The sequence below is a fragment of the Cupriavidus sp. 10L45 genome (assembly GCF_056395225.1).
On the sequence record NZ_JBFTJC010000004.1, the window covers coordinates 56,579 to 111,573 of the forward strand.

At 67.7% G+C, this 54,995-nt stretch carries 53 protein-coding genes and 1 pseudogene (2 of these 54 running past the window's edge); 30 read left to right on the forward strand and 24 right to left on the reverse strand.

Annotation, left to right across the window (positions count from 1 at the left end):
- A protein-coding gene (locus tag AC1DFU_RS08310; protein ID WP_092295001.1) for an alpha/beta hydrolase crosses the window boundary here: on the reverse strand, positions 1-463 show its 5' portion. 455 nt of this gene lie to the left of the window's left edge; 463 of the gene's 918 nt are visible here — the first part of the coding sequence; it begins with the start codon at positions 461-463; its stop codon lies off the left edge, out of view.
- 383 nt (positions 464-846) lie between these two features.
- Here AC1DFU_RS08310 and AC1DFU_RS08315 point away from each other — a divergent pair, with 383 nt between their 5' ends.
- Positions 847-1,773 (forward strand): LysR family transcriptional regulator, encoded by a 927-nt coding sequence (locus AC1DFU_RS08315; RefSeq protein ID WP_441592710.1) that lies wholly within the window; start codon positions 847-849, stop codon positions 1,771-1,773.
- Positions 1,774-1,941: 168 nt separating this feature from the next.
- On the forward strand, positions 1,942-3,834 hold the full coding sequence (locus AC1DFU_RS08320; RefSeq protein WP_441592711.1) for a lactonase family protein: 1,893 nt from the start codon (positions 1,942-1,944) through the stop codon (positions 3,832-3,834).
- 93 nt (positions 3,835-3,927) lie between these two features.
- Here the strand turns inward: AC1DFU_RS08320 and AC1DFU_RS08325 are convergent, their stop codons facing one another.
- Positions 3,928-4,338, reverse strand: a complete 411-nt coding sequence (locus tag AC1DFU_RS08325; RefSeq protein WP_092294995.1) for a rubredoxin — start codon at positions 4,336-4,338, stop codon at positions 3,928-3,930.
- An 81-nt stretch (positions 4,339-4,419) separates the two neighbouring features.
- A complete protein-coding gene (locus AC1DFU_RS08330) occupies positions 4,420-5,526 on the reverse strand; it encodes an NADH:flavin oxidoreductase/NADH oxidase (RefSeq protein WP_441592712.1) in 1,107 nt (368 codons plus the stop codon).
- 108 nt (positions 5,527-5,634) lie between these two features.
- On the opposite strand from AC1DFU_RS08330, the gene AC1DFU_RS08335 reads away from it, so the two are divergent.
- From AC1DFU_RS08335 to paoC, 4 genes are all read left to right on the forward strand, one after another.
- Positions 5,635-6,549, forward strand: coding sequence for a LysR family transcriptional regulator (locus AC1DFU_RS08335; protein WP_369823431.1), 915 nt, complete (start codon positions 5,635-5,637; stop codon positions 6,547-6,549).
- Positions 6,550-6,683: 134 nt separating this feature from the next.
- Positions 6,684-7,352, forward strand: a complete 669-nt coding sequence (paoA, locus tag AC1DFU_RS08340) for an aldehyde dehydrogenase iron-sulfur subunit PaoA (RefSeq protein WP_092294992.1) — start codon at positions 6,684-6,686, stop codon at positions 7,350-7,352.
- Entirely contained in the window at positions 7,349-8,299 is a 951-nt protein-coding gene (locus AC1DFU_RS08345) for an FAD binding domain-containing protein (RefSeq protein WP_092294990.1), read from the forward strand. The genes paoA and AC1DFU_RS08345 overlap by 4 nt, the downstream gene beginning before the upstream one ends.
- A 24-nt stretch (positions 8,300-8,323) precedes the next feature.
- Complete coding sequence (paoC, locus tag AC1DFU_RS08350; RefSeq protein ID WP_092294989.1) at positions 8,324-10,540, forward strand: aldehyde oxidoreductase molybdenum-binding subunit PaoC; 2,217 nt, start codon at positions 8,324-8,326, stop codon at positions 10,538-10,540.
- A gap of 12 nt (positions 10,541-10,552) precedes the next feature.
- Here paoC and AC1DFU_RS08355 read toward each other — a convergent pair whose 3' ends face one another.
- Together AC1DFU_RS08355 and AC1DFU_RS08360 are read right to left on the reverse strand one after the other, a co-directional pair.
- On the reverse strand, positions 10,553-10,828 hold the full coding sequence (locus AC1DFU_RS08355) for a YcgL domain-containing protein (protein WP_143093896.1): 276 nt from the start codon (positions 10,826-10,828) through the stop codon (positions 10,553-10,555).
- A 101-nt stretch (positions 10,829-10,929) separates the two neighbouring features.
- Complete coding sequence (locus AC1DFU_RS08360; RefSeq protein ID WP_441592713.1) at positions 10,930-12,138, reverse strand: NAD(P)/FAD-dependent oxidoreductase; 1,209 nt, start codon at positions 12,136-12,138, stop codon at positions 10,930-10,932.
- 277 nt (positions 12,139-12,415) lie between these two features.
- Here AC1DFU_RS08360 and AC1DFU_RS08365 point away from each other — a divergent pair, with 277 nt between their 5' ends.
- The 6 genes from AC1DFU_RS08365 to AC1DFU_RS08390 all read left to right on the forward strand — a co-directional run bounded on the left by AC1DFU_RS08365 (position 12,416) and on the right by AC1DFU_RS08390 (position 17,276).
- Entirely contained in the window at positions 12,416-13,453 is a 1,038-nt protein-coding gene (locus AC1DFU_RS08365; RefSeq protein WP_092294983.1) for an ABC transporter substrate-binding protein, read from the forward strand.
- Between the two features lie 172 nt (positions 13,454-13,625).
- Positions 13,626-14,381, forward strand: a complete 756-nt coding sequence (locus tag AC1DFU_RS08370) for a GntR family transcriptional regulator (RefSeq protein ID WP_441592714.1) — start codon at positions 13,626-13,628, stop codon at positions 14,379-14,381.
- 3 nt (positions 14,382-14,384) lie between these two features.
- Positions 14,385-15,203: a transporter substrate-binding domain-containing protein gene (locus tag AC1DFU_RS08375; RefSeq protein WP_092294979.1), complete on the forward strand. Its 819-nt coding sequence runs from the start codon at positions 14,385-14,387 to the stop codon at positions 15,201-15,203.
- 39 nt (positions 15,204-15,242) lie between these two features.
- Positions 15,243-15,911 (forward strand): amino acid ABC transporter permease, encoded by a 669-nt coding sequence (locus tag AC1DFU_RS08380; RefSeq protein WP_092294977.1) that lies wholly within the window; start codon positions 15,243-15,245, stop codon positions 15,909-15,911.
- Complete coding sequence (locus AC1DFU_RS08385; protein ID WP_092294975.1) at positions 15,908-16,564, forward strand: amino acid ABC transporter permease; 657 nt, start codon at positions 15,908-15,910, stop codon at positions 16,562-16,564. Before AC1DFU_RS08380 ends, AC1DFU_RS08385 begins: the two co-directional genes overlap by 4 nt.
- On the forward strand, positions 16,545-17,276 hold the full coding sequence (locus tag AC1DFU_RS08390) for an amino acid ABC transporter ATP-binding protein (RefSeq protein WP_092294973.1): 732 nt from the start codon (positions 16,545-16,547) through the stop codon (positions 17,274-17,276). The genes AC1DFU_RS08385 and AC1DFU_RS08390 overlap by 20 nt, the downstream gene beginning before the upstream one ends.
- Here AC1DFU_RS08390 and AC1DFU_RS08395 read toward each other — a convergent pair.
- Positions 17,273-18,196, reverse strand: a complete 924-nt coding sequence (locus tag AC1DFU_RS08395; protein WP_441592715.1) for a sterol desaturase family protein — start codon at positions 18,194-18,196, stop codon at positions 17,273-17,275. The genes AC1DFU_RS08390 and AC1DFU_RS08395 overlap by 4 nt on opposite strands.
- A gap of 247 nt (positions 18,197-18,443) precedes the next feature.
- On the opposite strand from AC1DFU_RS08395, the gene AC1DFU_RS08400 reads away from it, so the two are divergent.
- The 4 genes from AC1DFU_RS08400 (at position 18,444) to AC1DFU_RS08415 (ending at position 21,688) form a co-directional block, all read left to right on the forward strand.
- Complete coding sequence (locus AC1DFU_RS08400; protein WP_092294969.1) at positions 18,444-18,752, forward strand: hypothetical protein; 309 nt, start codon at positions 18,444-18,446, stop codon at positions 18,750-18,752.
- A gap of 45 nt (positions 18,753-18,797) precedes the next feature.
- Positions 18,798-19,511, forward strand: a complete 714-nt coding sequence (locus tag AC1DFU_RS08405) for a response regulator (protein WP_441592716.1) — start codon at positions 18,798-18,800, stop codon at positions 19,509-19,511.
- Positions 19,511-20,842 carry an ATP-binding protein gene (locus tag AC1DFU_RS08410; RefSeq protein WP_441592717.1) on the forward strand — a complete coding sequence of 444 codons (1,332 nt, stop codon included), beginning with the start codon at positions 19,511-19,513 and terminating at the stop codon, positions 20,840-20,842. Before AC1DFU_RS08405 ends, AC1DFU_RS08410 begins: the two co-directional genes overlap by 1 nt.
- A 105-nt stretch (positions 20,843-20,947) precedes the next feature.
- A complete protein-coding gene (locus AC1DFU_RS08415) occupies positions 20,948-21,688 on the forward strand; it encodes a DUF4410 domain-containing protein (protein ID WP_441592718.1) in 741 nt (246 codons plus the stop codon).
- Here the strand turns inward: AC1DFU_RS08415 and AC1DFU_RS08420 are convergent.
- The 6 genes from AC1DFU_RS08420 to AC1DFU_RS08445 all read right to left on the reverse strand — a co-directional run bounded on the left by AC1DFU_RS08420 (position 21,670) and on the right by AC1DFU_RS08445 (position 29,539).
- Entirely contained in the window at positions 21,670-22,941 is a 1,272-nt protein-coding gene (locus AC1DFU_RS08420; RefSeq protein ID WP_441592719.1) for a M20/M25/M40 family metallo-hydrolase, read from the reverse strand. The genes AC1DFU_RS08415 and AC1DFU_RS08420 overlap by 19 nt on opposite strands.
- Positions 22,942-23,062: 121 nt before the next feature.
- Positions 23,063-23,794: a BON domain-containing protein gene (locus AC1DFU_RS08425; protein WP_092294959.1), complete on the reverse strand. Its 732-nt coding sequence runs from the start codon at positions 23,792-23,794 to the stop codon at positions 23,063-23,065.
- A gap of 172 nt (positions 23,795-23,966) precedes the next feature.
- The gene (locus tag AC1DFU_RS08430; RefSeq protein ID WP_441592720.1) at positions 23,967-25,661 is read right to left on the reverse strand and encodes an FAD-dependent oxidoreductase; all 1,695 of its coding nucleotides are present in this window, start codon (positions 25,659-25,661) and stop codon (positions 23,967-23,969) included.
- A gap of 49 nt (positions 25,662-25,710) precedes the next feature.
- On the reverse strand, positions 25,711-27,942 hold the full coding sequence (locus AC1DFU_RS08435; RefSeq protein WP_477159855.1) for a xanthine dehydrogenase family protein molybdopterin-binding subunit: 2,232 nt from the start codon (positions 27,940-27,942) through the stop codon (positions 25,711-25,713).
- Between the two features lie 59 nt (positions 27,943-28,001).
- Positions 28,002-28,985 carry an FAD binding domain-containing protein gene (locus tag AC1DFU_RS08440; protein ID WP_441592722.1) on the reverse strand — a complete coding sequence of 328 codons (984 nt, stop codon included), beginning with the start codon at positions 28,983-28,985 and terminating at the stop codon, positions 28,002-28,004.
- Between the two features lie 2 nt (positions 28,986-28,987).
- Positions 28,988-29,539, reverse strand: coding sequence for a (2Fe-2S)-binding protein (locus AC1DFU_RS08445; protein WP_441592723.1), 552 nt, complete (start codon positions 29,537-29,539; stop codon positions 28,988-28,990).
- Between the two features lie 248 nt (positions 29,540-29,787).
- Between AC1DFU_RS08445 and AC1DFU_RS08450 the strand changes: the two genes are divergently transcribed.
- Positions 29,788-30,309: an RrF2 family transcriptional regulator gene (locus AC1DFU_RS08450; RefSeq protein ID WP_092294949.1), complete on the forward strand. Its 522-nt coding sequence runs from the start codon at positions 29,788-29,790 to the stop codon at positions 30,307-30,309.
- Positions 30,310-30,357: 48 nt separating this feature from the next.
- On the opposite strand, the gene AC1DFU_RS08455 is transcribed toward AC1DFU_RS08450, so the two are convergent.
- Positions 30,358-31,569 carry an NAD(P)/FAD-dependent oxidoreductase gene (locus tag AC1DFU_RS08455; RefSeq protein ID WP_092294947.1) on the reverse strand — a complete coding sequence of 404 codons (1,212 nt, stop codon included), beginning with the start codon at positions 31,567-31,569 and terminating at the stop codon, positions 30,358-30,360.
- A gap of 292 nt (positions 31,570-31,861) precedes the next feature.
- Between AC1DFU_RS08455 and AC1DFU_RS08460 the strand changes: the two genes are divergently transcribed.
- Entirely contained in the window at positions 31,862-32,305 is a 444-nt protein-coding gene (locus tag AC1DFU_RS08460; RefSeq protein ID WP_441592724.1) for a carboxymuconolactone decarboxylase family protein, read from the forward strand.
- A gap of 84 nt (positions 32,306-32,389) precedes the next feature.
- Here the strand turns inward: AC1DFU_RS08460 and AC1DFU_RS08465 are convergent, their stop codons facing one another.
- On the reverse strand, positions 32,390-33,361 hold the full coding sequence (locus tag AC1DFU_RS08465) for an alpha/beta fold hydrolase (RefSeq protein ID WP_441592725.1): 972 nt from the start codon (positions 33,359-33,361) through the stop codon (positions 32,390-32,392).
- Positions 33,362-33,580: 219 nt separating this feature from the next.
- On the opposite strand from AC1DFU_RS08465, the gene AC1DFU_RS08470 reads away from it, so the two are divergent.
- The 5 genes from AC1DFU_RS08470 (at position 33,581) to AC1DFU_RS08490 (ending at position 36,853) form a co-directional block, all read left to right on the forward strand.
- Complete coding sequence (locus AC1DFU_RS08470) at positions 33,581-34,057, forward strand: DUF6130 family protein (protein WP_441592726.1); 477 nt, start codon at positions 33,581-33,583, stop codon at positions 34,055-34,057.
- A 46-nt stretch (positions 34,058-34,103) separates the two neighbouring features.
- Complete coding sequence (locus AC1DFU_RS08475; protein WP_092294939.1) at positions 34,104-34,568, forward strand: MarR family winged helix-turn-helix transcriptional regulator; 465 nt, start codon at positions 34,104-34,106, stop codon at positions 34,566-34,568.
- Positions 34,569-34,622: 54 nt separating this feature from the next.
- The gene (locus tag AC1DFU_RS08480) at positions 34,623-35,357 is read left to right on the forward strand and encodes an SOS response-associated peptidase family protein (protein ID WP_441592727.1); all 735 of its coding nucleotides are present in this window, start codon (positions 34,623-34,625) and stop codon (positions 35,355-35,357) included.
- A 137-nt stretch (positions 35,358-35,494) separates the two neighbouring features.
- Positions 35,495-35,656 carry a hypothetical protein gene (locus AC1DFU_RS08485; RefSeq protein ID WP_177219920.1) on the forward strand — a complete coding sequence of 54 codons (162 nt, stop codon included), beginning with the start codon at positions 35,495-35,497 and terminating at the stop codon, positions 35,654-35,656.
- Positions 35,657-35,773: 117 nt separating this feature from the next.
- Positions 35,774-36,853 carry a calcium:cation antiporter gene (locus AC1DFU_RS08490; RefSeq protein WP_441592728.1) on the forward strand — a complete coding sequence of 360 codons (1,080 nt, stop codon included), beginning with the start codon at positions 35,774-35,776 and terminating at the stop codon, positions 36,851-36,853.
- Positions 36,854-36,879: 26 nt separating this feature from the next.
- Here AC1DFU_RS08490 and AC1DFU_RS08495 read toward each other — a convergent pair whose 3' ends face one another.
- Together AC1DFU_RS08495 and AC1DFU_RS08500 are read right to left on the reverse strand one after the other, a co-directional pair.
- Complete coding sequence (locus AC1DFU_RS08495; protein ID WP_441592729.1) at positions 36,880-37,854, reverse strand: tripartite tricarboxylate transporter substrate binding protein; 975 nt, start codon at positions 37,852-37,854, stop codon at positions 36,880-36,882.
- Between the two features lie 51 nt (positions 37,855-37,905).
- Positions 37,906-39,030, reverse strand: a complete 1,125-nt coding sequence (locus tag AC1DFU_RS08500; RefSeq protein ID WP_441592730.1) for a muconate/chloromuconate family cycloisomerase — start codon at positions 39,028-39,030, stop codon at positions 37,906-37,908.
- Positions 39,031-39,152: 122 nt separating this feature from the next.
- Between AC1DFU_RS08500 and AC1DFU_RS08505 the strand changes: the two genes are divergently transcribed.
- Positions 39,153-40,034, forward strand: coding sequence for a LysR family transcriptional regulator (locus AC1DFU_RS08505; protein WP_092294929.1), 882 nt, complete (start codon positions 39,153-39,155; stop codon positions 40,032-40,034).
- A gap of 24 nt (positions 40,035-40,058) precedes the next feature.
- On the opposite strand, the gene AC1DFU_RS08510 is transcribed toward AC1DFU_RS08505, so the two are convergent.
- Together AC1DFU_RS08510 and AC1DFU_RS08515 are read right to left on the reverse strand one after the other, a co-directional pair.
- On the reverse strand, positions 40,059-40,625 hold the full coding sequence (locus AC1DFU_RS08510; RefSeq protein ID WP_441592731.1) for a TetR/AcrR family transcriptional regulator: 567 nt from the start codon (positions 40,623-40,625) through the stop codon (positions 40,059-40,061).
- Between the two features lie 60 nt (positions 40,626-40,685).
- Positions 40,686-42,098 carry an SLC13 family permease gene (locus AC1DFU_RS08515; protein WP_441592732.1) on the reverse strand — a complete coding sequence of 471 codons (1,413 nt, stop codon included), beginning with the start codon at positions 42,096-42,098 and terminating at the stop codon, positions 40,686-40,688.
- Between the two features lie 381 nt (positions 42,099-42,479).
- On the opposite strand from AC1DFU_RS08515, the gene AC1DFU_RS08520 reads away from it, so the two are divergent.
- Positions 42,480-42,731, forward strand: a complete 252-nt coding sequence (locus tag AC1DFU_RS08520) for a DUF2789 domain-containing protein (protein ID WP_092294923.1) — start codon at positions 42,480-42,482, stop codon at positions 42,729-42,731.
- A 72-nt stretch (positions 42,732-42,803) separates the two neighbouring features.
- A complete protein-coding gene (locus AC1DFU_RS08525; RefSeq protein WP_092294921.1) occupies positions 42,804-43,313 on the forward strand; it encodes a GAF domain-containing protein in 510 nt (169 codons plus the stop codon).
- Positions 43,314-43,357: 44 nt separating this feature from the next.
- On the opposite strand, the gene AC1DFU_RS08530 is transcribed toward AC1DFU_RS08525, so the two are convergent.
- The gene (locus AC1DFU_RS08530; RefSeq protein WP_441592847.1) at positions 43,358-44,035 is read right to left on the reverse strand and encodes a type 1 glutamine amidotransferase domain-containing protein; all 678 of its coding nucleotides are present in this window, start codon (positions 44,033-44,035) and stop codon (positions 43,358-43,360) included.
- A gap of 207 nt (positions 44,036-44,242) precedes the next feature.
- On the opposite strand from AC1DFU_RS08530, the gene AC1DFU_RS08535 reads away from it, so the two are divergent.
- Positions 44,243-49,738: a trifunctional serine/threonine-protein kinase/ATP-binding protein/sensor histidine kinase gene (locus tag AC1DFU_RS08535; RefSeq protein ID WP_441592733.1), complete on the forward strand. Its 5,496-nt coding sequence runs from the start codon at positions 44,243-44,245 to the stop codon at positions 49,736-49,738.
- 10 nt (positions 49,739-49,748) lie between these two features.
- On the opposite strand, the gene AC1DFU_RS08540 is transcribed toward AC1DFU_RS08535, so the two are convergent.
- The 3 genes from AC1DFU_RS08540 to AC1DFU_RS08550 all read right to left on the reverse strand — a co-directional run bounded on the left by AC1DFU_RS08540 (position 49,749) and on the right by AC1DFU_RS08550 (position 51,555).
- Complete coding sequence (locus AC1DFU_RS08540; RefSeq protein WP_441592734.1) at positions 49,749-50,525, reverse strand: molybdopterin-dependent oxidoreductase; 777 nt, start codon at positions 50,523-50,525, stop codon at positions 49,749-49,751.
- Positions 50,526-50,548: 23 nt separating this feature from the next.
- Positions 50,549-51,175, reverse strand: coding sequence for a cytochrome b/b6 domain-containing protein (locus AC1DFU_RS08545; protein WP_441592735.1), 627 nt, complete (start codon positions 51,173-51,175; stop codon positions 50,549-50,551).
- Positions 51,176-51,252: 77 nt separating this feature from the next.
- The gene (locus tag AC1DFU_RS08550; RefSeq protein WP_441592736.1) at positions 51,253-51,555 is read right to left on the reverse strand and encodes a pentapeptide MXKDX repeat protein; all 303 of its coding nucleotides are present in this window, start codon (positions 51,553-51,555) and stop codon (positions 51,253-51,255) included.
- A 252-nt stretch (positions 51,556-51,807) separates the two neighbouring features.
- On the opposite strand from AC1DFU_RS08550, the gene AC1DFU_RS08555 reads away from it, so the two are divergent.
- Together AC1DFU_RS08555 and AC1DFU_RS08560 are read left to right on the forward strand one after the other, a co-directional pair.
- A complete protein-coding gene (locus AC1DFU_RS08555; RefSeq protein WP_092294913.1) occupies positions 51,808-52,380 on the forward strand; it encodes a sigma-70 family RNA polymerase sigma factor in 573 nt (190 codons plus the stop codon).
- Complete coding sequence (locus AC1DFU_RS08560; RefSeq protein WP_092294911.1) at positions 52,377-53,018, forward strand: DUF1109 domain-containing protein; 642 nt, start codon at positions 52,377-52,379, stop codon at positions 53,016-53,018. The genes AC1DFU_RS08555 and AC1DFU_RS08560 overlap by 4 nt, the downstream gene beginning before the upstream one ends.
- 15 nt (positions 53,019-53,033) lie before the next feature.
- On the opposite strand, the gene AC1DFU_RS08565 is transcribed toward AC1DFU_RS08560, so the two are convergent.
- Positions 53,034-53,846, reverse strand: coding sequence for a class I SAM-dependent methyltransferase (locus tag AC1DFU_RS08565; protein ID WP_441592848.1), 813 nt, complete (start codon positions 53,844-53,846; stop codon positions 53,034-53,036).
- 226 nt (positions 53,847-54,072) lie between these two features.
- Here AC1DFU_RS08565 and AC1DFU_RS08570 point away from each other — a divergent pair.
- Positions 54,073-54,378: pseudogene (locus AC1DFU_RS08570) on the forward strand (DUF4148 domain-containing protein); the annotation flags it as partial.
- A gap of 174 nt (positions 54,379-54,552) precedes the next feature.
- Here AC1DFU_RS08570 and AC1DFU_RS08575 read toward each other — a convergent pair.
- A protein-coding gene (locus tag AC1DFU_RS08575; protein ID WP_177219919.1) for an IclR family transcriptional regulator crosses the window boundary here: on the reverse strand, positions 54,553-54,995 show its 3' portion. It continues 349 nt past the right edge of the window; 443 of the gene's 792 nt are visible here — the last part of the coding sequence; its start codon lies off the right edge, out of view; the stop codon is at positions 54,553-54,555.

A 54,995-nucleotide genomic window follows, 5' to 3' on the forward strand; every position in this document is an offset into this window, starting at 1 on the left:
GCAGGCCGCGGTCACGCAGCATCTGCGCCAGCGCAATCGCGAGATTGCCGCCGGCTTCCTCGCCGACCAGCGCGAAGCGCAGCTTGTCCACCTTCAGCTTCTTGGCGTGCTTGAGCACCCAGACCGCCGTATTCACCGCATCTTCCGGCGCGGCCGGAAACGGATGGTCAGGCGCCAGCGAATACGCCGGCGTCACCACCACGGCCGGGACCGACTTCGCCAGATCCCGCGCCAATGCCTGTGCCGCTTCCACGCCACCTTCGACAAAACCGCCCGCGTGCAGGTACACCAGCCACGGCAGCAACTCGGTGCTGCCCGCCGCCGGTGCATACCCGGCGGGATAGGCCACGCAGACCTTGATCTCGCGGTCGCCGCTCGCCACCATGTATTGCTCAGCGCGCGCTTCTCCCTTGCCTGCAGCCGGTTTCACGGCGGGGGTGATGGGATTCACGGTCTTTGACATGGTGGTTACGACGCCTGCACGGGCCGTCGATACTGTGTTGCGATGCAACGAATTATGGTGATTGACCCGATTGGGATAAAGCTGGAGATTGCCAACGCACTGTTTCTGGAGTGGAATAATCGCCAGAGTGTTGCGAGAAGTGAAACCACACGCTTGGCAAGGACACCGGAAATGTGATTCACTCCGGTCCTCGGTGCACGCACGGTTGGGGAACCGCGCCCGCCACCGAGCCCCCAGACCTCCACCCATCCCCGCTCCGGCCGCCACTGGCGGACCGCCGGCAGCAAACCCAGGGCACGCACTTGACATGCGCGACCCCACTCCCGCCAGACACCATCCTTCGGAACGTAGCCCCCGGTCTCACCCCTTTCGGAAGCAACATCATGGATCGTCTTGTCTCTATGCAGGCATTCACTCGGGTGGTGGATGTCGGCAGCTTTGCGCGCGCGGCGGAGTCCCTGGACCTGCCAAAAGCCACGCTCACCCGCCTGATCCAGAACCTGGAGACCCATCTCGGCGTCAAGCTGCTGCACCGGACCACGCGGCGTATCAGCGTGACCACGGACGGCGCCGCCTATTACGAACGCTGCGTGCGCATTCTCGCGGACGTGGAGGAAGCTGAACAGTCACTGACGCGCCACAACAACTCGCCACGGGGCACGCTGTGCGTAGATACCACGGCGGCTCTCGCGCGGATGGTGCTGATTCCCCACCTGCACGATTTCTACAATGCCTACCCGGAACTGAAGCTCGAGCTGACCATCAACGGCAAGCCTATCGACCTGTTGCAGGAAGGCGTGGACGTCGTGCTGCGCGTGGGCTCGCTGGACGAGGCGATGGTGGCGCGGCGCCTGGGCCAGGTCAAACTGGCGTTCTTTGCCTCGCCGATCTACCTGCGGCGTTTTGGCACACCCGCCGACCTGACCGAGCTGGCGCAGCACAAGGCCATCAACTATCTGTCCAACCGGCACGGCCGCGAAATGCCGTGGACGTTGTCACGCGGCGGCGAGAGCAGCGAGATCCTGCTGCCCTCGGCCATCTCCACTAACGACGCCGACGTCTACATCGGCTGCGCGCTGGAAGGCCACGGCATCGCCCAGATTTCGCGGGCAATGGCGGAGCCCTACGTCCAGAGCGGCCGGCTGGTCGAGGTCATGGGTGACTGGCAGACCGAGGAATTACCGATTTCGGCGATGTACCCGCAGAACCGCCACCTGTCGGCGAAAGTGCGGGTCTTCGTGAACTGGGCGGCCGACCTGTTCTCCCGGCATCCGCACTTCGGCGTGGCGCCGCAGCAACTGGCGGCGTAGGCCTTGCCAGACCGGTCCGCAAACCCCTTGCACCGCTGTGCAAGGGGTTTTTTCATTTCAGCGTCCAACACGAAGCGGGGATGGATCGCGCCGTATTGATTCACACCGGTTTTCTTGCTACGTTTCTGCCGCTTGACATATCAACAATAATCACAAACGGGTCCAATCATGAGCCATCTCCTGCGCTGGCGCCACGCCGCGCGGCCTTTGCGCGTACAAGCCGCCTTTCTGCCATGCCTCGCGCTGTTCACCGCCCTGCTGTTGGGCGGATGCGCGGCGGACGAATCCACCGAGGCACCGGCAGTGCCCACGGCGCCCACAGTGCCGGCACCCCCCGGCCCGTACGCCATTGGCGGCACCCTCGCCGGCCTCGCCGCCGGCAGCCAACTGGTGCTTCAAAACAACGGGCAGGATGCGCTGACGCTGTCCGCCGACGGCAGCTTTACCTTCGCCACGCCCGTGGCGCATAACGGCGGCTACGCGGTCACCATCGCCCAGCAGCCGGCCGGACAGGTCTGCTCGGTGGCAGGCGGCGCCGGGGCCGGTGTGACCGCAGCGGTCACAAATATCGCCGTGGTCTGTGCCACCACTCGCTTCACCGTCGGTGGCAAGGTCAGCGGACTGGCTGGCGGGCAGTCGGTCGTCCTGCACAACAATGGCGCGGATACCCTGACCCTGAGCGCGAATGGCACGTTCAGCTTTCCGACGCCGGTGCCCTACAACGGCAGCTACCTCGTGACGGTGTCCGCGCAGCCGGCCCACCAGACCTGCACCGTGAATGGCCACCAAGGCAGCGCGGTCATCGCGGACATTGCCTCGGTGGACGTGGTTTGCGCCACGACCACATACAGTGTGGGCGGCACCGTGGCGGGTCTGTCGAGCCAGGTCACCCTGGCCAACAACGGCACGGACTTCCTCACGATTTCCGAGAACGGCGGATTCACCATGCCGACCGCCCTTCCGACGGGCGGCACCTTCAATGTCACCATCAACACCCTGCCACTCGGGCAGACCTGTACCGTGGTGAACAGCTCCGGCACGGTGGCCGCCGCCAACGTCACGAATATCGCAGTGATCTGCACCTCGCAGCCGATTGGCACCCTCTACATGCCGGCCGCCTTCGCCACGCGGACGGACGTCTACAGCGTGATGTCGGACGGCCAGCTGGTCATTTCCGGCAATGCCTATGGCTACAGCGGGGATCCGATCGCCATGGCCTATGACGACAGCTTGAGAACGCTGTACTTTTCGACGACGAGCGGATGGACGTACAAGTTCGACGTGGCCGCGGACGGCACGTGGATCAGCAGCGCGGGGAACTGGGCCTACGGCGGCACGCCCACCAGCCTGTTGCGCGACCCCCTCGGACGGTTCCTCTTCGTGGGAAGTGACGTATTCAACATCCGCACCGCCACTCTCGATGTCCTCGGCAACATGACGACCCCGACGACCCCGATTGGGACGACCTTCCGGCCCGATAGGATGGTCGCTACGCCCGATGGCCAGTACCTGATTGCCAGCTCGTCCGCCACACCGGGGTTCGACGTCTTTGCGATCGCCCCGGATGGCTCGCTGACCTCCAGCAGCCATCTCGCCCTGGCTGTGGCGCCGTCAGCGCTGGCGATGCATCCTTCCAACAGCTATCTGTATGTGGCGGACCCCATCAATAACCGAATCATGGAGTATCGCGTCGACGGTGCAGGCAATGTGACGCCCCTGCCGGCCGTGCTCATTGCCACCGACGGGCAGCCACAGCACCTCAGCATCGACCCTTCGGGCCGCTACCTGTACGCCACGAGCCCGGCATCCGGCAGGATCTCGCAGTACACGATCGCCGCCGATGGCACGCTGGTGGCGATGCCCCAGCCCACCGTTGCCGCGGGCACCCTTCCCGGCGCGCCGACGATCGACCCGACCGGGCGCTTCCTTTATGTGCCGAATGCCAGCAGCCTCGAAATCCGCCAGTACGTTATCGGCGTGACCGGTGCGCTGACGCCGCTGACGCCCGCAACCGTGTCGATCCTGGCCGCGCCGACACTGCTGTACAGCGTGCCGTGGTAGGCGCCACCGCCTGAGGGGAAAAGCCAAAAAAAACAGGGCGGGGATGCATTCCCGCCCTGTTTTTCATTTCAGGTACTGATCAGCTCGGACCGCTCAGAACTCCACCATCGCGAAGTCTTCCTTGCCCACGTCGCACTCGGGGCAGCGCCAGTCGTCCGGAATGTCTTCCCAGCGCGTGCCGGGCGCGATGCCGTCCTCGGGCAGGCCGGCCGCTTCGTCGTAGACCCAGCCGCAGATGATGCACACCCATTGCTTGAATTCCGCTTCGGGGGCCGCTGGCTTCCCGGCGCTGGCGGGGGCGTCCTGGCTGGTTTCGGGGTCATCGAGACTGAAGACCAGCGGCGCGGCCGTGGCGCTCGCCAGATCGGCCATGTGACCCTGGAGCCTCGCCATCAGCGCCTGGGTCTCCTCCAGCGTGAAGTCGATCCAGAACGGATCACCAGCGCCATCGTTCAGGCGTTGCGGGGAAAACTGAAGTTCTAGGACGGAGCCTTTCTTGTACATGCGTCGATCGGGTTGAGGGCGGCAAAGGCGCCTAGATGGGGATGATCGGCGGCGCTTCAAGCCGCGCCGCCGGGATCCGCCTTACTGCTGCACCCGGTAGCGCTCGAGCCAGTGCGCATACGGCGCCGGCAGCACCCACGACGGGCGTTCCACGTTCAGCGCCATGGCCGCCTGATAGGGCCAGTGCGGGTTGGACAGCAGCGCGCGACCCACCATGACGAGGTCGATCTGGCCATCGGCAACGGCCTGGTTGGCAATGGCCGGATTGTCGATGCCCCACGACGCCGCCACCGGCAGGCCGGCCTCGCGGCGCACGCGCTCGGCCACCGGGGCCAGGAAGGCCGGGCCCCACGGGATCTGCGCGTCGGGGATGGTGAAGCCGACGCTGACATTGAGCATGTCGAGCCCGCCTTCGCGCATCGCACGGGTCAGCTGGATCGATTCGTCGAGCGTGCGAGCGTCGTCGCCGTCATATTCGATCACGCCAAAGCGCGCGGTCAGCGGCAGGTTCTTCGGCCAGACTTCGCGCACGGCGGCCAGCGTTTCCAGCAGGAAGCGGCTACGGCCGGCCACGTCGCCGCCATAGCCATCGGTACGCTGGTTGGCGTGGCGCGAGAAGAAGCTCTGGGCGAGGTAGCCGTGCGCGAAGTGCAGCTCAAGCCACTGGAAGCCGGCTTCCAGCGCGCGCTTGGCGGCGGCCACGAAGTCGGCCTGCACGCGGGCGATGTCGTCGAGCGTCATCGCCTTCGGCACCTTGGGCAGGTGGGCGCCGAACGGCACGGCAGACGGGGCGATGGTCGGCCAGCCGCGCGCATCGTCTTCGGCGATATGGTCGTCGCCTTCCCAGGGCCGGTTGGCGCTGGCCTTGCGGCCGGCGTGGGCGATCTGGATGCCGGCCACGGCACCGCCGGCCTTGATCGCGGCGGCAATGCGCGCCATGCCGGCCATCTGCTCGTCGTTCCACAGGCCGGTGCAACCCGGGGAGATGCGGCCTTCCGGCGACACCGCCGTGGCCTCGACGATCACCAGGCCCGCACCGCCACGCGCCAGCCCGGTGTAATGCGCCAGATGCCAGTCGTTGGTGACACCGTCGACGGCGCTGTACTGGCACATCGGCGGAATGGCGATGCGGTTGCGCAGCGTGACGTCTTTCAGCGTGAAGGGGGTGAACAAAGCGGCGTCGCTCATCGGATGGCTCCGGGGGTGTTGTCGAGGGTGCCAATCGTAGGCGGGCGCCGCTATAATGAAAACTATCTGGTAATTATCGTCGCAATAAGAGTTTGTTATGGTGAATCCATGATGGTGAACCCGCAATGGCTGAAGTCCTTCGCCACCCTGGCCGAGCTGGGCAACTTCACGCGCACGGCAGACCGCCTCGGGCTGACCCAGGCCGCCGTCAGTCAACACGTAAGGCATCTCGAAGAGATGTATGGATCACTGCTGATCCGGCGCCCCCGCGCCCTGGAACTGACCCCGGCGGGCGCGGCGCTGCTCGAATACTGCGCCGAGGTGAACCAGGCGCATGAGCGGCTGGCCTCGCGGCTCTCCGACGCCGATGCCACACAGGGCGAGGTGGCGCTGATCACGCCAGGGAGCATCGGCCTATTTATCTACCCGATGCTGCTGGACCTCCAGCAGGAGCATCCCGGGCTGGCCGTGCGGCACCGCTTCGCGCCCGATACCGAGGTGCTGGAGGCGGTGCTGCACAACCGCTACGAACTCGGCATCGTCACGCTCAAGCCGGACGACACGCGCCTGACGGCCACGCCGTTCATCGAGGAACCGCTGGAACTGGTGATCCCGCCCGACGAGGAAGTCCATAGCTGGGACGATCTCGTGCGCATCGGCTTCATCGACCATGCCGAAGGCCAGGCGATGGCCAACCGGCTGCTGAGTCGGCGCTTTCCCGGCAACCCAGGGGCGTTCCACCTGCCTAGGCGCGGCTTCAGCAACCAGATTGGCATGCTGCACGAGCCGGTGGCGCGGGGGCTCGGCTTCACCGTGGTGCCACGCTTCGCCCGCGAGGCGTGGGAGCGCACCCGCCCGGTCAAGGTGGCCGAATGCGGTCCGCCGGTGGTGGACACGCTGTGGTGGATCCATCGTGCCGAATGGCCCCTGTCGGCACGCGCCACGGGCGTGATCCGGTACCTCCGCCAACGGATCGAGGCGGCCTGCGGCAGCATGGTCTGCCTGCTGCCACCGGAGCTGTGACGGGCGCCGATGGCCTGCATTCATGAGCACAGCTAACAAGTGTATGCAGATTCCTGCGTCTACCCTTTGTGGGCCACGCCTCCTATCATTCCGGTTTGCCTTGCCCGAAAGTCCACAAAACAAGGATGCCCCCCATGGAAGATTTCGGCGACATCAGAATGTCACGGCGTGACCTGCTCAAGGCGGGCGCGGCATCGGCCACCGCAGCGGCCGTGCCAGCCGCCCAGGCGCAGGACAGCCCCACTAATGTAAACACCCCCTCGCCCTCCCCCAACGCCAGCCGCCCGCCCGTGGTGGCCAGCGTCACGCTCGACGTCAATGGGCGCCGCCACACGCTCAAGCTGGACACCCGCACCACGCTGCTCGATGCCCTGCGCGAGCACCTGCACCTCACCGGCACCAAGAAGGGTTGCGACCACGGCCAGTGCGGCGCCTGCACGGTGATGGCCGATGGCCGGCGCATCAACGCCTGCCTGTCGCTGGCCGTGATGCACGACGGGGGCAAGGTCACCACCATCGAGGGCCTGGGCACGCCCAACAGCCTGCATCCGATGCAGGCCGCCTTCGTCAAGCATGACGGCTACCAGTGCGGCTATTGCACGCCGGGGCAGATCTGCTCCGCCGTGGCTGTGCTCGACGAGATCCGCCAGGGCATTCCCAGCCATGTCAGCGCCGACCTCAACGCGCGGCCCCAGATGACCGTGGTGGAGTTCCGCGAGCGCATGAGCGGCAATATCTGCCGCTGCGGCGCCTACGCCAACATCGCCGACGCCATGACCGAAGTGGCCGGGAGGCAGGCATGAATCCCTTCAGCTACGAACGCGCCAAGACCCCGGCGGAGGCCGCCGCAGCCGCCGCGCGCACGCCGGGTAGCCGCTTTATTGCGGGCGGGACCAACCTGCTCGACCTGATGAAGCTCGGCATCGAGTCCCCCTCGCACCTGATCGACGTGAACGGCCTGCGGCTCGACAAGATCGAGCCCACCGCCGAGGGCGGCCTGCGCGTGGGCGCGCTGGTGCGCAATACCGACCTGGCCGCCGATACCCGCGTGCGGCGCGACTACGGCGTACTGTCCCGCGCGCTGCTGGCCGGCGCCTCGGGCCAGTTGCGCAACAAGGCCACCACGGCCGGTAACCTGCTGCAACGCACCCGCTGCCCCTACTTCTACGACACCAACCTGCCGTGCAACAAGCGCACGCCGGGCAGCGGCTGCTCGGCCATCGGCGGCGTCACGCGCCAGCACGCGGTGATCGGCGTGAGCGAGGCGTGCATCGCCACCCATCCGAGCGATATGGCCGTGGCCATGCGCCTGCTCGACGCCTCCGTGGAAACCGTCCAGCCGAATGGCGCCGCGCGCGTCATCCCGATTGCCGATTTCCATCGCCTGCCTGGCAACACGCCGCATATCGAGACCGCGCTGCTGCCCGGTGAGCTGATCACGGCCGTCACGTTGCCGCGTCCGCTCGGCGGCGTGCACGCCTACCGCAAGGTGCGTGACCGGGCCTCGTACGCGTTCGCGCTGGTCTCGGTGGCTACCATCGTCCAGCGCGACGGCACCGGCCGCGTGGCGCTGGGCGGCGTGGCGCACAAGCCGTGGCGCGTGGAAGCCGCCGAGGCGGACCTGCCGCGCGGCGCGCGCGCCGTCACCCAGCGCCTGCTGGAAGGCGCCACGCCCACGCCCGAGAACACCTTCAAGGTGGCGCTGACCGAGCGCACGCTCGGCGCTGTGCTGCTGCAGGCCAAGCGCTGACCGAACGGAAACAAGGACGCTCCGATGAAATTCGACACGCCCGCCACCACCAATCCGATCGACCAGCTCAAGGTGGTCGGCCAGCCGCTCAACCGCATCGACGGCCCGCTCAAGACCACCGGCGTCGCCCGCTACGCCTATGAATGGCACGACGTTGCCCGCAACGCCGCCTATGGCTACGTGGTGGGCGCCGGCATCGCCAAGGGCCGCATCGCCGGCATCGACACCGACGCCGCGCACCGCGCGCCGGGCGTGCTGGCCATCGTCACCGCCGCCAACGCCGGCACGCTCGGCAAGGGCCGCTTCAATAACGCGCGGCTGCTGGGCGGCCCGGAGGTGCAGCACTACCATCAGGCCATCGCGCTGGTCGTGGCCGAGACCTTCGAGCAGGCACGCGCCGCCGCGCAGCTGGTGCGGGTGCGCTATGAACGCGAGCGCGGCAGCTTCGACCTCGCCGCCTCACGCGACGGGGCCACGCGCCCGAAGTCCGGCACGCCCGAATCGGCCCGTGGGGATTTCCCCGGCGCCTTCGCGGCGGCCCCGGTGCAGCTGGACGGCACCTACTCCACCCCCGACCAGGCCCACGCGATGATGGAGCCCCATGCGTCGATGGCGAGCTGGACCGGCGACCAGCTCACGGTGTGGACTTCCAACCAGATGATCGACTGGAGCCGGGGCGACCTCGCCCAGACGCTCGGCGTGCCGAAGGACAACGTGCGCCTGATCTCGCCCTTTATCGGCGGCGGCTTCGGCGGCAAGCTGTTCGTGCGCGCCGATGCCGTGCTCGCCGCCCTCGGCGCGCGGGCGGTACACCGGCCCGTGAAGGTGGCACTGACGCGCCCGCTGATCTTCAACAACACGCCGCACCGGCCGGCCACGATCCAGCGCATCCGCCTCGGCGCCGGGCGTGACGGCCGGCTGACCGCCATCGGCCATGAAAGCTGGTCCGGCGACATCGACGGCGTGAAGCCCGAGAACGCGGTGCAGCAGACGCGCCTGCTCTACGCCGGCGCCCATCGCATGACCGCGCTGCGGCTGTCCGCGCTGGACCTGCCGGAAGGCAACGCCATGCGCGCGCCCGGCGAGGCGCCCGGCATGATGGCGCTGGAGATCGCCATGGATGAGATGGCCGGCAAGCTCGGCCTCGATCCGGTGGAATTCCGCGTACGCAATGACACCCAGGTGGACCCGGAGAAGCCCGAGCGCCCGTTCTCGCAGCGGCGTCTGGTCGATTGCCTGCGCATCGGCGCCGAGCGCTTCGGCTGGAAGGGCCGCGCCACGCGCCCCGGCGCGGTGCGCGACGGCCAGTGGCTGGTGGGCATGGGCGTGGCGGCGGCGTTCCGCAACAACCAGGTGGCCAAGTCCGGCGCGCGCGTGCGGCTGGACAAGCGCGGCATGGTGACCGTGGAAACCGACATGACCGACATCGGCACGGGCAGCTACACCATCATCGCCCAGACCGCCGCCGAAATGCTGGGCCTGCCGATCGACAAGGTCATCGTGCGGCTGGGCGACTCGACCTTCCCGGTCTCGTCCGGCTCGGGCGGCCAGTGGGGCGGCAACAGCTCCACCGCCGGCGTCTACGCCGCGTGCGTGAAGCTGCGCGAGGCGATTGCCACGCAGGCCGGTCTTGATGCCGCCACGGCGGTGTTCGAGAACGGCCGGGTCCGCGCCGGCGGCAACAACCCGGGCGGGCGCGCCGTGCCGCTGGCCACCGTGGCCGCGCGCGGCGACATCGTGGCCGAAGACACCATCGAGTTCGGCGACCTCACGCGCCGCTACCAGCAATCCACCTTCGGCGCCCATTTCGTGGAAGTCGGCGTGGATGCGGACACCTGCGAGATCCGCGTGCGCCGCATGCTGGCGGTCTGCGCCGCAGGGCGCATCCTCAACCCGAAGTCGGCCCGCAGCCAGGTGATCGGCGCGATGACGATGGGCGTGGGCGCGGCGCTGATGGAGGAGCTGGCGGTGGACAAGCGGCTGGGCTGCTTCATCAACCACGACCTGGCCGGCTACGAGGTGCCCGTGCATGCGGACATCGGCCCGCAGGAGGTGGTGTTCCTCGACGAAACCGACCCGATGTCGTCGCCGATGAAGGCCAAGGGCGTGGGCGAACTGGGCATCTGCGGCGTGGGGGCCGCCATCGCCAACGCGGTCTTCAACGCCACCGGCGTGCGCGTGCGCGACTACCCGGTCACGCTCGACAAGCTGCTCGGGCGGATGCCCGACCTGTCCGCCTGAGGGCCTGAGCCCCTAGTCCCACGGCCGGGGCGCCGACACCGGATGCCGGTGTCGCGCCTCGGCCAGGATGCGGCATTCGTCCACCGCGCAGTAGCCGTCACGCTGCAGCGCACTCCAGACCTCGGTGGCGCTAAGGCCGGTCAGCGGCGTGTGGGGATCGAAATCGCACGACTCCACCCGCTCGGGCGGACCGAGCCAGGCGAGCATGGCGGGCGGGATGTTTTCCAGCGGGTGTGTGTGCGCGACGAAAAGAGCGCGTACACCACGACGATGTATCGAGATCTTCACGACGGTACCCTTCGAGAGGAACGGAACTGTCTAATTTTTAGGATGCCGGTCGGCCGGAGGTCAAGGGCGTCCCTGTATCAAAGTATTAATGCACCAACGGATTAACGGATTAACGCATCGGCGATCCGGTCGGCCGTGTTGACCGAGTCGGTCAGCCCCAGGTGGCCGTGGCCTACCGCCAGCCAGAGGCCGGGCTGGCCGTCGGCCGGTCCCACCACGGGCACCGAATCCGGCATGCAGGGCCGGTGGCCCATCCAGGTGGTGACGTGGGCGTCTTCGAGCCCCTTGAATGTCTCCCGCGCAATACGTTCGAGGATGGCCGCGCGCTTCGGATCGGGCCGCGCCGCCAGCCCGGCGATCTCCACCGTGCCGCCCACGCGCAGCCCGCCCTCCATCGGCGTGACGAAGATCTTGCGATCGGTCAGCACCACGGTGCGCGACACCGCGTCGTGCCGGTTGGTGAACTGCACGTGATAGCCGCGCTGGCTCTCCAGCTGTAGCCGCACGCCCAGCGGGTCCAGCAGCCGGCGCGACCAGGCGCCCGCCGCCACCACCACGTGGTCCGCCGTGTGGCGGCCTTCCGCACCGCTCAGCAGCCATTCCCCGTCCTGCCGGCGCATCCCGCGAATCTCGTCGCGCACGATCCGGCCGCCGCGCGCGACGAAGGCCGCGGCAATCGCCTCCGTGTAGCGCGCCGGGTTGCGGATGGTGGCGTGGTCGGCCAGAAAGACGCCCGCCTGGTAGCGCGGCGCCACGCCGGGCTCGAGCGCCTCGATGCCGGCCCGGTCCAGCCGTTCGAAGCGGAAGCCGAAGCGCTCGCGCAGCTGCCACGCCGCCGCATCCGCCTCAAGCGCGGCAGCATCGGGGTACAGGTGCAGATGGCCGCGCCGCATGAACAGCTCGGGCACGCCGACTTCGCGCGCCAGCGCCTCGTGGCGGTCCCCGGCGTTGGCGTGGAGCGCGGCCAGCGCTGCCGCCGACTCCGCCACGCGCCCCGGCGCGGCCGAGAGGACGAAGCGCGTCAGCCACGCCGCCGCCGTGGGCAGGTAGGCCAGCCGCAGATGGAGCGGACTTTCCGGATCGAACAGCATCTTGGGGAGCGAGGCCAGCACGCCCGGCATGGCCAGCGGCGCCACCGAACTCACGCTGATGGCGCCCGAATTGCCGTAGCTGCACCCCTGCGCGGGGGCGTCCCGGTCGATCAGCGTCACGTCGGCGCCGCGCTTGCGCAGCGCCAGCGCGATACAGCAGCCCACAATGCCGGCGCCCACCACGGCAACCCGTGGCGTCTTGTCAGTCGTCTTCGTCATGGGCCGAAACCTTAGTCGGATAAGGCGCCGCCGGCAAGCCATCGCGCCGATGTTCGCCCAGCCGGGGCGCCGATGCATCGCCAATGCGCCGCCATGGCGCATGGCATGACACATTGCGGTGCGCCACACGGCCCGCCCGGCGCCGGGGCCGTGGCACGGAACCTGCTGAACCGGTGGCCAGGAGAGTAGAAGCGTTCAGCGGCCCGCCTCGCCATGTCGGGCCGCCCGGAAATTGCTCGCCGCGTGTTCCCACACCCATTTTCCGGAGAGCTTTTCCATGCGCCGCCGTTCCTTTCTCCATGCCACCGCCGCCACCGCTGTGTCGTCGCTGATCGCCGCCCCCGCCTTCGTGCGCGCCGCCGGCAGCCTGCAGAAGTTCAAGTTCAACCTCGGCTGGAAGGTCGAGGCGTCCGGCGCCGGCTTCCTGCTGGCCCAGCAGCGCGGCTACTACAAGGACGCCGGGCTCGACGTGGTGATCGACACCGGCAACGGCTCGGCTTCGGCCATCAGCCTCGTGGCGGGCGGCGCCTACGACTGCGCCTCGGCGGATCTGGCCGCTATGCTCGAATTCAACGCCGCCAACCCCGCCGCCGCGCTCAAGGCGGTGGCCATCCAGTACGACCTGAACCCGAACGCCGTGATCGTGCGCAAGGACGGCCCGATCCGCAAGCCGGGCGATCTGGCGGCCAAAACCATCCTCGGCCAGCCGTTCAACGCCTCGCGCAAGCTGTTCCCGGTGTTCGCCAAGGCGCAGGGCTTCGACCCGTCCTCGATCAAATGGGAGAGCGCCACGCCGGATATCGGCGACACCCGCTTCGTCAAGGGCGACTTCGACGCCGTGGCCTACTTCTACTTCACCGGCCTGCTCAACCTCAAGGCGCGCGGCATGGGCCCGGAGAAGCTCAGCGTGTTCCGCTTCTCCGACTACGGCATGAAGTCGTACGGCAACGGGCTGGTGGCCAACCCGAAGAGCATGGCCGAGCACCCGGACGCCATGAAGGCCTTCGTCAAGGCCTCCACGCGCGGCTGGATCGAGGCCATGGCCGACCCGCAGGCCGGCGCCGCCGCCGTCAAGGCGCGCGAGCCGCTGGCCGACCAGACGCTGGAATTCGAACGGCTGAAGCTGATTGTCGACGGGTCGATGCGCACCCCCGATACGCTGCGCGACGGTTGGGGCGCCGCCACCCAGGCACGGCTGCAGGCCACCATCGACGAGACGGTCGGCGCGTTCGGGATGAAGCCCGGCCTGACCGTGGCGGATATCTGGACCGGCCAGTTCCTGCCGGCCCCGGCGGAACGCAAGCTCAAGGCGTAAGCCCCGGGGCTCCCCCCAAAGATCAACCGGCTGCGTGCACCACGCGCGGCCGGTCATGCACCCTGTTGGGGCCGATGCCGGCGCCGATGGGGGCTGACCGGCCCCTTGCGCCCCAACTTTGCTCACAAGTCTTGCATACAAGGCTGGCATACCACTTGCAATAGTGGTCCCCGTGAGCGAACTCCAAGACAAACCCTCCGCCGACATTGCCCAGCGCATCACCGAGGCCATGCTCGCGCAAAAGCTGCTGCCGGGCTCGCGCCTGGGCGAGCAGGAACTGGCCGCGCTGTTCGGCGTCAGCCGCACGCTGGTGCGCGAGGCGCTGATGCGGCTGGCCGCGCGCGGCATGGTGACCGTAAGCGCCCGGCGCGGCTGGTACCTGATCGAACCCGGCGCCGACGATATCCGCGCCGCGTTTGCCGCCCGCCGCATCATCGAGACCGGCCTGCTGCGCGAGATCAGCGCGGCCCAGCCGCCCAGCGCGCCGGCCATCCACACACTGAAGGTGCATATCGCCCGCGAAAAGGCGGCGCTGGACGGCGACGACGCCGGCGAGCGCAGCTTCCTGCTCGGCGACTTCCATGTCTGCCTGTGCGCCGCGCTGGGCCACGGCCTGCTCGTGGATACCCTGCGCGACCTGACCGCGCGCACCACGCTCGTCGCCAGCCGCCAGCAGTCCGCCGCTGACGCGGGCCGCTCCTGCGCGCAGCACGAGGAAATCGTCAACGCGCTGGCCGCCGGCGACGGCGAACGCGCCGCCCGGTTGATGACCGACCACCTCGGCGAAGTCCACGCCAGCCTGGACGCCGTGCCGGCGGACCCGCTGGCCGGCCTGCGCCATGCCCTGGCGCCGGTTTCCGGCCGCGCGCCAGCGCCCCCGATCTCCGCTTCCTCCCGCTCCAACCCACCCGCTTTGCAAAAGGACTGACCGATGACCCCGACTCCATCGACCCCGCTGTTCTCCAAGGCGCGCCGCGCGCTGCTGCTGGGCGTGTTCGCCAGCGTCTGCGTGGCCGCCCTGCCCCGCCCGGCGCAGGCCGACACGCTCGCGGACATCACCAAGGCCGGCGTGCTGCGCGTGGCGGTGCCGCAGGACTTCCCGCCGTTCGGCTCGATTGGCGCCGACATGGCGCCGCAGGGCCTGGACATCGACGTGGCCGCGCTGATGGCGAAGCGGATGGGCGTGAAGCTGCAACTGGTGCCGGTGTCCAGCACCAACCGCGTGCCCTACCTCCAGACCCGCAAGGTGGACCTGATCATCTCCAGCCTCGGCAAGAATCCCGAGCGTGAGAAGGTGCTGGACTTCTCCGAAGCTTATGCCCCGTTCTACAACGGCGTGTTCGGCCCGGCCGACATGCCCGTGAAGAGCGCCGCCGACCTGGCCGGCAAGACCGTCGGCGTCACGCGCGGCGCGGTGGAGGACCTGGAGCTGTCGAAGATCGCCCCGGCCAACGCCACCATCAAGCGCTACGAGGACAACAACGCGACGATCTCCGCGTTCCTGTCGGGCCAGGTGCAGCTGATTGCCACCGGCAACGTGGTCGCCGCCGCGCTGATCGCCAAGCATGCGCCCAAGGCGCCCGAGACCAAGTTCCTGATCAAGAACTCGCCGTGCTTTATCGGCATGAACAAGGACGAGCCCGCGCTCCAGGCCAAGGTGAACGCCATCCTGGCCGAAGCCAAGAAGGACGGCGCGCTGAACTCGCTGTCGATCAAGTGGCTGCTGCGTCCGCTGCCGGCCCAGCTCTGATCTGAACCGCTTCCCCTCCCGCTGCAACCGGTCCCGTCCATGGCCTATCAGTTCGATTTCCTGTCGGTGCTCGACTACACCGACGTCCTGCTCAAGGGCATCGCCGTCACGGCCCAGCTCACGCTCACGGGCGGCGTGCTGGGCGTGGCGGTGGCCATCTTCGGCGCCTGGGCCCGGACGCAGGGGCCGGCTTGGCTGCGCGCCATCGTCGGCGCCTATGTGGAGATGATCCGGAACACGCCGTTCCTGATCCAGCTCTTCTTCATCTTCTTCGGCCTGCCCAGCCTGGGCGTGCAGTTGCCCGAGATGGTGGCCGCCTCGCTGGCGATGGTGATCAACCTGGGCGCCTACGGCACCGAGATCATTCGGGCCGGGCTGGCCGCCACGCCACGCGGCCAGTTCGAGGCCGGCGCCAGCCTGGCGATGTCGCCGCTGCAGGTGTTCCGCCATGTGGTGCTGCGCCCGGCGCTGCAGAAGATCTGGCCGGCGCTGTCGAGCCAGATCGTCATCGTCATGCTTGGCTCGGCGGTCTGCTCCCAGATTGCCGCCCAGGACCTGACCTACGCCGCCAACTTCATCCAGGGCCGCAACTTCCGCGCCTTCGAGGTCTATCTGGTGAGCACCGTGATCTACCTGTTGCTGGCGCTGCTGCTGCGCCAGCTGCTGCGCGGCGTGGGCCGGCAACTGTTTGCGCGGAGGGCGCGATGATCGACTTCACGCTGTGGGACATCGTGCGCAACCTGCTGCTGGCCGCGCGCTGGACCGTCCTGCTGTCGCTGGTGGCCTTTGTCGGCGGCGGCGTGGTGGGCTTGTTGGTGCTGCTGATGCGCACCAGCAAGCGGCCCTTCCTGCGCCGGGCCACCTGGGCCTATATCGAGATCTTCCAGGGCACGCCGCTGCTGATGCAGTTATTCCTCGCCTTCTTCGGCCTCGCGCTGTTCGGCGTGGACGTGCCCGCGTGGCTCGCCGCCGGCGTGGCGCTGACGCTCTGGACCGCCGCCTTCCTGGCCGAGATCTGGCGCGGCTGCGTGGAGGCGATTCCGCGCGGCCAATGGGAGGCGTCCGGCAGCCTGGCCATGAGCTACGTGCAGCAGATGCGCCACGTGATCCTGCCGCAGGCCATGCGCATTGCCGTGGCGCCGACCGTCGGCTTTGGCGTGCAGGTCATCAAGGGCACCGCGCTCGCGTCGATCATCGGTTTCACCGAGCTGTCCAAGGCCGGCACGATGATCGTCAACGCGAGCTTCCAGCCATTCACCGTTTATGCCGCCGTGGCGCTGATGTACTTCGCGCTGTGCTGGCCCCTTTCGCAAGCCAGCAAACTGCTGGAGAGGAAATTCCATGCCGCTCATCGCCATTGACCAGGTCCGCAAGTCGTTCGGCAGCAACGAGGTCCTGAAAGGGGTGTCGCTCTCGGTGGAGCCGGGCGAGGTCATCGCCATCATCGGCAAGAGCGGCTCGGGCAAGAGCACGCTGCTCCGCTGCATCAACGGGCTGGAGTCCATCGACGCCGGCGCCATCACCGTGGCTGGCGCCCATCTGGCCGATACCGAGCTGCAACTGCGCGCGCTGCGGCTCAAGGTGGGCATGATCTTCCAACAGTTCAACCTGTTTCCGCACCTGAGCGCGGGGCGCAACGTGATGTTGTCGCCAATGATCGTCAAGGGGGTGCCGGAGGCCCGGGCGCGCGAGCTGGCGGAGCTGAACCTGGCCCGCGTGGGCCTCTCGGCCAAGTTCGACGCCCATCCCGATCAACTCTCCGGCGGGCAGCAGCAGCGCGTGGCGATTGCCCGGGCGCTGGCGATGCAGCCCGCTGCGCTGCTGTGCGACGAGATCACCTCGGCGCTGGACCCGGAACTCGTCAACGAGGTGCTCCAGGTCATGCGCGGGCTGGCCGCCGATGGGATGACGCTGCTGATGGTCACGCACGAGATGCGCTTCGCCCGGGAAGTGTGCGACCGCGTGGTCTTCATGCACCAGGGCAAGGTCCACGAGATCGGGCCGCCGGACGAGGTCTTCGCCCGTCCGAAGACCCCGGAGTTGCAGCAGTTCCTGGGCATGGTGGAAGCCTAGGCGCTGACCTGACCCTGAGACTGCGCACGCAGGTTCTCGGTGGTCTCGCCCTTGCCGTCGGGCTGCCAGCCCGGGGGCATCGTCAGGTAGCCGAGGGCCGCGCCGAGGCTGGGGGCTGCCGCCATGTCGCGGAACAGGCCAATCCAGTGTTCGAACTGGTTCATCAGCGGGTTCACCGTGCGGGACGGCTTGACCAGCCCGTAGCGGCACGGCTCTTCGGCACGCTCGGCCACATAGGTGCCGAACAGGCGGTCGAACACGATCAGCACGCCGCCGTAGTTCGCATCGAGGTAATCCACATTCGAGGCATGGTGCACGCGGTGCGCCGACGGCGTGTTGAACACGTATTCGAGCCAGCCCAGGCGCGGCACCCACGTGTTGTGCAGCCAGAACTGGTAGAGCAGGTTGAACATCAGCGTGGCCAGCACCACTTCCGGCCGCACACCCAGCCAGACCAGCGGCGCGAAGAAGATGGCCGTGCCGGTAAGCTTGCCGGTCCAGCCGAGCCGGTAGGCCGAGGCCAGCGTGAGCTGGTTCGGCGAGTGGTGGACCGCGTGGGTCGCCCAGAAGAAGCGCACGCGGTGCGAGGCGCGGTGATACCAGTAGTAGCAGAACTCCTGCCCCACGAAGAGCAGCAGCACCATCAGCGCGCTGTTGAGCGTGACCGTGAACAGGCGGTGATCCCAGGCGAAGGCGAACACGGGCGTGGCCAGCGAGAGCGGCAGCAGCACCGACAGCTTGCGGCCGGCCAGGTCGGCCAGCGACAGCCAGACCTCCCGCCAGTCGAACGGGGCATTCCAGTTCCGGCGCTTGCGCCAGAGCACCACGGCTTCGACGAGCGAGACGGCGACGATGAACGCCGTGGCGTAGAGGGCTATCCGCTGGACGGATAGGTCGGGGTTGGCGGTGGGGGTCAGCATGGCGTGCCTCATGGGGTAGTCGATTGGGGATCGGGACGATGTTGCGTCGCGGTGAGCCAAATGTAGGTGCCGCCCGCCAGCCGCGCCATGCGGGAAATATGTCGCCGGATGTCATGCACGGACCGGCGCCACGCCGTGTAACACCGCGACATGGTTTGCGCCTCGCGGACTGCCCCGTCCCCTCCTATATTTCGTCCCGTTGCCGCCGCACATCGGTCGGCTGAAACTCACCAGGAAGGGACTCATCATGAAACGCCTCAGCTTCGTTACCGCTACCGCCGCCCTCATCGTTGCCACCGTCACCGCCGCCACGCCCGCCTTCGCCGGCTGGTATGGCGCTGGGGCGGTCGTCGTCATGCCGCCGCCGCACGTTGTCTATGTCGCCCCGGCGCCGCGCCCCGTCTATGTCGCCCCGCCGCTGCCGCCGGTCTATGTCACGCCCCAGGGCGAATATGTCGCGCCGCGTGCCGTCTATGTGGCGCCGCCGCCCCACCCGGCGGTGTGGGTGCCGGGACATTGGGTCGGACGTGTCTGGGTGCCCGCACACTACGCATGACTTCGGGTATCGTTCCCGCATGACGGATGGTCACGGAGACATGCCATGGAGGTAGTCAACCGCATCCTCGTGCTGGACGACGAGGCCGAGTTGCGCAACATGTTGCAGCGCTTCCTGACCAGCCAGGGCTTCCGCGTGCGCGCCGTGGCCGATGGCAAGCAGCTCGACCGCTACCTCCAGCGCGAACCCTACGACCTGCTCGTACTCGACCTGATGATGGCGCCCGAGGATGGCCTGACCATCTGCCGGCGGTTGCGTGCGGACGGCATCACGCTGCCCGTGCTGATGCTGACCGCCAAGGGCGATCCCATGGACCGCGTGCTGGGGCTGGAGACCGGCGCCGATGACTACCTCCCCAAGCCGTTCGTGCCGGACGAGCTGGTCGCCCGCATCCGTGCGCTGCTGCGGCGGCAGCGGATCGCGTCGGGCGATCCCACCGTCACCGCGCAGACGCTGCGCTTCGGCGAATTCGAGTTCGATGTCGGCCAGCAGACGCTGCGGCTGCGTGGCGATCCCGTGGAGGTGCATTCGGCCCAGATGCTGTTGCTGCACGCGCTCGGATCCTCGCCCAACCGGCCCGTGAGCCGGGAGAACCTGCTGGCCCGCGCGCGCGGGCGCGACCATGACGCGCTGGACCGCAGCATCGACGTACAGGTGCTGCGCCTGCGCCAGATCATCGAGGAAGACCCATCCAAGCCCCGTTTCATCAAGACGGTGTGGGGCGTGGGCTACATGCTGGTGGCCGGCGTGGCGGCGTGATGCGGCTGCCCCGGTCGCTGCTGGCGCGCAATATCGCCCTGCTGGTGGCGCTGGTGGCCGTCACGCAGGCGTGCTCCCTCTCGGTACTGCTCCACTATGTGCAGCGCCCGCGTATCGAGCGCGCGGCCATTATCTTTGCGGACTATGTGAAGACCCTCGATGGCGTGCTGGCCGCGCTGCCGCCTGCCGAGGCGCAGGCGGTCACCACGCGGCTCAACGCCCAGGCGGCGGACCCTGTGCCGGAGCCCACGCCGGACGGCGCCGCCAGCCCCTTGCAACTGTTCCGCACCTACCAGCGCGATGTCTTCCTGCACGCCCTGCGCCGCGACCTGCCGCCCGACATGCCAGTGCGCTGGCAGATCGACGCCCCCGATGGCGAGGAACGGCTGTGGATCCGCGTGCACGTGGCCCACACCCCGGCGTGGATTTCCCTGCCGATGACCGCCGATGCCCGCGCCAGCGGCATCCTGGCCGCGCTGGCGCTCTCGACCGCGCTGGCGATGCTGGCCGCGCTGACCGGCTACCTGATCCAGCGCCACCTGAACCGGCCCCTGCAGGACCTCGCCCGCGCCGCAGGCGACGTGTGCGCTGGAGAGATGCCCGCGCCGCTCCCCACGGACGGCCCCACGGAAATCGCGCAGGTCAGCGCCGCTTTCAACCAGATGACCGACGCCCTGCGCCAGGCGGAAGCCACCCGCGCGCTGATGCTGGCGGGCATCTCGCACGACATCCGCACGCCACTGACCAAGCTGCGCCTGGGCATGGCGATGGCCATGCCACGCGGCAGCGACGACGCTTTCGTTGCCTCCACCGAAAGCTATCTCGACCAGATCGACACGATCCTCCAGCAATTCATGGACTACGCCGGCAGCGGCGAGCGCGAGCCGCCCCAGCCGGGCGACCTCGACGCGCTGGTGCAGCAGTTGTCGTCCGATTTTGCGGGGCTGGGACACAGCTTCGAGTTGTCGATCGGCAACCTGCCGCCGCTCGACTACCGCCCGGTGAGCCTGATGCGGCTGCTGATGAACCTGATGCAGAACGCGGTGGTCTACGGCCGCACCGGACTGGCCGTGCGCACCTGGGCCGATGCGGAGACCGCCTATGTGGCGGTGTGCGACCGGGGCGACGGCATCGGCGCGCAGCAGTTGGAGCAGCTCAAGGCGCCGTTCGCACGCGGCGACAACGCGCGCGGTCATTCGGGCGGCACCGGGCTGGGGCTGGCGATTGTGGAGCGCATCGCGCGGCTGCACGGCGGCTCGCTGCAATTCCGCCCACGTGACGGCGGCGGCCTCGAAGCCGTAGTGGCGCTGCCGCTGCGGCCAGCGGCCTGACATTTCTCGACATACTTGCTGCATGGCATCTGTGGTCGGTTTTTCCCATACTGGGTTCCAGCGATGCACCGACACGCTCCAACCCAACCGATACAGGATTTCGCCATGCAAACCACCCAACTCTCCCTCATTGCCCGCCGCTTCACCCTCGCCACGCTGACGGCCGCCGCGCTGCTGGCCGCCGGCTACGCCAACGCCACTACCATCACGCAGGGCGCCGCCGCCCTCCCCGGCAACGCGGACATCATCTGCGTGCAGACCTTCAACGCCAACCCCGATCAGGTCAAGGTAGACAGCCGCGTGATGCAAAAGGTCATGTCGATGGCCGGCGCGGACAGCCAGGCTGGCAAGGCCATGCACGATGCGCGCGAGGCCCGTGATCAGGTGAGCGATGAAATCGTGCGGCAGCTGCGTGCCAAGGGGCTCAACGCAGTGCGCCTCGATGGCGCGGTCCCGGCGGGCGCGAATGCGTTGGTCGTTACCGGCCAGTTCGACAAGATCGACGAAGGCAACCTGCGCCGCCGCATGGTGGTGGGCCTGGGCGCGGGCAAGAGCGATGTGGGCGCGTCGGTCGAACTGGTCTACCAGCCCGCCAATGGCCCGGCGGTGGCGGTGCAGGACTTCCACGCCAGCGCGGATAGCGGCCACATGCCCGGTGTGGCGGAGACCGCCGGCGTGGGCGCGGTGGCCGGCCATGTGGCCATGTCAGCCGCCGCCGGCGGCGCGGCGCACGGCGTCAGCGAACTGCAGCACGACAGCGTCTACAACGACGCCACGCGTCTTGCCGACGCCATCGCCAAGCAGGTTGCCCAATCCGCCCAATCCGCTCAGCGCCCGCTCTCCTGAAGCATGCGGGTCATCAGGTAGAGGCGCGGGACGATGGAATCGAGTTCGATGTACTCGTCGCGCGCGTGATAGCCAAAGCCGGACAGGCCGAAGCTCTCCACCACGGCGGCCTTGCCCGACTGGCCCGCGAAGCCGGCATCCGTGGCGCCGCCCGTGCCGGGAAACAGGGCCAGCTGCCGGCCGTCCAGTTCCGCGTAGATCTTCTGGGCCTGCGCCGCCAGTTCCCGGCCACGCGCATTGACCACGAAGGGCGGACGGCCCTCTTCCATCGTGATGGTGGTCTGCGTATCGGGCACCAGATGACCGGCGTTGACCTTCTCCTGCAGCGCCGCCTGCAGCTTCTGGGCGGCACCGTTGGCCGTGATCCGCACATCGCCGAAGGCGCTGGCCGAAGCAGGAATCTGGTTGCGGGCATCCCCAGCCTTGGCATTGGTCCAGTTCAGTTGCGAGCCCGGCACGGACTTCGCCACATCGCGCGTCTGCTGCAACTGGTAGGCCAGTTCCATCAAGGCATTGCGGCCCAGCTCCGGCGCGGCGCCGGCGTGCGAGGCGCGGCCCTGAACAGCCATCGTCGCGGAGGCCGTGCCAGCGGCGCCGAGCAGCAGGGATTCGGTCTTGGCCACGGCCTTGGCCGGATTGGGCTCGCAGGACAGCACCACATCGTGCTGCGCCCCCAGCGCGGCAATGGCGGCGCCCGAGCCGAGCGAGCCGATTTCCTCGTCCGCATTGAACAGCACGGTCACCCGCGCGAAGTCCTTCCAGCCCTGCGCCTTCATGATCTCCAGCGCGTGCAGGATGACCGCGATGCCGCCCTTGTCATCGGCGATGCCCGGCCCGTAGAGCTTGTTGCCGTCCTCGCGAATCGGCTGCGAGGCCAGCGTGTTGCGCGCGTAGACGGTGTCCATATGGGCGATCAGCATGATGCGGCCTTTGCCCGTGCCTTCCAGCGTGCCCTTGACGATCGGGCCGTGGCCCTGCGCCGCCGGCACGCGCTCCACGCTGGCACCCAGCGCCTTGAGGCGCTTCTCGGTGTAGGCGGCCATGCGGTTCAGCCCTTCGACGTCATGGCTGCCGGACTCGATCGACACCATCTCCTTGAGGGACTGCACCACGCCCGGCTGCGCGGCCTGTGCCGCCTGCAGCAGGGCCGCGTCCGGCCCGGCGGCCAGCGCGGCGCCGCTCCAGGCCAATGACAACGCGAGGGAGAGCGCTGCGGGCAGCGCTGCGCGGCGGTGACGAACGGAACGGGGCATGAGGATTCCTGTGTGGACGGTTGGCGACAAAAGCCGATCCTATCGCCTGCGCGCGCGGCCGGGGAGGGTCAATCCCGCCAATCCACGCGCCGTTCCCGCCACCGGCATGCCCCCAAAGCACTCAGCTGCTCAGCGAAATCCGGTTGACGACGTCCTCCACGCCGTACACATACCAGGCATCCCGCTCGACCTGCTTGCGCGCGCCCTCGCTCGTGGCGTAGCCGTCGAGCGTCACCACGCGTTTCGCGGTGCGCACCGCGATGCGGCCCGCATCGACGAAGGGATCGGTTTCCAGCACCAGTTGCAGCGCCTCGGTGATTTCCTCATCGCTATCGGCCTCGGCCGGCGCCACCACGAGTTCGTTCACCACGCAGCGGCAGCCGCGCGACCACCACGCCAGCACGCCGGCCAGCCGCATGTGGGAAAGGCTGATCACATTGCCGGACAGCGTGACCACGCCATTGGCGGCGGCCACCTCGATCCAGCCGCTGCGCTCGCCCACGGCCTCGCGGCGCGCCTCGTCCTGGCCCTTCACCTTCGCGCAAATCTTGCAGTTGCGGAAATCGATCGCGGTAAGCAGCCGTTGGCACACGGCATCGCGCAGTTCGCCGTCGCCCACCGGCGCGGCGCCATCGGCAATGCGCAGGTGGTCAATGACCATGGTCACGCCGTCCACGCGCCGCAGGTGCGCGGCGGCGCGCGTCTTGTCGACGATGTCTGCTACCTCGCCCTCGAGGATTAGCGCGCCGTCGGAAAGCCGCAGGTGAATGGTGGGATGGAGATGGTGGCCCTGATACGGCACATGCGCCAACGCGGCTCGCGCCTGCGTCAGCACCGCTTCGCTACTCTGCATGATGTTTCTCCATGTTTCGTGGAGATGAGTGGCGCGCGCCCCTGCCTGCGAGCACGCGTGGCAGCGACAGTGCCGCGCATCAGCCCGCGCGGCCTGTCCGTCCAGCTATTGTAGGCATTCCGATGGGGGCGCGTTGGCGGAGTGATGCCGGCGCCGCAGGGGGGGAAACGGATCAGCGCGTGCCGGGCTGGCAGGTGCCGCGCATGCCGGCCAGCACGGCGTGGATCTGCGCAACCACGGCAGCGCCCTCGCCCACGGCGGAAGCCACCCGCTTGATCGATCCCGAACGCACGTCGCCGATGGCGAACACGCCTTCCAGGCTGGTTTGCAGGGACGGCACGTGCGGCGCGGCATCGGGCACTTCGGCCCCGGTCAACACGAATCCCTTCTCGTCGCGCTGCACGCCGCAGGTGGCCAGCCACGCTGTATTCGGCGCCGCGCCGATGAAGACGAACAGGTGATGCGTGGTCATGCAGCCCTCTACGCCGCCCGCGCCCCGGTAATACACCCGTTCGAGACGTGCCCCGCCTTCAAGCGCGCGCAGGTCCACGCGGGTATGCACGGTCACGTTGGGCAGCACGGCGATCCGCTCAGTCAGGTAGCGCGACATGCTGTGCTCAAGGCTGGTGCCCCGGATAAACAGGTGCACGTGCTCGGCATGCGCGGCCAGGAACACCGCCGCCTGCCCGGCGGAATTGCCGCCGCCCACCAGCAGCACCGGCTCCTTGCGGCACAGGCGCGCCTCGATCGGCGTGGCCCAGTAGTAGATGCCGGACGACTCGAAGCGATCGAGCCCGGTCACGTCCGGTCGCCGGTATTCGGCGCCGCTGGCGATCACCACGGTGCGCGCGGCAATGCGGCGGTCATCGGTCAGTTCCACGAAGAGCGGACGCCGGTCGCAATACAGGGCCTTCACTTCACATGGAATGCCGATATGGGCGCCGAATTTCTGCGCCTGGGCGAAGGCGCGGCTGGCCAGCGACTGCCCGGTGATGCCCGTGGGAAAGCCGAGGTAGTTCTCGATGCGCGCGCTGGTGCCAGCCTGCCCGCCCGGCCCACGACAGTCGAGCACGGCCACGGACAGCCCTTCGGACGCCGCATAGACGGCGGTGGCCAGCCCGGCCGGGCCGGCGCCGACCACCGCCACGTCGTAGACGTGGGTGGGATCGAACTCGGGAATCAGGCCCAGGCACGAGGCCAGGTGGCCTTCGTCCGGATTGCGCAGCACGGTGCCGTCCGGGCAGACCACGAGCGGGAAGTCGTCCGGCAGCGGGGTCAGGCGTTCGAGCAGCGCAACGGCCTCGGGGTCCATCGCCGCGTCGAGCGTGGTGTTGGGAAAGCCGTTGCGCCGCAGGAAGTTCTGCAGCGCCACCAGCCGCCCGTTGTCCGGCGCGCCCACCAGCACCACGCCGTGGCCGCGCTCGATCACCAGCATGCGGCGCAGGATCAGCGCGCGCATGATGGTCTCGCCGAGATCAGCCTCGCTGATCATCATCGCGCTCAGTTCGTCGGGGCGCACCAGCACGGCCTCCACGTCCTCGATCACGCGCGCATCCACCACGGCTGGCTTGTTCGAGAGCTGCGTCACGTCCGAGGTGAACTCGCCGCGCTGGGTGTAGGTGTGGAGGACGCGCTCGTGGCCCAGCCCATCGCGCCCGACGATGCGCACCTTGCCGGACAGGATCAGGAACATCCCCGGGCACAGGCTGCCGGCGCGGTACAGGCATTCGCCAACAGCGAAGTGCGACAGGCGCCCGAAGCGGCGCACGCGCTGGATGTCCTCCTCGGTCAGCACCGCGAACATCTGCGCGTAGCGCGGGTGCTCGCGCACCCCGGCGTCATCCTCCGGAACCGGATTGTCGACCATCACCCCCTCCCGCGCTCGGCCATCCACCGCTATATATATAGGCCATCGGCTAGGCGGCGACCCGGCCGGGCGCGTCCATCAGCTTCTCCATGGTGATGGGCAGGTCACGGATGCGCTTGCCCGTGGCGTGGTAGACCGCGTTGGCCACCGCCGCCGCAAAGCCGGTAATGCCGATCTCCCCGATGCCGCGCGCGCCGAACTCGTTGAAGGCCAGGTCGGGGTAGTCGAGCAGGATGACGTCGATGTCCGGCTGGTCCGCATGCACCGGCATCACGTACTCGGCGTAGTTGTTGTTGCCCGGGATGCCGTTGCGCTCGTCGTACTCGGTGGCCTCGAACAGCGCCATGCCCACGCCCATGACGATGGCGCCTTCCACCTGATTGCGCGCCGTCAGTGGGTTGATGACGCGGCCCACGTCGATGGCGCTGACCACGCGCGCCACGCGCAGGCGCGAGATGCCGGGGTCCCAGCGCACCTCCACGAAATGCGCGCCGAACGACATGAACGACATCCTGTCCGTGGGCGTGCCGCCCGTGCGCGCATGACCATCGGCGCTAGCAAAGCGCTGCGCGGTCAGCACGGTGGCGTAGTCCACGGTGCGCGTTCCATCGGTCAGGCAGCCATTCTCGAAGCGAAGCGACTCGGGCTTCGCCCCGGCGAACGGCGCGCCCTCCTGCGTGGCAAACGTGCGCAACTGGTCGATGGCGTTGCGCGTGGCCTCTGCGATGGCCGGCAGGACGCTGGCCGTGGCCCACGATCCGCCCGAGACCGGTGCCGCCGGGAACGAGGAATCGCCCAGCTTCACCTCGATCTTCTCGAACGGCAGGCCGGTCAGCTCGCTCACCGTCTGCGCCGCAATCGTGTAGGTACCGGTGCCGATGTCCTGGATCGAGCAGATCACCGCGGCCGTGCCGTCGCTGCGCAAATGCACCCGCGCTTCGGCTGGGGTGCGCCAGGCGTCCCAGTTGCAGACGGCCACGCCGTAGCCGGCAATCTCGTCGCCCACACGCATCGCACCGATGCGCGGGTCGCGCCTGGCCCAGCCAAACTTGCGGGCGCCCTGCTCGATGGCCTCGCGCAGGTGGTTGCTGGACCACGGCAGGTTGGTGCTTTCGTCGCGCGTGGAGATGTTATCGAGGCGGAACTGCACCGGGTCCTTCTGGCACGCCAGCGCCAGTTCGTCGATGGCGGATTCGAGCGCGAACAGGCCCGGCGCGGCGCCGGGCGCGCGCATGGAGGTGGGCGCGCCCCGGTGCACGTCGATGGTGTGGTGCGTGACCAGCACGCTCGGGCAGGTGTACAGGCTCGACGTCATGCCGCCGCAGTTCTCCACGTACTGCTCGATAAAGGACGTGGTGTTGATCGACTCATGCCGGATCGACGTGATCTTGCCGTCGGCGCCCGCCGACAGCCGGAGGTGCTGTTTCGTCTCCGGCCGCTGCCCCGTGGTCGTGAACATCTGCGCGCGTGGCACCRCCAGCTTCACCGGGCGCCCGGTCATCTTGGCCGCCGCGCAGGCGGCCACGGAGTGCGGCCACAGGAACAGCTTGGCGCCAAAGCCCGAGCCGATGAACGGCGCGTCCACGCTCACGCTCTCCGGCGTGAGTCCGAAGATCAGGGCCAACGTGTTGCGATGAACCAGCACGCCTTGCGAGGCCTCGTAGAGATGCAGGTCGCCGCCCTCCCACCACGCCACCGTGGCGTGCATCTCCATTGGATTGTGGGTCTCCACCGGCGTGTGGTACACGGCATCGACACGGACCGGCGCGGCGTCGAAGTCCCTGGCCGGCTCGCCGCGCGTGTGGCCGCGCCCGCCGTCCTGCAGCTTGCCAGCCGCCATGCCCTGCTCCAGATTGGCGAGTGCCTTGGCCGGGGCATACGTCACCTTCACAAGCTGGGCCGCCTCTCGCGCATGCTCGTAGGTGTCCGCCACGACCAGCGCGACGAACTGGCCGGCGTAGTGCACCTTCGCGTCCTCGAACGGCAGGCGGTGCTCGTCCGTGATGCCGGCGGTCAGGATCGTGGCCGGCGAGATCGGCGCCTTCGGCGCGCGGTAGAGCCGCAGGAAATTGTCATGGTGCAGGATGTCGACCACGCCCGGCACGCGCCGCGCGGCGGCGGTGTCGATGCCCGTGACGCGCCCGCTCGCAATCGTGCTGAATACGCCATAGGCATGCAGCATGCCGGGCAGGTTGCGGTCCGCCGTGTAGAGCGCGGCGCCGGTGACCTTGAGTCGACCGTCGATACGGCGCGGCGACGCGCCGATGGCATTCTTGTTCACGCTGGACTCCCGTTGTCGAGTGAAGGTCCGCTGGATCGGGGATGGATCGGGGCAGCCGGTCAGGCGACGAGCCGCGTCAGGTTGCGCGATACCGCCTGCTGGCCAAGCAGCAGCTTGAAGCCGTTCTGGCCATAGGACTGCGCGCCCGCCATGGCAGCGGCGGCGGTCTCGCGGATCAGCGCGTCCGTCACCGCCTTGCCGCGCAGCACCGCCTCGGCATTGGCGGCCCGCCACGGCTTGGTGGTGACGCCACCGAGCGCGATGCGCACGTCCCGCACGGTGCGACCATCCAGCACCACCACCACCGCACTCGACGCCAGCGCGAACTGGTAGGAGCCCCGGTCGCGCAGCTTCAGGTAGGCCGAGCGGCTGTTCGGCAGCGGCGCATCGAGCGTGATGTGCGTGATCATCTCGTCGGCCTCCAGCGCGTGCTCCTTCCACGGCGTTTCACCGGGCAGCAGGTGGAAGTCCGCGAACGGGATGTCACGCCGGCCCTTGGGCCCCTGCACGTGGATGGTGGCGCCGATGGCGACCATCGCCACGCACATATCGGACGGATGCGCGGCGATGCACTGGTTGCTGCCGCCCAGCACCGCGTGCACGTTGCGGTTCAGCCCGTCGATGGCGGGGCAGCCCGAGCCCGGCTCGCGCTTGTTGCAGGGCGACACGCCATCGCGAAAGTACCCGCAACGCACCCGCTGCATCACATTGCCGGCCGTGGTGGCCTTGTTGCGCAGCTGCGTGCTGGCACCGGACAGCAGCGCCTGCGACAGCGCCGGGTGATGCTTGACGATGTGCGGATGGCGCGCCAGCTCGGTGTTGCTGACCATCGCGCCGATCCGCACCCGGCCGTCCTCAGCCACCTCGACCTGGTTGAGGCCGAGTTTGTGGATGTCCACCACGCGCGGCGGGTGCATCACGTCCAGCTTCATCAGGTCCAGCAGGGTGGTGCCACCGGCCAGATAGGCGGTCTCGGGCGTGCGCGCGTGCAGCACGATGGCCTGCTCGACGTCCGCCGCGCGGGCATACTCGAAGGTACGCATGGCTAGCCTCTCTTCATTTTGCCGCGTGCGTCCTGGACGGCCGCGACGATGTTCCGGTAGGCGCCGCAGCGGCAGATGTTGCCGCTCATCGCCTCGCGCACGGCCGCGTCGTCGGTCGGGATGCGCTTGTCGCCTAGCACGCCCACGGCGCTCATCATCTGGCCGGCGGTGCAGTAGCCGCACTGGTAGGCATCGTGATCCCAGAAAGCCTGCTGCACCGGGTGCAGCGTGCCGCCCTGGGAGAGCCCTTCGATGGTGGTGATCTCGTCGCCGTCATGCATCACCGCGAGCGACAGGCAGGCATTGATCGCCACACCGTTCACGTGCAGCGTGCACGCCCCGCACTGGCCATGGTCGCACCCCTTTTTGGTGCCAGTGAGGTGCAGTTGATCGCGCAAGACGTCCAGCAGTATGGCGTTGGGCGCCACCGTAAGCGACTGGAGCGTGCCGTTGACCTTGAAGCTCACCGCGTGGCCAGCGCTGCCCTGCGACGCGGCGGGTTGCACGCCGCCGGTGCGGGCACGGCCACCATTCTGCTGACAAGAGTCGTCCATTTCCCGTTCTCCTTGAACGCGAGCGGCGCAAGTTCACGAGGAACATTGCAGGATTGTCATCTGGCGAAATTGTCCAGACATTTGCAAGTGGCAGGCTTGCGATGCCGGACGGGGCAGTGTGGGTATTTGCAGCTAGTACAACAGTATTCGAACAACCGCTTCAGTTTTTCAAGGTCTCTGGAGAGCCTTGCTGCCGCGCCCACGCTGGTGTAGCCTTGCAACTACGATTTATTGAGTCTTAGTTAAACATGTCGCATATCAGCACGGGTGTCGAGTACGGGCTGCACTGCCTGCTCTATCTGTCCCGTTCCAACATGGCCGTGGAAGAGGCCAGCGTGCGCGACCTCGCCGAGCTGCAGGGCATCCCCACCGAGTTCCTGGCCAAGCTGTTCACCAAGCTCGCGAAGGCTGAACTCGTGGTGGCCACCGAAGGCATCAAGGGCGGCTTCCGGCTCGCCCGTCCGCCTTCGCGCATCTCGGTCTACGACGTGATCGTCGCCATCGACGGCGACAAGCCGCTGTTCGAGTGCCGGGAGATCCGCGAGCGCAGTGCCGTATTCGAGGGCTGCCCGCCGGCATGGGCGACGCGCGGCGTGTGCACGATCCACGCCGTGATGCAGTCTGCCGAGAAGGCGATGCGCGCCGAGTTGAAAAATCACACGCTGGCCGACATTGCCGAACGCACCGTGGAGAAAGTGCCCGCCGCCTACGGCGGGCAGGTAGTGGAGTGGCTGACAGACCGCGCGGCCAACCGGCGCAGCGCAAGATAAAAAAAGGGCGATCCCGGCGGATCGCCCTTCTTCATTCCCCCAGCCCGATCAGGCCACGACGATGCGGCGCGGGTCAGCCGACGCCAGTGCCTCGGCCCGGTTCGCGCTCGGCGGATAGATCCATTCCGTGTTGATCCTGGTCTTCAGCGCCTTGGCCTCGGCGCCGGACAGCTTCACCTGGCGGTCCCAGCCCTCGGTGTAGACCGCGCCCCACGGACCCAGGTCCAGACAGGTCACGTACTTCGGCTGGCTGTACGGGATCGGCGGCTGGCCCAGCAGGTCGGCTGCCACGTTGTGCCCCGCGGACCGCCCGAGGTTCATCGCGTGCTGGCACGACATCATCGTGACGTTGCCCTCGTCATCGGTCGCCGCACGGGCCACATCGCCTGTGGCATAGACGTGCGCCACGCCATCGACCTTCAGGTTTCGATCGACGTGCAACCGGCCGAAGTTGTCGCGCTGCGCGGGGATCTGGTCGGTCAGCGCGCTCGCGCGGGCGCCTGCGGTCCAGATCACGGTCTGGGCGTCGATGCGCTCGCCGCTTTCCAGCGTGACGCCTTCCGCGTCCACCGACGCGACACCGGAGCCCAGCTTCCACGTCACGCCGAGTTCGGTCAGCGCCTCGGTGATCACCGGGCGCGGCCCCTGGCCCAGGTCCGGACCGATCTCGCCATTACGCTCTACCATGATGACGCGCACTGCGGCATCGGCACCGAGCACTTCGCGCAGCCGCGCCGGCATTTCGGCCGCCGTCTCGATGCCGGTGAAGCCAGCGCCGGCGATCACCACGGTATTGCGCGCCACGCTGTCTGGGCGGCCGGCCAGACCGTGCAGATGCACTTCCAGCCGGGCGGCATCGGCCACCTGATCGACGTTGAAGGCATGCGCTTCGAGCCCATTGATCGCCGGCCGGAACAGCCGACTGCCGGCCGCCAGCACCAGGCGGTCATAGCCAAGCGTCTGGCGCGATGGTTCGGCGCCCACGCCCCTCACCTCCACTTCACGGGCCGCCACGTCGATGCGCTCGACGAAGCCCTGTACGAACCGCACGCCGGTAGCGGCGAAGATCTCCAGCAGCGGCGCCTTCATCTTCAGCGGGTTCTGCTCGTAGAGCCGCGGACGCACGTGCAGCGCCGGCTCCGGCGCGATCAGCACGATTTCCACATCGGTACGCGCGGCCTCGTCGAGTAGACGAGCCGAAGCGAGGGCGCTCCACATGCCGGCAAAACCGGCGCCAATGACAAGAATGCGTTGGGACATCTCTACTGCTCCTGAATGGATCTGTGCTGCCTTGACCAGCGGCGACGCCGCGGCGATCTCCAGCCCGCCTTTCTCGATGCGGCTTAACTACGATTGTATTAGTCGTAGTTAAGCCGCGCAAGAAATTTTGGGGGCGGGGTTTACGCCAACCCATCCACCGCTTGCGGTACGACCGCGGATCGGCTATCTTCATCTCCGACTATATCAGTCGTAGTAATGAAATGAAGTCGATCATGAGGCAGTTTGGTTCTGATCGGCTCCAACCCTGAACACCCAACAAGCAGGACGGAACATGCGTATCGACTACACCAAAACTTCCCCGGCCGGCGTCAAGGCGCTTGGCAGTGTCTACGGCTACATCACGCAGTCCGGGCTCGACCCCGCGCTGGTGGAGCTGACCTACCTGCGCATCAGCCAGATCAACGGCTGCGCCTACTGTCTGGACATGCACACACGGGATCTCACGCGCAGGGGCGTGGACGTGCAGAAGCTCGCGCTGGTCCAGGTCTGGCACGAGGCCGGCAGCCTGTTCTCCGACCGCGAAAAGGCCGCACTGGCCTGGGCCGAATCGGTGACCCGTGTCGCCGACACCCATGTGCCCGACGACGCCTTCGAGGTTGCCGCCGCCGTCTTCGAGGAAAAAGAACTGGCCGACCTGACCATCGCGATCGGCCTCATGAACGCCTTCAACCGGCTGGCAATCAGCTTCCGGCGCGGGCCGGAGGGCGCGGTGTAACGGCGACAGGAGCCGTCAGCGGCGTGTTCGCCACGTAGGAAAGGCGGCGGCCCGTGGTGGCGACACGGGCCACGCTGGGGACCCTCAACGAAACGCCGCGCGGACCTCTTCGATCGTCTCGTGCGGACGCTGCAGGTGCGGGTAATGGCCCGTGGCGGGCAGCAGCCGCAATGGCGCTCCGGTCCTGCGCGCGAACTCGACGCCCATTTCCTTGTTGATATAGATGTCCTGCTCGCCCCACACCACGCGTACCGGGGCCTTCAGGCCCGGCAGCCGCGCCTCGAACGCATTCTGATCCCGCGTGAAGTGCGCGTAGTAGTGCGCGAACGCGTCGGCCGACGTCAGCGCCCCGTTCTGCCAGCCACGTGCAAGATCGGCACGATAATCCGCATCCAACGCATAGCGCGCCCCCTCCGGCAATCCACGCGTGAACGCGTTCAGCAGAATCTCGTCGCGCGAGGCATTGAAGGCGCTCCGCACGGCTTCGGCCGATGCGGGCTCCTTGAGCGCCTGCAGGCGTTCCTGCATGTATTGCGGGCGGTTGAACGGTGCGAAGTCGCCGACGATGATGGTCCGGGCGATGCTGGGCCGGTCGATGGCCGCCAGCAACGCCGGCAAGGCTGCGATGTCGGTGGCGTAGATCACCAGGCGGCTGCTGTCGATGCCTGCCGTGTCGATGTAGCGCGTCAGTACCGTGGCGTAGTCACGCGGCGCGTAGGCGAAACGCTCGGCAGGCGGACGTGAAGATTCGCCATAGCCCGGCCAGTCGAACGCGTGGACTTCGTATTCCTCCCCAAGCGTCCTGGCAATCTCTTTCCAGGCGAGCATGGTTTCGGGAAAACCGTGCAGGAACAGCACCGTGCCTCGCGGTGCCGCCGGCCCGACCACCATCCGCCGCAAACGCAGTTCGGGATCGACATCCACATAACTCACTTCCGCAACGGGCTCGCTGGCCGCTGCGATAGCGGCGCCTGTGCCGGCCATAAGCGCCGCGGAGACACTGACTGCAGTGGCCACCGACCGTGCCGACCGACGGATTGCTGATTTCGCTTTCATCTCGTTTCCTCCTGCACCGGCCAAGCCGCGCAATCTGTTGCATATGCAGCATTAGAGTGAGGCGATGTATCCAGTCTGTGGTCCCGAGACGGTCAAACGGTATCGCCGTGTATGGCGGCGCCGCGCAGATACATGCGCGTACAAAATGGCCGCGCACCTACTATTCCGTCAAGGCATCATCGGCGCCCTCGGGTTGTTTCCCAACTTCAGGAGTCAGACATGAGAGCACTTACCTATGTATTCGCCGCCGCCGCGCTCGCGACAGTGCAGATGACGGCCGCCGCACAAACCCCTCCGGACACGAGCCGTCCACCGGCCGTCCTGCCGCTCGACGCGGAGCCGGCGCCCAGGGTTGTGGCTTACCCGGCATTGCCGGAGCCGCTCGCGCGGGGCGTGGTGATCGTCCAGTTCCGTACCGAGAACTTCCGCGTGATCCCGGTGTTCGGCAAGGCTGCCACCCAGGTTTCGCCGCGCGTCGGCCATCTGCATGTGACCGTTGACGATGGCCCGGCCACCTGGGCGCACACGAGCGAGGATCCCATCATCGTGGTGGGGCTGCCGCCGGGGCCGCACAAGGTGCGGATGGAACTGGCAGATCCCACGCACAAGATCCTGGCGACGGAAGTGGTGAGCGTGACCGTCCCCGATACCCGGTCGCCGGGCACCGCGGCCGCGCCGCCAGCACATCGGCACTGAGTGCGGTACGCTGGCGGTACTTCATCGCTCCCCCTTCCCGTGAGACATGCGTACCGACAAGCGTTCTGTGGCCAGCAACCCGGGCGCCGAGATTCTCCAGCACTGCGTGATGACCCGTGCCCGGCAGATCTCGCGTGTCCTGACCGCTGCCTACGATCAGGCGTTGCGCCCGTTCGGCATCAACGCCACGCAGTTCACGCTGCTGGTGCTCGTGCATGAACTCGGCCCGATCAGCCGCGCCGATCTCGGGCGGCGCAATCATCATGACCGTTCCACGCTGACCCGCAACCTGCAGCCGCTGCTCGCAGCAGGATGGATCGCGGAAGACGCGGCGGAGGCCGCCGATGGCCGATCGCGGCCGCTCTCCGTGACCCGCGCCGGCAAATCGATGCTGAAAGCGGCCGCACCCGCGTGGGCACAGGCGCAGGCGGCCGCCAGGGCCATGATGGGAGACGACGGCGTGGCAGCCATCATGGGCATTGCGGGGAAGCTCCCGAAGCGGAGTGCGTAGCACGGCGGCGGCTGCTAGGATGTCCGCACGCCTCTCCCCTCCCTGGAGCGATCGATGTGCGTCAATTACGCCCCCATCCAGCGGCAAGTCCTGCGCGACATCTTCGGCATCGAGCCGCCGGCCCGGTTGTGGGCGGACGAGGCGTGGCCAGACACCCTCGCGCCCATTGTCACCAGCTCCGATGCCGGGCGCACCTGCGCGCTGGCCTCGTTCAGCATGGTGCCGAAGGGGAAGATCCCGCCCGGCACCCGCTACTTCCCCACCGCGAATGCGCGCGCCGAGACCGTGGGCACGCTCAAGTCCTTCGCCCGGTTCTGGAAGGCCGGCCAGCTGGCCCTGATACCGGCCAGCGCGTTCTACGAATACGCCTACCCCGAGGCCGGCACGCCGGAGCGGCCCGGCAAACCCGTGCGCTGGAAGCTCTGGCTGCCAGACGCGCCGGGGTTCGGCATCGCCGGCCTCTGGCGCGCGTGGCCGGACGACACGCTGTCTTTCACCATGCTCACCGTCAATGCCGATGCCCACCCGCTGCTGTCGCGCATGCACCGGCCCGGCACCGAGAAGCGCTCGGTGGTGATCGTGCCGGAGACTGAATGGGATGACTGGCTGCGCTGCCGCGACCCGGAGGTCGCCCGGACCTTCCTGCGGCTCTATCCGTCCGAACGCATGGCCGGGGCGCCCGCGCCGATGCCGCCGGCGGCAAGCAAGGCCGCCCCAGATGCCACCCCCGATGCCGCCCCCGATGCCGAGCCCGCGCCGCCCGCGCCCGAGTCCGGCTCGCTATTCTGACTCAGGCGCCCACGCGCGGCGCAGCCCCCAATTGGGTGACCGGAACGCCCCTCCGACAGAGGGTGTCGGGCGCTGCGCTTGTTCCCCATACTGACCTGCACCGGCCACCAGAGCCGTTCCTATATAGGGGTCAGACCATGCATAACGCCGTCTCTTTCGTCGGGTACGTTCTCGCTTTCCTCATCGCCCTCATCGTCGCCGCGCGCTGGATCTCGCGCCATCATCCCGGCCTGCGCGATGCCGATGCCGACCGCCTCGCGCGTGCGGAGCCGCCCACCCGGCCGTTCATGCCGGACTGAATCCGCCGCCCTCCGGAACTTCCCCGCCCCGCCTGAAACCTATCGCCGGGCGGCCTTCTGCTGCACAATGCCCCGTCAGTCGCCCGTCGTGCGGCAGCAGAAGAAAAAGGAACAAGGATGGCTACTTCGAACAAACTGCCCGCATGGACCGTCTGGTCGCCGCTGGCCGCCTGGGCCGCGTTCGGCGTCGGGCTGATGCTGCCGGGCCAGGGCTGGCTTGTTGCGATCATGGCCGCCGCGCTGGCGGGCGCGGTATTTTCCGCGGTGCACCACGCCGAAGTGGTGGCCCACAAGGTGGGCGAGCCGTTCGGCACGCTGGTGCTGGCGATTGCGGTGACCGTGATCGAGGTGGCGCTGATCGTCTCGGTGATGCTGTCGGCCGGGCCCGAGAAAGCCGGGCTGGCCCGGGATACCGTGTTCGCCGCCGTGATGATCATCTGCAACGGCATCGTCGGCGTGTGCCTGTTCGTGGGTGGCCTGCACCACCGGGAGCAGGAATTCCAGGCGCCCGGCGCCAAGGCGGCCATGGCCGTGCTCGTAGCGCTGCTGGTGCTGACCATGGTGCTGCCCAATTTCACCAGCTCCACGCCGGGGCCGATGTTGACCTCGTCGCAACTGGCGTTCTCGGGGCTGATGTCGCTCGTGCTGTACGGCTGCTTCGTGTTCGTGCAGACGGTGCGCCATCGCGACTACTTCCTGGTGGAGAGCAGCGACGAGAACGAGCACGCACCGCCGCCGCCGGGGCGCGTGGCCGCCGCGAGTGGCGTGCTGCTGGTGGTGTGCCTCGTGGCCGTGGTGGCGCTGGCGAAGATGCTGTCGCCGTCCGTGGAAGCGGCAGTGGCCGCCGCGGGCCTGCCGCCCGCCGTGGTGGGCGTGGTGATCGCGGCGCTGGTGCTGTTGCCTGAGGGGCTCGCCGCGCTGCGCGCCGCGCGGCTGGACCGCCTCCAGACCAGCATGAACCTGGCGCTGGGCTCGGCGCTGGCCAGTATCGGCCTGACCATTCCCACGGTGGCGGTGGTCTTCATCGCCCTTGGCCGCCCGCTCGAACTGGGGCTGGGCGCCAAGGAGATGGTGCTGCTGTTCCTGACGGTGATCGTCGCGTCGCTGACGCTCGGCTCGGGCCGCACCACGATCCTGCAGGGCGTGGTGCACCTTGTGATCTTCGCCGCCTACCTGTTCCTCACCATCGTTCCCTGACGGGGGCTCGCCCCCGTCCGCAATCCTCAATCGGCGCGAATGCCCCTTTCCTTGATCAGGGCGCCCCACTTGGTGGTTTCCTTCGCCAGATGGTCACGCAGCGCCGCCGGCGTGCTGCCGATGGGCTCCGCGCCGATGCCCGCCAGCCGCTGCTGCACGGCGGGCTTCTTCAGCGCCTCCAGCATGGCCTTGTTCAGCGCGTCGATGACCGGCTGCGGCGTCTTGGCCGGCACGAAGGCGGCGAACCACGGCGACAGCTCGTAGCCCGGCAGCCCCGCCTCGGCCAGCGTCGGCACGTTGGGCAGCGCCGAGGAACGCTTGGCGGTGGTGACGGCGATGGGCGTCAGCTTGCCGCTATCGATCTGGGGCTTGGCCGAGGTGATGCTGTCGAACATATAGTCCACCTGCCCGCCAAGCAGGTCGGTCATGGCCGGGCCCGACCCCTTGTAGGGGATGTGGAGCAGATCCACCTGTGCCATCGACGTGAACAACTCCCCCGCCAGATGGATCGACGTACCGTTGCCGGCCGACGCGTAGGTGTACTTGCCCGGCCGCGCCTTGGCGCTGGCGATCACCTCCGCCACGGTCTTGGCCGGCGTCTTCGCCTTGTTGGCGACCAGCACGTTCGGCACCACGGCCAGCAGCGAGACCGGCGCGAAATCCTTGACCGGGTCGTAGCCGAGCTTGCCGTACAGCGCCGGATTGACCGCCATGCCATTGGCCACGATCAGCAGCGTGTAGCCATCGGCCGGGGCACGCGCCACCAGTTCCGCGCCGATGTTGCCGCCCGCGCCGGGGCGGTTCTCCACCACCACGGCCTGGCCGAGCGTCCTGGACATGTCCTCGCCCAGCGTGCGGGCGATGTTGTCCATCGCGCCGCCGGCCGGGAACGGCACGATCCAGCGGATGGGATGGTCGGGATAGGCGGCGTGGGCGGTGCCCGCCACCAACGCGGCGGCGGCCAGCAGGGCCGACAGCAATGACCGGTTCAGGGATTTCATAGTCTCCATTCCTTCTTTTATATGTCGATGATGCGGGGCGGCGGTCGCCGCTCAGGCGGCCGGGCGACGATAGTGCGCGAGCTTGTCTTCGTCCAGCGCCAGCCCCAGGCCGGGGCCGGTGGGCAGGTGCAGCGCGAAGTCGCGGTAGGTAGGGCGCTCGGCCACGATGTCGTCCTTGAGCAGCAGCGGGCCGAACAGCTCGGTGCCCCAGGCGAGCTGCGGCAGCGTGCAGAAGCCATGCGCAGCGGCGATGGTGCCGACGCTGCCTTCCAGCATCGTGCCGCCATAGAGCGCGATGCCAGCCGCGTCGCCCACGGCCGCCGTGCGCAGCATGCCGAAGATGCCGCCGGACTTGGCGATCTTGAGCGCGAACACATCGGCGGCACCCAGGCGGGCCAACTCCATCGCGTCTTCCGGGCCGGTCACGGCCTCGTCGGCCATGATCGGCACCACGAAGCGCGCCGCCAGCCGCGCCAGCGCCGTGCGGTGCTCGCGCGGCGTGGGTTGCTCGATCAGGTCGATGCCGGCCGCCTCCAGCATGGCGATGCCGGTGGCCGCGTCGGCCTCGTTCCACGCCTGGTTCACGTCGACGGTCACGCGGGCACGGTCGCCCAGCGCGCGCTTGATGGCGGAGACGTGCGCCACGTCGTCACGCACCGCGCGGCGGCCGATCTTGAGCTTGAAGGTGTTGTGGCGGCGCTCGGCCAGCAGGCGCTCGGCTTCCTCGATGTCCCGGGCGGTGTCGCCACTGGCCAGGGTCCAGAGCACCGGCAGCGTGTCGCGCACGGCGCCGCCGAGCAGCGTGGCCAGCGGCACATTCAGGCGCTTGCCCTGCCCATCGAGCAGCGCGGTTTCCAGCGCGCTCTTGGCGAAACGGTTGCCGCGCGCCACCTTGTTCAGCCGCGCCATCGCGCCGTGGACATTGGTGGCGTCCTGGCCGATCAGCGCCGGGCCAAGGTAGGTGTCGATGGTCAGCTTGATACCTTCGGGGCTTTCATCGCCATAGGACAGCCCGCCAATGGTGGTGGCCTCGCCGATGCCCTCCACGCCGTCGCTACAACGCAGCCGCACGATCACCAGCGTCTGCTGCTGCATGGTCGCCATGGCCAGTTGGTGGGCCCGGATGGTCGGGAGATCGACCAGGATGGCCTCGATGCCGGTAATCGTCGTAGTCATACTTTCTCGATGCTTGGTATCAGTTGCAATCGAGCATACGCCTTGACTTTACGGACGTCCAAGACCGATGATGTCTCGATCGATACCCTGTGGGTATGCATCGACCCGACAAAGGAGGCGCCATGGAACTCCGGCACCTGCGTTATTTCCAGACCGTTGCCCAGGAACTCAATGTGACGCGGGCGGCATCCCTGCTGCATATGGCCCAGCCGCCGCTGTCGCGCCAGATCCGCCAGTTCGAGGAGGAAGTGGGCGTGGCGCTGTTCGATCGCGTCGGGCGGGGCCTGAAGCTGACCGAGGCCGGCCGCTTCCTGCTCGAACAGTCGCTCCAGTTGACCCAGCGGCTGGAAGAGACGCTGGAAGGCACGCGGCGCATCGGCCGCAACGAGAAGCGCTGGTTCGGCATCGGCTTCGTGCCCTCGGTACTCTACGGGGTGCTGCCCGAACTGATCCGCGTGCTGCGCGACGACGCCAGCCAGATCGAAGTGGGCCTGACCGAGATGATCACAGTGCAGCAACTGGAGGCGCTCAAGTCCGGCCGCATCGACCTCGGCTTCGGCCGGCTCGCGCTCAACGATCCGGCCATCGCGCAGCGCGTGGTCCGGGCGGAGGCCCTCGTGGCCGCCCTGCCCGCCAGCGCAGCCGTGCCGGCCGCCCCACTGACGGCGGACGCCCTGGCCCGCCATCCGCTGATCCTCTACCCTGCCCGGCCCCGCCCCAGCTATGCGGACCACGTGCTGTCGCTGTTCCGCGCGCAGGGGCTCCAGCCCCGTGTCGTGCAGGAAGCCAACGAGTTGCAGACGGCGCTGGGGCTGGTGGCGGCGGGCATCGGCATCACGCTGGTGCCGGCCTCGGTGCAGCGGCTGCATCGGGACGATGTGCGCTACGTGCCCGTGGATGCGGCCGGCTTCGTCTCGCCCGTGATCATGAGCTACCGTGCCGGCGATACGTCGCCGTACCTGCTGAGGGCGGTGGACTGGGTGATGCGGCAGAGCGGGGAATGACCGGCGTGGGACCGGGGTAGCTGCCTACCCGGCCGCGTGCAGCCGGGCCAGCAGGCGGCGGCCGGCGTCGATCGATGCCACGTCTGGCACCATCTGGTAGCGCACGATCATCCCTTCGATGCAGACCATGGCTTCCTCGGCCACCGCGTCGGGGTCGCTCAGCTTCAGTTCGCGGGCCACGTTCGCGACAAATTCGGCGAGCGATTTCTTGTGTTCCACCGCGTGCCCGGCCAGCCGGGGGTCATCCCCTGCGCCGCCGCCGGCCTCGGCCACCACGTTGATGAAGGCGCAGCCCCGGTAGTCGTCCGACTGGAACCACTCGGCGAGGGCATCGGCCAGCACATCGAGGTTCGGCCGTTCCGCGAGCCGGCGACGCACGGCGGCCGCGAACCACGCCATCCAGTTGTCATGCCGGCGGGCCAGGAAGGCCGAGATCAGATCGTTTTTCGATGCAAAGTGACGATATAGCGACATTTTCGCCACGCCGGACTCGGCGATGATCTTGTCGATGCCGGTGGCGCGATAGCCGTCGCGGTAGAACAGCCGCGCGGCGGTATCGAGAATGCGGTCGCGGGCGGAGGGAGTGGCCATGGCGGTGCGGAAGTCGGGTGCGGATGGTGACCATTATAGAAGACAGACCTGTCTACAACCTCAGAGCACGACGAAGGCAAACCACAGCACCACTGGCGCAATGATCGTGACCAGCGCGCCGTAGACCATCAGCTTGCGGAAGAAAGCCTGCCGATCCACGCCCTGGGCATTGGCCAGCACCAGCGCGCCGTTGGTCGAGAACGGGCTCACATCGACGATGGTCGACGACACGGCCATCGCGGCGATAAAGCCGATCGCGCTCACGTCGGAACCCTGCTGCAGGAACGGCACCGCGAGCGGGATCAGCGACCCCAGCACGGCGGTGGACGATGCGAACGCGGACACCACGGCGCCCACGAAGCACAGCAGCAGCGCGGCCATCAGCGGGGAGGTCAGGTGCGCCACGCTGTGGCCGACGAAATCGATCGTGCCCATCTTGTCCATCACGCCCACATAGGTGCTCACGCCGACGATCAGCATGATCTCCGGCCAGGACACCTGGCCCAGCGCCCGCTTCTGCAGGTCCGGGGCGATCAGCGTGAGCGCCAGCGCGATGGTCAGCGAGACGAAGCCGATATCGAGCTTGAAATAGAGCGTCAGCACGGCCAGCGCCACGAGGCCGGCCACGGTCAGGTACTGGTAGAGGCCGGCCGGCGTCTCCGTGCTGCTGGCGGCATCGTTGCCCCCCTCCAGCATCGATCCCCGGTCGCGCGTCATGGTTTTCTGCTCCTCCATGCCCGCCTCGGCCTCGGCATCGCCATAGATCTGTGCGCCCTGTGCCGCCACCGTGTAGGCGCCGAAGGGATGCGGTATGGCCAGCGCGTCGCCGGCCGGTTGCGGCGCTGCCGCAGCCGATGTTGCCGATTGGCGCATCAGGCGCAGCCCGCCGAACGCCACGAACAACCCCGCCGCCACGGCGAGATTGACGCCGAGGCTGGCGAAAGCCGTCGCCATCTCGCTCAGCGGCAGCCCGGCCTTCTGCACGATCTTGTTGGTGATGCCGCCATAGATGCTGATCGGCGAGAAGCCACCGCCCTGCGCACCATGGATCACCATCAGCCCCATCAGCAGCGGGTTGATGCCGTAGCGCGCGGCAAAGCCCAGCGCAATCGGCGCGATGATCGCTACCGCTGCCGGGCTGACCGCGCCGACCGAGGTCAGCAACGCCGCGATCAGGAACATGATCCACGGAATTGCCGCGATCCGGCCGCCCACGGCGCGTACTGCCAGCCGCACCAGCCAGTCGATGGTGCCGTTGTTCTGCGCCACGGCGAACAGGTAGGTGATGCCGACCAGCGTCAGGAACAGGTCAGCCGGAAAGCCGGCCAGGATGGCCTTGGCCGGCATGGCGGCCACCCAGGTACCGACCAGGAACGCGCCGACGAAGGCGAGCGCCCCCATATTGACCGGCAGGACCGTGGCGACGACGAACATCAGTCCCAGGACTGAGATGGCAATCAAATGTTGCGACATAGCGGCTCCATCGCGGCAGGCACGCATCGGCGCACCCCGCTTGGTAGGGAAGGCATGGGAATGGCATCGGCAGAACTGCCGGGAGGATTCGCCGCTAAGGCAAACGTTGGCGGGGGCTGGCGGTCACGAGTTGTCTCCGGGTGGTGGGGGTCGTCACCGGAAGAATTCCGCCGGCGCGCCGCTGATCTGGTTGTGATCCCACAATACGGCGCCGGGCGGCAGGCATCAATTAAGGTACCGGGCCAATCCTTACGCTAACCGGAACAGCACCGGGAGACCGCCGCATCACAAAGCGCGCGTAGGCGGATGGAGGATTGCAGGCCCCCGCTCCGCGAGCGAGAATCGGCCATCACACTGCCGGCCAACCTTCAGGAGCACGCGATGGACCTGTCCTTCCACCATTTCTCCGATCTGTTCGCACAACTCGGCCTGCCCGCCGAAGAGGCCGACATCCGCGCCTTCATCACCACGCACTCCCCGCTCGCCGAGGACGTCGAAATCTGGGAGGCGCCTTTCTGGACGCCCGCGCAGGCGGCACTGCTGCGCGACGAGTACATGGAAGACGCCGACTGGGCCGAGATGGTGGACCAGTTGAATCTGGCATTGCGTGGGGCGCCGGCCCCGGGGGCCTGAAGTCGGGCGGATGTAGGCGGCCGGCGGCCGGTATATCATCGGCCCTTCCGCAATATCTCCGGCCTCCTCACGATGTTCCAGCTTTCCGACGATCTCTCCGCCGCCCCCAAGTCCGACCAGTACGCCACGCTGGTGGACATGGCGCGCGGTCTCCTGGCCGATGAGCGCGACCTGATCGCCAATGCCGCGAATTTCTCGGCACTGGTCTACCACTCGCTGGCCGACCTGAACTGGGCCGGTTTCTATTTCTACGATGGCGCCGAGCTGGTGGTGGGCCCCTTCCAGGGCAAGCCGGCCTGCGTGCGCATCGCCATCGGGCGCGGGGTCTGCGGCACGGCCGCGCAGACGCGCGCCACGCAGCTGGTACGCGATGTCCACGCCTTCCCCGGCCATATTGCCTGCGATGCGGCCTCGCGCTCGGAAATCGTGGTGCCGCTGGTCGCGCCCGATGGCACGCTGATTGGCGTGTGGGACGTCGACAGCCCCCGCGAAGCCCGCTTCGACGAAGCGGACCAGGCGGGCATGGAAGCGCTGTGCGCGGTGTTCGTGGAACTCGCGTGGGCGCGCCGCATCGACGGCTGAGCGCCCGATAACGTCATCGGCGCGCCCTGGTGGCAGGCGTCAACTCACGCCAGCCGCTTCAACAAGGCCGCCGCCGCTGACGCCGAGGATGCCGGGTTCTGGCCCGTGATCAGCAGGCCATCCTCCACCACGTAGGGCGCCCAGTCATCCCCTTTGGAATAGAGGCCGCCCTTGGCCTTCAGCTCGTCTTCCACCAGGAACGGCACCACCTTCGTCAGTTCCACGGCGGCTTCTTCGGTGTTGGTGAAGCCGGTGACTTTCCTGCCCTGCACCAGCGGCTTGCCGTCCGGCGTGACCACGTGCCGCAGCACGCCCGGCGCATGGCAGACCAGTGCCACGGGCTTGCCGGCGGCAACGAACGACTGAATCAGCGCGATCGAGTGCTTGTCTTCCGCCAGATCCCACAACGGACCATGGCCGCCCGGATAGAACACCGTGTCGAAGTCCGCCTGCGAAACCGAATCCAGCCGCACGGTGGCGGCAAGCTGCGCCTTGGCCGCCGCGTCGGCTTCGAATCGATGCGTGAGTTCCGTCTGGAAATCCGGCTCGTTGCTCTTGGGGTCCAGCGGCGGCTGGCCACCCTTGGGCGAGGCCAGGACGATTTCAGCGCCCGCATCCTTGAAGGCGTAATACGGCGCAGCCAGCTCTTCGAGCCAGAAACCCGTCTTGCGGCCGGTATTGCCGAGCTGGTCGTGCGAGGTCAGGACCATCAGGATCTTCATCATGTTGCTCCATGGAGAGAACGAGAATGCCGCAGACCGGCGCTTCGGCCGGGCTGGGCGTGATGAGCCTGATGATTATAGGAATCCGCCAAATATTACGATATCATCACATTTTCATACTATTCCCCAATGGCGCCGTAGCGGCGTCGGCGTATCTTCACTCGATACCTGCGTCCGCAGGGAAGGCCTACAGGATGCTTCGGGGTAATGCATAACGGACTGCAGATCTTGTGGGACGACGGCGAGCGTGTCTTCTACCGGGGACGGCGCCCGGACGAGGCCGCCGGCGATTTTCTGCTGGCGCGGCCCGCTGCGGAACAGCCGTTGCCGGCCAGTCTGGACCGCCTGGCCCACGAATACCGCCTGAAGGACGAACTGGACAGCGCCTGGGCGATTCGGCCGCTGGAACTGGTGCGAGAGGCCGGCCGGACTGCGCTGATGCTCGAGGACCCGGGCGGCGAGCCGCTCTCCCGCCTGCTGGGCGCGCCGATGGAGATCGGGGCGTTCCTGCGCCACGCGGTGAGCATCGCCACCGCGCTCTGCGGGCTCCACCAGCGCGGGCTACTCCACAAGGATCTCAAGCCGACCCACATCGTCGTGAACTGCGCCGACGGGCAAGCACGGCTTACCGGCTTCGGCCTGGCCTCGCGCCTGCCGCGCGAACGTCAGGCGCCCAAACCGCCCGAAACCATCGCCGGCACGCTGGCCTACATGGCGCCCGAGCAGACCGGGCGGATGAACCGGTCGATCGATTCCCGCAGCGACCTCTACGCATTCGGCGTCACGCTCTACCAGATGCTGACCGGCGCGCTGCCGTTCACGGCCACGGATCCGATGGAGTGGGTGCACTGCCACATCGCCAAGATGCCAGTGTCGCCGCGCGCGCGGCAGGAAACCGTGCCGGCGACGATTTCACGCATCGTCATGAAGCTGCTCGCCAAGATGGCCGAGGAGCGCTACGAGACCGCTGTCGGGCTTGAGCATGACCTTCGCCAATGCCTGGAAGACTGGGAGCGCCAGCGCCGCATCGACGACTTCCCGCTCGACGCGCACGGCACGCACGACCGCCTGCTGATTCCCGAGAAGCTCTACGGACGCGAGTGCGAAGTCAGCACCCTGGTCGACGCCTTCACCCGGGTGGTCGAGACCGGCACGCCGGAACTGGTGCTGGTGTCGGGTTATTCCGGCATCGGCAAGTCCTCGGTGGTCAGCGAATTGCACCGGGTGCTGGTGCCGCCGCGCGGGTTGTTCGCGTCTGGCAAGTTCGACCAGTACAAGCGCGACATCCCGTATTCCACGCTGGTGCAGGCCTTCCAGGGTCTGGTGCGGATGCTGCTCGGCAAGTCCGACGCGGAGCTGGAGCGTTGGCGCAGCGCCCTGCTGGAAGCGCTGGGGCCCAACGCGGGGCTGATGACGGACCTGATTCCCGAGTTGAAGCTCATCATCGGCGAGCCGCCTCCGGTGCCCGAGCTTGAGCCGCAGCAGGCGCAACGCCGCTTCCTGCTCGTATTCCGCGCCTTCATCGGGGCATTCGCCCGCCCGGAACATCCGCTCGCATTGTTTCTTGACGATCTGCAGTGGCTGGACGCAGCCACGCTGGACCTGATGGAAGACCTGCTGACCCACGCGGACATGCGCCACCTGCTGCTGGTGGGTGCGTACCGCGACAACGAGGTCGGCGCCGCCCATCCGCTTACTGGCAAGCTGCAGGCCATCCGCAATGCGGGGGCGCGGGTCGATGACATCCAGTTGGCGCCGCTCGCCAGCGCGCATATCCGGCAGTTGCTCGCGGAGGCGCTGCATGGCGAGCCGGCACGGATCGAGCCCCTGGCGCAACTGGTGCACGACAAGACCGCCGGCAATCCGTTCTTCGTGATCCGGTTCCTGCACGCGCTGGTCGACGAAGACCTGCTCACCCCGGACCATGCCACGCGGCAATGGCGCTGGGATCCGGCGCGCATCCACGCCAAGGGCTACACCGATAACGTCGTCGATCTGTTGGTCGGCAAGCTGGCCAAGCTGCCGCTGCCGACGCAGCAGGCGTTGCAGCAGCTCTCCTGCCTCGGCAACGTCGCCGAGATCACGACGCTTGCAGCGGTGCTGGGCATGCCCGAGGCGCAGGTCCACACGACGCTGTGGGAGGCGATTCGTCAGGAGCTGGTCATCCGGCAAGAGACCACCTATGCGTTCGTGCACGACCGCGTGCACGAAGCCGCCTACACGCTGATCCCCGAGGCCTCGCGCGCCGAGGCGCACTTGCGGATCGGCCGGCTGCTGGCCGCCCGGACCCTGCCGGCGCAACGCGACGAGGCGATCTTCGAAATCGTGGGCCAGCTCAATCGCGGCACTGCGCTGATCACGGACGCGGCCGAGCGCGAGCAGCTGGCCGAATTCAACCTGCTGGCGGGCCAGCGCGCCAAGGCGTCCACCGCCTATGCCTCCGCGCTGACGTATCTCGGCGCCGGCGCCGGCCTGTTGCCGGAAAACGGCTGGCAAGACCACTATGACTTGATGTTTGCGCTGGAGTCGAACCGGGCCCAGTGCGAATTCCTGACCGGGCAACTGGCCGCCGCCGAAGCGCGCTTCATGACGCTGGCCGAGCGCGCCGTGGACGTGGTCGAGCGTCTGGGCATCGCTTGCTGGCAGATGGATCTGTACCTGATTCTCGGCCAGGGCGACCGCGCGGTCTCGGATTGCCTCGCCCTGCTCCGCCTGGTGGGCATCGAATGGTCACCCCAGCCGGACGAGAGCGTGCTACGCCACGAATACGACCGCATCTGGTCGCTGCTCGGGGACCGGCCGATCGAGACCCTGATCGATCTCCCGCCGATGGAGGACCCGGTCGCCCTTGCCACGATCCAGGCGCTGGCCAAGCTGTCCTCGCCCGCCTTGCACACGGCGAGGAAGGACGGGAACCTGGCCTGGCTGACGATCTGCAAGGCGATCAGTCTCAGCCTCGAACACGGCAACACCGATGCCTCTTGCGTGGCCTATACCAATGTCGCCCGGGTCGCCGGGCGGATTTTCGGGGACTACCAGGCGGGATTCCAGTTCGGGGAACTCGGCTGCCAACTGGCCGAACGGCGCGGCCTCAAGCGCTACGAGCCGCGCACCTACCTGTCGTTCTCGGTGTTTGTCGCGCGCTGGTCGCAGCCGGTGCGCACGTGTGGCGAGCAACTTCAGCGTGCCTTCGATGCGGCACACCGGGTCGGCGATGTGCCGTCCGGCGCGTTCACGCGCAACAACCTGGTATCGAACCTGCTGTTCGCCGGCGAGCCGCTGCCCGCACTACAGGACGAAGCGGAACGTGGCGTGGCGTATGCCCGGCAGGTGCGGTTCGGGATTGCCATCGGCTTCAGCGAGAACCAGCTGGCGCTGATCCGCATGCTGCGCGGCATCACCCCGACGTTCGGCTATCTGGATGGCGAACACTTCAGCGAAAGCCTCGTCGAACCGGGCCTTTCGCTCGCGTCGCCGGTATTCGCCTGCTGGTACTGGATCCGGAAACTGCAGGCGCGGTATTTTGCCGGCGACCTTGCGGCAGCCATGGATGCCGCCGCCCATGCCAAGGCGCTGCTCTGGTCCTCGTACTCGTTCCTCGAGGAAGCCGAGTACTACTTCTATGGCGCGCTGGCCCGGGCGGGCCTCTGCGATGCGCTCCCGGCCGGCGACCAGCAGTCGCATCTGGACATCCTGGCCGACCATCACCGGGAACTGCAAGTCTGGGCCGATCTCTGCCCCCAGAACTTCGCCAGCCACGCCGCCCTGGTGGGCGCCGAGATCGCCCGCATCGAGGGCCGCGAGATCGACGCGGAACTGCGCTACGAGCAGGCGATCCACGCGGCACGGGATGACGGCTTCGTCAACATCGAAGCGCTGGCGAACGAACTCGCCTCCCGCTTCTACGCGGCGCGTGGCTTTCAGAAGATCGCCCGGTCGTATCTGCGGGACGCCCGCTACAGCTACCTGCGCTGGGGGGCAGATGGGAAGGCCCGGCATCTCGAGGCGCAGCATCCGTACCTGCGGTCGGAGGCTTCCACGCCCGGCGCCACGAATACGATGGCCACGTCAGTCGAGCAACTGGACCTCGCCACCGTGATCAAGGTGACGCAGGCCGCCTCGGGCGAGATCGTCCTGGAAAAGCTGATCGACATGATCCTGCGCACGGCCCTGGAGCAGGCCGGCGCCGAGCGCGGGCTGTTGATCCTGTCGGAAGGCGGCGAGCAGCGGATGGCGGCGGAAGCCACGAGCGACGCGACCCGCCTGCATCCGCACAACGTGCCGGTCAGCGCGGCGATGTTGCCAGCATCCGTGCTCAACCATGTGATGCGCACGCGGGAGCCTCTCTTTCTGGACGATGCCGTCGCCGAGCCGCTCTATGCCGCCGACCCGTACATCCATCAGCATCGCGCCCGCTCGATCCTGTGCGTGCCACTGATGACCCAGGCGAAGCTCACCGGCGCGCTCTACCTCGAGAACAATCTGGCGGCGCGGGTATTCAGCCCGTCCCGCATCGCCGTGCTGCGGCTGGTGGCCTCCCAGGCCGCGATTTCGCTGGAGAATGCGCGCCTGTACCGTGATGTGGCGGAGCGCGAGGCCAAGATCCGGCGGCTGGTGGAGGCCAATATCATCGGCATTGCCGTCTGGCGCGCCGATGGGGGCATCCTCGAAGCCAACGACGCGTTTCTTCGCATGGTGGGATACGCGCGCGCGGATCTTGTCTCGGGCCACATCGGCTGGCGGGACCTGACGCCGCCGGACAGGCAACAGGACACCGATCGCGCCGCAGCGGCGTTGATCCAGACGGGGCGCGTCGCGCCGCTGGAGACGGAATACCTCCGCAAGGATGGCAGCCGGATACCAGTCATCGTGGGCCTGGCGACCTTCGAACCGGGCGGGCGGGATGGTGTCGCCTTTGTGCTCGACCTGACCGAGCAGAAGCAGGCGGAAGACAGGGCGCGCGAGGGCGAACGCCGCTATCGCGAGGTGCAGACGGAACTGGCGCACGCCAACCGCGTGGCCACCATGGGGCAGCTTGCGGCCTCCATCGCCCATGAAGTGAATCAGCCGATTGCCGCGACCGTGACCAACGCCCAGGCCGCGACGCGGTGGTTGAACCTGCCGCGCCCCGATCTTGACGAGGTCGGCTTCGCGCTGACACGCATCGTCAAGGATGCCAATCGCGCGGCGGACGTGCTCGGCCGGATTCGGCAACTGATCAGGAAGGCGCCGCGCGGCAAGGAACTGGTCGACATCAACGCGGCCATCCGCGAGGTGGTGGAACTCACCGGCGGCGAAGCCCGGAAGAGCCGCGCCCGGGTGGAGACGCAGCTCGCACATGACTTGCCCCTCATCGAGGGCGAGCGCGTGGCGCTGCAGCAGGTGCTGCTCAACCTGATCGTCAACGCGATCGAGGCCATGCTTGGTGTCGATGGCGAACGGCACGTGCTGATCGCCACGCGCTGTACGGCCGATGGCTGCGTCCTCGTTACCGTGCGGGATTCTGGCCCCGGCTTCGGCTCCCTGAACCCCGACAGCATCTTCGCGCCCTTCTACACCACCAAGTCCACGGGGCTAGGCATGGGGTTGTCCATCTGCCGTTCGATCATCGAGGCGCACGGCGGCCGGTTGTGGGCCAGCGAGAACGCGCCGCACGGCGCCGTCATCCAGTTCACGGTGCCCACGCAGGCTGGCGAACCGTGACAGCCGGCGTTCAGGATCCGCCGAACCAGTTGTAGCCCTGATCCACCCAGTAGCCACCCGGGTAGGTGTTCGTCACGAACAGCTCCATGATGTGCTTGGGGTTCTTGTAGCCCAGCTTGGTCGGCATCCGGAGTTTCATGGGGAAGCCGTACTTGGGTGGGAGGCGCTCGCCATCGTACGTAAAGGTCAACAAGGTCTGCGGATGTAGCGCGGTGGCCATGTCGATGCTTTCGTAGTAGTCGTCGGCGCACCTGAATCCCACGTACTTCGCCGTGGTATCGGCGCCGATCCGCTGGAGAAAGCCGGCGAACGGCGTGCCGCCCCAGCGCCCGATGGCGCTCCAGCCTTCCACGCAGATATGCCGGGTGATCTGCTCCGCCTGCGGCAAGGCGTAGAGGGCATCCAGCGTCCAGCTTCGCTTGTCCTGCACCAGCCCCCCCACCTTGAGCCGGAAGTCATCGCCGTTCACCACGGTCACTTCGTCGATGCCGTAGAACGCATTGAAGGGAAACGGGCGCGTGATCTGCGCGGCGGTGTAGGTGGGGGCGAGCCGGTTCGGATCGAACAGCCATGCCTGTACCTTGTCGTTCATGCGCGAGATGCGACCCAGGAAGGTTTCGACCGACGCCTCGTCGCGCAGACTGCATCCCGTGAGCATGGCAAGGCCGCCGAGCGTGAGGATGCGCTTGCCGAACAGGCGCCGCGCGGGCGCGTCGAGTTCTCGACGTACGTCGATGATCAGCGACTGGCGATCGACGGCTAGGCGCCGGGGAGGTTTGGGGTTCACGGCTCTACTCCAGTTTCGTGACGTCAGCGCCCGCGAATCATCGTCAGCAGGCTGCGCGGCACCAGCGCCACCATCACCAGATGCACGACGATGAAGGCGGCAAGCAGCGCCATGGCACAGAAATGCACCACGCGGGCGAAGTCATAGCCGCCCATCAACTCGCGCAGCAGCGGGAACTGCACGGGCTTCCAGATCGCGATGCCGGACAGCACCAGCACGACAAGCACCGCCATCACGAACAGGTACGCGAGCTTCTGCACGGCGTTGTAGTGACTGAGATCCGCATGCGAGAGGTGGCCGCGCAGCGCGGCGGCCAGATCGTGGAGCACGGCACGCGGCGCCAGTGGAAAGAACTTCCTGGCGAGCCGGCCTGTGATCACATTCATCGCCAGATAGAACAGGCCGTTGAAGAACAGCAGCCACATGGCCGCAAAATGCCATTGCAGCGCGCCACCCAGCCAGCCGCCGAGGGTGATGTCGGCCGGAAAGCTGAAGCTGGCGAAGACTGGTGAAGCGTTGTAGATGCGCCAGCCCGACAGCATCATCACCACCGCTGCCAGGGCATTGAGCCAGTGCGATATCCGCACCCAGACGGGCTGGATTGCACGTGGCGCAGCGCGGCGCGGCATCGCGTCATGTGTGGTTTCCATTTCGGCCTCCAGAACCCATGCGCCGCGCGGGACGGTCATCCCGCCTGCGGCGCAGGGGCGCGCTCACTTGCCCGGCATCACTTGCTCATGCCGCCGGACATGGCATCGCCATCCTTGCCCATCTTGTCCCCCGACTTCGACTTGCTCATCTTGTCCTTGTGCATGCCATCCTTGGACATGCTGTCCTTCGACATCGCATCCTTGCCCATGCTGTCCTTCGACATGGCGTCCTTGTGCATGCCGTCCTTATGCATGCCGTCCTTCGACATGCTGTCCTTCGACATCGAATCCTTGGCCATCGACCCGCTGGCCTGGGCGAATGCCGCCGTGCCGCTCATCAGGAAGGCGGCGGAAACCACGGCGATTGCGATCTTCTTCATCTTCACACCTCATAGTTTGGACATGGACCGGGAGCATCCCGGCATCAGAAACTTCGCGCCACGCCGGGACGGCTGGCGGTAGATCCACACGGCATGTGTGCGTCTGAAAGGAAATTCGCCCCGGCGGCGCATCCGGTTACAGCCATCGCAAAAAAAATTCCTCCCCAATGACGGTGCGCTGCTCACCACATCGCCGCCGGCGCGGCGTAGAATTCGCGCAAACTAACGTGGCCGGTGTAACCAACGCGATCGATGGAGCGAACTACAGGACAGGAAGCGCTGCAGCGGCGGGAGGCGCGCCTGCGCGAACTTTTTGCGGACGGGCTGGCAGGGGATCAGGCGGCCTACGCGCGGTTCCTGACCGAGCTGGCCGCGCTATTGCGCGGCTATTTCCGCCACCGGCTCCAGCAACAGGCCGGCGATGTCGAGGATCTGACGCAGGAAGTCCTGCTGGCGGTGCATAACGCCCGGCACACCTACCTGCCGGACCAGCCGCTGACGGCCTGGGTGCACGCCATCGCCCGCTACAAGCTTGCGGACCACTTTCGCGCCCATGCGCGGCACGACGCGCTGAGCATGCCGCTGGATGCCGCGGAGGACATCCTTGCGACGCCGGACCTGGAATCGGCCCAGGCCAGGCGGGATCTGAACCTCCTGCTCGACCAGCTGCCCGACCGGCAACGCCTGCCGATCGTGCACGTCAAGCTGGAGGGACTGTCTGTCAGCGAAACCGCGCGGATGACCGGCCTGTCCGAATCGGCGGTAAAGGTGGGCGTGCATCGCGGGCTGAAGGCGCTCGCGGCGAAGATTCGAGGAACGAAATGAAAACGGACGACCTGATTTCCATGCTTGCCACGGGCGCCGCGCCGGTGGACCGGCACGCGCTCAGCCGCCGTTTTGGTATCGCCGTGGCGGTGGGCACGGCGCTGGCGACCTTGCTGGTGGCCACGATGCTGCACGTCCGCGCGGATCTGGCCGACGTCGCCGCCACGCCGCTGTTCTGGGCGAAGGTAGCGCTGCCGCTCTCGCTGCTGCTGGGTGCGCTGTGGATGACGGCCCGGCTGGCACGGCCCGGAATGACCACGGGTTTCCGCTGGCTGGGCATCGCCGTGCCGTTTGGCGCCGTCTGGCTGGGCGCGATCACTGCGGTCGCACAGACACCCGCCGGAGAACGGGCGGCGGCCATCCTGGGGCAGACGTGGCGGGTCTGCCCGCTCAACATCACGCTGCTGTCGGTGCCGGTGTTCATCGCCGTATTCTGGGCGTTGCGCGGCCTGGCCCCGACACGGTTGGCCCTGACCGGCGCCGTCGGCGGTTTGTTGTCCGGTGCGGTGGCAACGCTCGCCTACTGCCTGCATTGCCCAGAGATGGGCGTCGCCTTCTGGGCGGTGTGGTACGTGCTTGGCATGCTGGTGCCAACCGCGATTGGCGCGCTGCTGGGGCCACGCCTGCTTCGCTGGTGATGTGGCAGGCGACAGCTACCCTGCCGCCACGATCACATGCGCCTGGATTTTCCCGCCCACCGGGCCGTCGCCATGGCGGCTGGCAATCGTCTCCGTCGCCCGGTCCGTCGCGTGTTGCAGCAAGCTGGCGTCGCGCGCCTCGATCTCGTTCCGTAGCGGCGTGCCCAGGCAATAGGCGGTGGCGACGTCGCGTGCCGAGTTCGCGCGACTTGTCTTCTCGCGTGTCTCGATCTGGACGCGGGCGAACCCTGCGCGGTTCAACTCGTCGTGGATCAGCGCCACATCGTGATAGCCGTGCGGCGTGCGCGCGAGGAATCTCGGCGGATCGTGCGGGAACACCGTGGCTACGGCGTCGGTGACGTCGCTGGCAAAGACGTTCTCTTCGATGCGGTCCCAGACATTGAAGATGAAGCGACCGCCCGGCCGCAACATGCGACGCGCCTCGGCATAGCCGGCGACCCGATCGGGAAAGAACATCGCACCAAACTGGCAGCAGACAACGTCGAACGACGCGGCCTCGAACGGCAGGTGGAGCGCGTCCGCCTGCTTCCATTCGATACGGCTGTCGGGCCCCTGCCGGCTGGCGGCATAGTCGAGCATGGGCTGGTTGAGATCGGTCACCACATAGCGCGCGCCAGCGCTCAGCCTGGGCGCAAGCGCCCGCGTGACCACGCCACTGCCGGCCGCCGTCTCCAGCACCGCGCCGGGCGAGGCGGCTGCCACCAGCGCGGCCAGATCGACGGCATAGGCTTCGAAGATCAACGGGACCATGAACGTGTCGTAGAACTTCGGGATCGAGCCAGCAAACACCTGATCGCAATCCGTCATGATTCCCCCTTGAAAGCGCTTTATGGCGCGCTTGCCGAGGCATCCGCACGCCCGAAGTGGATTGCGCTGCGCGGCAACTGCCCACCAGTTTCCTGCATCGTGATCCCGCAAGAAATCCATGCGAACCCGAAAATCGCGCCGGCCGGACGCGCGCATGCTGACGCCAGACGCTGAGATGCGTCGTGGATTCATCCGGATCCACCCGTTAGTTCGCAAGGAGCACATCATGAAAACACTCGTAAGACTCACCAGCCTGGCCCTTGTCGCGTTGCCCGCACTGGCCTTTGCACAAAGCACCCCGGGCCCTGTGACCCGCGCGGAAGTGCGCGCCGACCTCATCCGTGTAGAGAAGGCCGGCTACAACCCGTTCGGCAACGACGCCAACTATCCCGTCGATATCCAGGCAGCGGAAGCCAAGGTGGCTGCGCAGCAAGGCACGCCGGCCATCCAGCCGGAGACGCGCGCCGAAGTCCGGCAAGATCTTCTGAAGGTGGAGAAGGCCGGCTATGACCCGTTCCGCGTCGGCAGCACGTATCCCGCCAAGCTCGAGGCCGCCGAGGCACGCGTATCCGGCACGACCACCACCTCGCCCACGCCGGTGCAGAAGCCGGTGGCAACGATGGCCGCCGTGCCGGCAATCCCGCGCATTGATCGCCCCCGCAATGCGTTCTACGATGGCGCCTGAGGATGCAGGTATGTCCAGGCCCTAGCGCAGCCCACCCCAGTGGTTGGTCACGCGCAGCAGCGAGGCATGCGGGCCGAATTCGCCGAGCCCTGTCGATAGTTGCTCGGCTGCCTCGCACACGGCTGCGGCCAAATCGCGCAAACGCGTGGGCCGCAGCCGTGTGTCCGGCCCGGAAATACCAACCGCCGCGATGACCGCGCCTGTTCCATCGAAAATGGGCGCGGCCAGTCCGTTCACGCCCGGGCGCCATTCGCCCCGATTGATGGCGTACCCCATGCGGCGGACCTGCTGCATCTCATGCAGAAAGGCCTCGGGCTCCGTGATCGTGCGGGGTGTGGCGGCGCTGAGGTCATCGGCGATCTCGGCCAGCCACTGCGGATTTCTGAACGCCAACATGGCCTTCCCCGTGGCCACGCAATGCGCCTGCGAGCGGCCACCAATCTGGCTGTAGGCGCGAATCGGGT

Bases quoted from the DNA above. Each gene is read 5' to 3' on its own strand.
- AC1DFU_RS08325 (WP_092294995.1), bottom strand. From the start codon at position 4,338: ATGTACAAGAAAGGCTCCGTCCTAGAACTTCAGTTTTCCCCGCAACGC.
- AC1DFU_RS08545 (WP_441592735.1), bottom strand. From the start codon at position 51,175: ATGGAAACCACACATGACGCGATGCCGCGCCGCGCTGCGCCACGTGCA.
- AC1DFU_RS08445 (WP_441592723.1), bottom strand. From the start codon at position 29,539: ATGGACGACTCTTGTCAGCAGAATGGTGGCCGTGCCCGCACCGGCGGC.
- AC1DFU_RS08505 (WP_092294929.1), top strand. From the start codon at position 39,153: ATGGAACTCCGGCACCTGCGTTATTTCCAGACCGTTGCCCAGGAACTC.
- AC1DFU_RS08430 (WP_441592720.1), bottom strand. From the start codon at position 25,661: ATGGTCGACAATCCGGTTCCGGAGGATGACGCCGGGGTGCGCGAGCAC.
- AC1DFU_RS08395 (WP_441592715.1), bottom strand. From the start codon at position 18,196: ATGCTGACCCCCACCGCCAACCCCGACCTATCCGTCCAGCGGATAGCC.
- AC1DFU_RS08455 (WP_092294947.1), bottom strand. From the start codon at position 31,569: ATGTCCCAACGCATTCTTGTCATTGGCGCCGGTTTTGCCGGCATGTGG.
- AC1DFU_RS08320 (WP_441592711.1), top strand. From the start codon at position 1,942: ATGAGCCATCTCCTGCGCTGGCGCCACGCCGCGCGGCCTTTGCGCGTA.
- AC1DFU_RS08510 (WP_441592731.1), bottom strand. From the start codon at position 40,625: ATGGCCACTCCCTCCGCCCGCGACCGCATTCTCGATACCGCCGCGCGG.
- AC1DFU_RS08365 (WP_092294983.1), top strand. From the start codon at position 12,416: ATGCGCCGCCGTTCCTTTCTCCATGCCACCGCCGCCACCGCTGTGTCG.
- paoA (WP_092294992.1), top strand. From the start codon at position 6,684: ATGGAAGATTTCGGCGACATCAGAATGTCACGGCGTGACCTGCTCAAG.
- AC1DFU_RS08330 (WP_441592712.1), bottom strand. From the start codon at position 5,526: ATGAGCGACGCCGCTTTGTTCACCCCCTTCACGCTGAAAGACGTCACG.
- AC1DFU_RS08550 (WP_441592736.1), bottom strand. From the start codon at position 51,555: ATGAAGAAGATCGCAATCGCCGTGGTTTCCGCCGCCTTCCTGATGAGC.
- AC1DFU_RS08500 (WP_441592730.1), bottom strand. From the start codon at position 39,030: ATGACTACGACGATTACCGGCATCGAGGCCATCCTGGTCGATCTCCCG.
- AC1DFU_RS08450 (WP_092294949.1), top strand. From the start codon at position 29,788: ATGTCGCATATCAGCACGGGTGTCGAGTACGGGCTGCACTGCCTGCTC.
- AC1DFU_RS08490 (WP_441592728.1), top strand. From the start codon at position 35,774: ATGGCTACTTCGAACAAACTGCCCGCATGGACCGTCTGGTCGCCGCTG.
- AC1DFU_RS08475 (WP_092294939.1), top strand. From the start codon at position 34,104: ATGCGTACCGACAAGCGTTCTGTGGCCAGCAACCCGGGCGCCGAGATT.
- AC1DFU_RS08470 (WP_441592726.1), top strand. From the start codon at position 33,581: ATGAGAGCACTTACCTATGTATTCGCCGCCGCCGCGCTCGCGACAGTG.
- AC1DFU_RS08460 (WP_441592724.1), top strand. From the start codon at position 31,862: ATGCGTATCGACTACACCAAAACTTCCCCGGCCGGCGTCAAGGCGCTT.
- AC1DFU_RS08345 (WP_092294990.1), top strand. From the start codon at position 7,349: ATGAATCCCTTCAGCTACGAACGCGCCAAGACCCCGGCGGAGGCCGCC.
- AC1DFU_RS08390 (WP_092294973.1), top strand. From the start codon at position 16,545: ATGCCGCTCATCGCCATTGACCAGGTCCGCAAGTCGTTCGGCAGCAAC.
- AC1DFU_RS08440 (WP_441592722.1), bottom strand. From the start codon at position 28,985: ATGCGTACCTTCGAGTATGCCCGCGCGGCGGACGTCGAGCAGGCCATC.
- AC1DFU_RS08415 (WP_441592718.1), top strand. From the start codon at position 20,948: ATGCAAACCACCCAACTCTCCCTCATTGCCCGCCGCTTCACCCTCGCC.
- AC1DFU_RS08480 (WP_441592727.1), top strand. From the start codon at position 34,623: ATGTGCGTCAATTACGCCCCCATCCAGCGGCAAGTCCTGCGCGACATC.
- AC1DFU_RS08425 (WP_092294959.1), bottom strand. From the start codon at position 23,794: ATGCAGAGTAGCGAAGCGGTGCTGACGCAGGCGCGAGCCGCGTTGGCG.
- AC1DFU_RS08535 (WP_441592733.1), top strand. From the start codon at position 44,243: ATGCATAACGGACTGCAGATCTTGTGGGACGACGGCGAGCGTGTCTTC.
- AC1DFU_RS08360 (WP_441592713.1), bottom strand. From the start codon at position 12,138: ATGACGAAGACGACTGACAAGACGCCACGGGTTGCCGTGGTGGGCGCC.
- AC1DFU_RS08405 (WP_441592716.1), top strand. From the start codon at position 18,798: ATGGAGGTAGTCAACCGCATCCTCGTGCTGGACGACGAGGCCGAGTTG.
- AC1DFU_RS08400 (WP_092294969.1), top strand. From the start codon at position 18,444: ATGAAACGCCTCAGCTTCGTTACCGCTACCGCCGCCCTCATCGTTGCC.
- AC1DFU_RS08560 (WP_092294911.1), top strand. From the start codon at position 52,377: ATGAAAACGGACGACCTGATTTCCATGCTTGCCACGGGCGCCGCGCCG.
- AC1DFU_RS08530 (WP_441592847.1), bottom strand. From the start codon at position 44,035: ATGAAGATCCTGATGGTCCTGACCTCGCACGACCAGCTCGGCAATACC.
- AC1DFU_RS08385 (WP_092294975.1), top strand. From the start codon at position 15,908: ATGATCGACTTCACGCTGTGGGACATCGTGCGCAACCTGCTGCTGGCC.
- AC1DFU_RS08485 (WP_177219920.1), top strand. From the start codon at position 35,495: ATGCATAACGCCGTCTCTTTCGTCGGGTACGTTCTCGCTTTCCTCATC.
- AC1DFU_RS08420 (WP_441592719.1), bottom strand. From the start codon at position 22,941: ATGCCCCGTTCCGTTCGTCACCGCCGCGCAGCGCTGCCCGCAGCGCTC.
- paoC (WP_092294989.1), top strand. From the start codon at position 8,324: ATGAAATTCGACACGCCCGCCACCACCAATCCGATCGACCAGCTCAAG.
- AC1DFU_RS08335 (WP_369823431.1), top strand. From the start codon at position 5,635: ATGATGGTGAACCCGCAATGGCTGAAGTCCTTCGCCACCCTGGCCGAG.
- AC1DFU_RS08465 (WP_441592725.1), bottom strand. From the start codon at position 33,361: ATGAAAGCGAAATCAGCAATCCGTCGGTCGGCACGGTCGGTGGCCACT.
- AC1DFU_RS08315 (WP_441592710.1), top strand. From the start codon at position 847: ATGGATCGTCTTGTCTCTATGCAGGCATTCACTCGGGTGGTGGATGTC.
- AC1DFU_RS08555 (WP_092294913.1), top strand. From the start codon at position 51,808: ATGGAGCGAACTACAGGACAGGAAGCGCTGCAGCGGCGGGAGGCGCGC.
- AC1DFU_RS08525 (WP_092294921.1), top strand. From the start codon at position 42,804: ATGTTCCAGCTTTCCGACGATCTCTCCGCCGCCCCCAAGTCCGACCAG.
- AC1DFU_RS08565 (WP_441592848.1), bottom strand. From the start codon at position 53,846: ATGACGGATTGCGATCAGGTGTTTGCTGGCTCGATCCCGAAGTTCTAC.
- AC1DFU_RS08375 (WP_092294979.1), top strand. From the start codon at position 14,385: ATGACCCCGACTCCATCGACCCCGCTGTTCTCCAAGGCGCGCCGCGCG.
- AC1DFU_RS08410 (WP_441592717.1), top strand. From the start codon at position 19,511: ATGCGGCTGCCCCGGTCGCTGCTGGCGCGCAATATCGCCCTGCTGGTG.
- AC1DFU_RS08515 (WP_441592732.1), bottom strand. From the start codon at position 42,098: ATGTCGCAACATTTGATTGCCATCTCAGTCCTGGGACTGATGTTCGTC.
- AC1DFU_RS08495 (WP_441592729.1), bottom strand. From the start codon at position 37,854: ATGAAATCCCTGAACCGGTCATTGCTGTCGGCCCTGCTGGCCGCCGCC.
- AC1DFU_RS08520 (WP_092294923.1), top strand. From the start codon at position 42,480: ATGGACCTGTCCTTCCACCATTTCTCCGATCTGTTCGCACAACTCGGC.
- AC1DFU_RS08380 (WP_092294977.1), top strand. From the start codon at position 15,243: ATGGCCTATCAGTTCGATTTCCTGTCGGTGCTCGACTACACCGACGTC.